Raw genomic sequence first — 57325 nt, 5'->3', positions numbered from 1 at the left:
TTATCTTACTACTAAAAATGAATTTATTAATCAAAAACAATTAAAAATGGCTGATAATGATACTAAAAAATCTGCTAAATCAACCGATAGTGGAAACTCCTCTACTTCTTTAGAAACATTGGAAAATGAAATCAACCAAATAGAAGAAATTATAAGTGAGACTACTATTGCTAAAGCTTACACTAAAATAGTGTTGACATCAACTAATTCCATCGGAAATACAAAAACATTTCAACAACAATTAGACAATAATTTAGGTGGAAAAATTAATACAGAGGCTAAAGCTCAAATTAAACAACTAATTGATCAAATTAAAAAAGAGCTAACATCAGGTAAAATTGTAAGCGCAGTTTATACTTCTCCAACTTGTCAAGTAATTTTAGCGCCTATTGCTAAAGGAGCAACTTCAACTACTAAAGAACAAGATGCTACAATAACAATTTCAAAAGATAATTTTACACCTGCAACATTAAACGTTACCACAGAAATTGAAGTAGATGGAGTAAAAGTAAATTCATCTAAGGAATATCCTATTTCTGATAATCTATTTTCTACACAAGACATTATTAATGCTCTTGCAGAATTTAGCGCAGGTAGAACTTTCCTTAATGGTTTAACTACTGCACAACAAACATTTACTACTTAAAACATTAATAATCTTAAAAAAATTAAAATGGCAACCAACATTAAAATTAATTACACAAACAATTCAATGAACAAAGATCTTCCAACGGTTTTTGTATTTACTAAAAATGAAACCCCAACCTTTGATGTATTAAAAGAAGGTGTAGCATGGCGAACCATTCCTGATATCGGAAGAGGCTCTTCTAGTAGTTTTGTTTTCCCTATCATAACTGAAGTAGGTGCTACTTGGAAAGATGGGATGAATAAAACTCAAATTCTTTCTTCTGATATAGGTAAAAGATACACTATAAGCAAAAATGATACAGGTATTGTATTAGAAGCTAATGGAAATGCTTCTGATACTAAATCTATAGATGTTAATAATAATGCCAATATTCAAGGAGGTGTTAGTGCTTCTTTATATAAGGATAATAAATTAATGCTTACTAAAAAAATTGTAGGATATGGTCAAAAAGCAACTTTTGTCTTAAAACCAAAACTGTATTGGGGTATTGCTTCTGAAATAGAGGAAAGTCAATTAATAAACTCTGCAGTATTAAATACCGATCACTTTTTTGAATTGGATTTAGAAGGTGTTACCGAGGTTAATGTTTCTTTAAATGGAAATGCAGAAGAGGGCTTTACTTTTAGAGTAGATAGTCAAAAATAACAAACAATATTAATTAACAACCTAAACAAATATAATTATGTCTACAGAAATTAAAATCAACTATACAAATAAATCAATGAACAAAGATCTTCCAACGGTTTTTGTATTTACTAAAAATGAAACCCCAACTTTCGATGTACTAAAAGAAGGAGTAGCATGGCGAACTATTCCTGATATAGGAAGAGGCTCTTCTAGTAGTTTTGTTTTTCCTATTGTAACTGAAGTAGGTGCCACTTGGAAAGATGGAATGAATAAAACTCAAATTTTACCATCAGATATTGGTAAGCGTTATACAGTTAATGAAAATAGTACAGGTATTGTTTTAGAAGCCAATGGTAATGCTTCGGATACGAAATCCATTGAAGTAAACAACAACATTAATGTTCAAGATGGAATAAGTGCTTCATTATATAAAGATAATAAACTAATGCTTACTAAAAATATTGTTGGCTATGGTCAAAAGGCAACTTTTGTCCTAAAACCAAAACTATATTGGGGTATTGCTTCTGAAATAGAAGAAAGTCAATTAATTAATTCTGCAGTTTTAAATACCGATCACTTTTTTGAATTGGATTTAGAAGGTGTTACCGAAGTAAATGTTTCTTTAAACGGAAATGCGGAAGACGGTTTTACTTTCAAAGTAGATAGTCAGAAATAACAAAAACATTAATTAACAACCTAAACAAATTTTATTATGGCAACAGATATAAAAATTAACTACACAAACAAGTCTATGAATAATGACTTACCAACAGTATTTGTATTTACTAAAAATGAAACTCCAACTTTTGATGTATTAAAAGAAGGTGTAGCGTGGCGTACTATTCCTGATATAGGAAGAGGTTCGTCTAGTAGTTTTGTTTTCCCAATCGTAACTGAAGTAGGTGCTACTTGGAAAGATGGTATGAATAAAACTCAAATTCTTTCCTCTGATATTGGTAAAAGATATACTGTTAGTAAAGATAATACTGGAATTGTTCTAGCAGCCAATGGTAATGCTTCTGACACTAAATCTATTGAAGTAAATAATAATGCTAATATTGTTGGAGGAATAAGTGCTTCTTTATATAAAGACAATAAATTAATGCTTACTAAAAATATTGTAGGATATGATCAAAAAGCAACTTTTGTTTTAAAACCTAAATTATACTGGGGAATTGCTTCTGAAATAGAAGAAAGTCAATTAATTAATTCTGCTGTATTAAATACCGATCATTTTTTTGAATTGGATTTAGAAGGTGTTACAGAGGTAGATGTTTCTTTAAACGGAAATGCAGAAGATGGATATACTTTTAAAGTAGATAGTCAAAAATAACCATATTTAAGAAGAAGTTTAAAGCGCAGTTTTTAAACTTCTTTTCATTTATATTTTCTATTCAAACTCTCTAATTTTAATATTAAAAAAAAATGAAAAACAACTCTCAAGAATTACCTGGAACTGTTACTAAGGCGCTTCCTAATTTAAAAGGATTTGATACAGATACCATAGTTACTTTAGATAAAGCTAAAAGTTTTAAAAAAAATGGCTATTCTTTTTGCATTCGTTACTTATCAAGAGGTAATAAACAGCATCAAGGAGATTTAAGTTTTAATGAAGCTGTGGATATTCTTGATGCTGGACTTGCTTTAAGTGCTGTACAACATGCTGCTAAAAAAGGGTGGAAACCTACTATTGACTTAGGACATGAATATGGAACAAATGCAGCTTTAAACGCTAACGCTATAGGTCTTCCAAAAGGAATGAATATATGGTGTGATTTAGAAGGTGTTTCTACTTCTGAAACTCCACAAAATGTTATTGAGTATTGTAATGCTTGGTATGACGCTGTTCATAAAGCAGGGTATGTTCCTGGAATTTATGTAGGGTACAATTGTAAATTAAGTGGACAAGAACTGTACTATGATTTAAGATTTGAACATTATTGGAAATCTATGAGTTCAGTTCCTCCAATTCAAAATCGTGGATATCAACTTATACAATCTTTAAACACAGTGGTGAATGACATCAACATTGACTTAGATACAACTAAAGATGACAATTATGGTAATACTGTATTGTGGCTTAAAATATAAAACACAATTTATGAGCTTAAAAGGATAAGATTGAATTTATTCTACTATAACTTATATCAGTTAGAAAATATTATTACTACCAAAAACTACTTCTTAACTTATTTTCAACCTCTTACACCAATTTTTAACGCTCTCATTACTTTTTAAAGAAAAAACACTTCTTTTTATATGAACTTTATAACTGTAAACGGGATAAAAACCATTATAAACTACTTTATTCTATAGAGTTAAATATAGAAGGAGCAAACCGAAAAGCCTTACGAGTAGGTAAATTTAAAATCTATATTATTATGTCAAACCAAACTTTAGAAAGCAAAGAAACAATTGTAGGTGGATGGTCAGCTTATGGACCAGTAACAGCAGAAGATCGTAAAATTTTTGATGAAGCCTTAAATGGTTTTGTTGGAGTTCATTATGATCCACAATCTGTATCTACACAAGTAGTAGCTGGTGTAAACTATCGTTTTAAATGTACAGCTTCTACTCCTCCTGCAGAGGTTATCTGGGAAGCTATTGTTGAGATTTATGCTCCATTAGGAGATAAAAAACCTCATATTGTATCTATTACTAGATTATAGTAAAAAAATAAGGTCTAAGAAACATACTATTTCTTAGACCTTATTTCTTATAATTAAATACTATTATTCTCTTATTAATGGTAATGTAGAACAACGTAATAAACCTTCTTGTTTTGCTATTTCTGCATAAGGAACTTCTTCAACAGTAAAACCTTTCTCTCTTAACCAAGTATTTAACCTTGTAAAGTTTTTCTCAGAAATTATAACTTCTTCAGAAATAGAAAATATATTACTATTCATATTATACATCTCTTCTTTAGAAATCTCAAAAACGTTCTCTTTACCAAAGAAATCAACTAACCATTGGTATTCTTTTTCTACGAGAAAACCATTTTTATGTAGAATAGCCTTATCTTTTCCTATTGGTTGAAAACAACAATCTAAATGTAAAGCATTCTCTTTTGGATCATCATTTGACTTTCTTAACTCAAATGACTTAACTATTTTTTCTGGAAAATGTTCTTGTAAAGCTATAACAGCATCTGTATTTGTTCTGGCAGTTATATAATCAGCATAATCTGCTCCAGAATATGTACCTATAAAAATATAATCATTCCAAGGCATTACATCACCTCCTTCAACATGACATTCTTCAGGCAATTCAATTACATTATCAGGATGTATTTTTTCTATAATATGTTGAATAGCCTGATACTCTTGTGCTCTATCTGGTAAAATATTTGCTTTTACTAACTTGTCTTCAATTACAAAAGCAATATCTCTTGAAAAAATTTGGTTGTAATCTTCAATTACTTCAGGTCTAAAAACTGTTACATCATATTTTTTTAAAACATTGGCAACAGCTTCCATTTCTAATGTCATGTCTTCCTCCGTTGGGTAAGTCCCAGCTATAACATGTTGTCTACTCTTCGGGTCATAACAGTCTTCTACCTTCGGAATTGGACCATTACTTTTAGCTGTTCCTAACACTACAGCTTTTAACTTTGAAGTTTCGTTTTGTATATTAAGTTCTAGCATATATCAAAAAAAAATGTCATCCCGAACAATTATCAGAATGACATTCTTTATTTATTATTAAAATTATCTTTTGTTTAAATCTGTGAATGGACGGTGGTTTTCTCCCACATATACCTGACGAGGACGACCAATTGGTTCTTTGTTCACTCTCATCTCTTTCCATTGTGCAATCCAACCTGGTAAACGACCTAAAGCAAACATTACCGTAAACATCTCTACAGGAATCCCCATAGCTCTGTAAATAATCCCTGAATAGAAATCTACATTAGGATATAACTTACGCTTCACGAAATACTCATCGCTTAATGCTTCTTTCTCTAAACCTTTAGCTACATCTAAAATTGGATCTTCAACACCTAAATCTGCTAATACTTCATCAGCTGCTACTTTGATAATCTTAGCACGAGGATCAAAGTTCTTATAAACTCTGTGTCCGAATCCCATTAAACGGAATGGATCTTCCTTATCCTTCGCTTTAGCCATGTATTTTTTAGTATCTCCTCCGTCATCTTTAATCGCTTCTAACATTTCTAATACTGCTTGGTTAGCTCCACCGTGAAGTGGTCCCCATAAAGCAGAAATTCCTGCTGATAAAGAAGCAAATAAACCTGCATGAGAAGAACCAACGATTCTTACTGTAGATGTAGAACAGTTTTGCTCATGATCAGCATGTAAAATCAATAATTTATCTAAAGCATTTACTAAAATAGGATTTTGCTTATATTCTTCGTTTGGATTTTCAAACATCATTTTTAATACGTTCTCTACGTATCCTAATGACTTAGATCCATAATTTAATGGTAAACCTTTTTTCTTACGCATTGTCCAAGCTACTAACACAGGAAACTTTCCTAATATTTTAACGATAGCGTTGTACATTTCTTCTTCAGAATCAACATTAACAGAAGATGGGTTAAATGCTGTTAAAGCTGATGTTAATGAAGACAATACTCCCATTGGATGTGCATTCTTAGGAAAAGCATCTAAAATCTTTTTGATTTCCTCGTCAACAACAGACTCTTCTTTGATATCAGCATGAAACTTCTCTAACTGTTCTTTCGTAGGAAGATCTCCAAAGATTAATGCATAAGCAACTTCTAAAAAGTCCGCTTTCTCAGCTAAATCTTCAATAGCATAACCACGGTAACGTAAAATTCCTTCTTCTCCATTTAAAAATGTAATAGCACTTTTACAAGAACCTGTATTTTTAAAACCAGGGTCTACAGTAATAACACCTCCCGTAGCTCCTCTCAACGTCTTAAGTTCAATTGCTACCTCATTTTCAGTTCCCTTTACTAAAGGAAATTCATACGTATTTTCACCTATTTGTAATTTTGCTATATCTGACATTTTTTATTAAAATTTTTTTATGATTTAAGCGACGCACGAAGATACCATTTTTTGAGGTATTTTAAAAATGTTGTGCCATTGATTTTAAAAATGAAAAAATAGATTTATCTTATTTATCAATCTTTAAAAAAGAAAAGCCTTGTAGTAAAATTACTACAAGGCTAATAATGAAATATTTAAACTAAATTAATTCACTTTAAAAGCTTTACCCTGTGGGTAATAAGCTACATCGCTTAATTCTTCTTCTATACGTAATAATTGATTGTATTTTGCCATACGATCAGATCTAGAAGCAGAACCTGTTTTAATTTGTCCTGTATTTAAAGCTACAGCTAAATCAGCAATAGTGTTATCTTCAGTTTCTCCTGAACGGTGACTCATAACAGATGTATAACCTGCATTATGCGCCATATTTACAGCTGCAATAGTTTCTGTTAAAGTACCTATTTGGTTCACTTTAATTAAAATTGAATTTGCTGTTGAATTCTCAATACCTCTTGATAAACGCTCTACATTAGTTACAAACAAATCATCTCCTACTAATTGTACTTTATCTCCGATTTTTTCTGTAAGATATTTCCAACCTTCCCAATCATTCTCATCCATTCCATCTTCGATAGAAATAATTGGATATTTTTCTGATAATTCAGCTAAATAATCTGCTTGTTCTTTACTTGTTCTTACACTTCCTTTGTCTCCTTCGAATTTTGTGTAATCATATTTACCATCTACATAAAATTCTGCAGCAGCACAGTCTAAAGCAATCATAATTTCATCACCTAAACTATATCCAGCATTTTTTACTGCTAATGCAATAGTATCTAAAGCATCTTCAGTACCGTCTAAAGTTGGTGCAAAACCTCCTTCATCTCCTACTGCTGTAGATAAGTTTCTATCATGTAAAACTTTCTTTAGATTATGGAAAATCTCAGATCCCATTTTCATTGCTTCAGAAAAGTTTTGAGCTTTTACTGGCATAACCATAAACTCTTGGAATGCTATTGGAGCATCTGAATGAGAACCTCCATTGATGATATTCATCATTGGAACTGGTAAAGTATTTGCACTTACTCCTCCTACATAACGATACAATGGCATACCTAATTCATTGGCAGCTGCTTTTGCCGTTGCTAATGATACTCCTAAGATTGCATTTGCTCCTAATTTAGATTTGTTAGGCGTTCCATCTAAATCAATCATCATTTTATCAATTAAGTTTTGTTCGAAAACAGAAACTCCTAATAATTCTTGCGCTATAACTGAATTTACATTATCAACAGCTTTAGAAACACCTTTACCCATGTATGCACTTCCTCCGTCACGTAATTCAACTGCTTCATGCTCTCCTGTTGACGCACCAGATGGAACCGCAGCTCTACCTACTACTCCATTTTCAGTAGTTACATCTACTTCAACAGTTGGATTACCTCTTGAATCAAAAATTTGACGTGCATGAATGTTGATAATAATACTCATCTTTTTAATGTTTTTATTTAGTTAATTTGTAAAGCTAATGTACAAATGCTAATATATTTTTAATTAATTTTTGTTATTTATTTACGAAATCGTTTTATCTAATTTAAGATTATCATACTTAAAATTGCACAACATTATAATCCTATCAGATTTCAACACCAATTATTTCGCTTTTTTAATATTTTCTATAAATTGATCAAATAAATATTCTGAATCATGTGGTCCAGGACTTGCCTCTGGGTGATATTGAACTGAAAATACATTCTTAGACTTCATTTTTATTCCTGCAACAGTATGATCATTTAAATGAACATGAGTTATTTCAACATCAGGATGCTGTTCTGTTTCTTCTCTATTAATTGCAAAACCATGATTTTGAGATGTAATTTCACCTTTACCAGTAAGTAAGTTTTTTACTGGGTGATTGATACCTCTATGACCATTATGCATTTTGTAAGTAGAAATACCATTGGCTAAAGCAATTACTTGATGACCTAAACAAATACCAAATAAAGGTAGATCTTTAGCTATAATTTCTTTAGCTAAATTTTGGGCATCTTTTAATGGTTCTGGATCACCAGGTCCATTTGAAATAAAATATCCATCGGGATTCCATGCTGATAATTCTTCAAACTTAGAGTTATATGGGAATACTTTAATGTAAGCATCTCTTTTAGCTAAATTTCTTAAAATATTCTTTTTAATTCCAATGTCTAATGCTGCAATCTTGTAAGTTGCATTTTCTTCTCCAACATAGTAAGGCTCTTTAGTAGATACTTTTGATGCTAACTCTAACCCTTTCATATCTGCTACTTCACTTAACTGTGCTTTAAGTGCTTCAACATTTTCTGTGTCAGTAGATATAATAGCATTCATTGCTCCATTATCTCTAATGTATGAAACTAATGCTCTTGTATCAACATCTGATATAGCGACTAAATTATGTTTTTCAAACCAATCTTTTAAATTACTATCAGAATCTACTCTAGAATGTGTAAAACTAAAATTTCTACAAATAAGACCTGAAATTTTAATTCCTTCAGATTCTACTTCTTCTGCATTTACACCATAGTTACCAATATGTGCATTTGTAGTTACCATTAACTGACCAAAATAAGAAGGATCAGTAAATACCTCTTGATAACCTGTCATTCCAGTATTGAAACATATTTCACCTGTAACAGTACCTTCAATACCAATTGATTTTCCGTAAAAAATTGTTCCGTCTGCCAATAAAACAAGCGCTTTTTTTCTTGTAGTGTATTTCATTAGTTGTGTGTATAGATTTTATGAAATTTTCAGATGTAATTTTCTCTTAAACTAAACTTAATTTTTAAGAGTATATTTTGTTTATAATTTTTTTCAAAAATAGTTTAAAAAAAAAGGATAAACTTTAAATCGTTTATCCTTTTTATATTTTTTAAATAATCATGTTATTCTTCTTCTTGTGAAGCTTCAACATCAGTAACTGGTGCAGCATCTGCAACCTTCTTACCACCACTTCTTCTACTACGACGAGTAGTTTTCTTGGCTTTCTTACCGTTAGGGTTGTATAATTCGTTGTAATCAACTAATTCTACCATTGCCATAGGAGCGTTATCTCCTTGTCTGTTTCCTAACTTGATTATTCTTACGTAACCACCTGGTCTATCACCAACCTTCACAGAAATTTCTTTGAATAACTCAGTTACAGCATACTTATTACGTAAGTAACTAAATACTACACGATGATTGTGTGTATTCTTTTCAGCTGTAGTGTTATTTTCTGCTTTAGCTTTAGTGATTAATGGCTCAACAAATTTACGTAATGCTTTAGCTTTAGCTTCAGTAGTGTTAATTCGTTTGTGCTCTATTAAAGAACATGCCATATTAGCTAACATAGCTTTTCTATGCGCTGTTTTTCTACCTAAATGGTTTACTTTTTTACCGTGTCTCATGACCTTAGTTTTTAACTATCATCTTGCTCTACCCTTTTTGGGGAGCAAAATATGAATAGTTGTTAATCTCTATCTAATTTATACTTTGCTAAATCCATTCCGAAATTTAGCCCTTTGTTGTTTACCAACTCTTCTAATTCAGTTAACGACTTTTTACCGAAGTTTCTGAATTTCATTAAATCACTCTTATTGAATGATACTAAATCTCCTAATGTATCAACTTCAGCAGCCTTTAAACAATTTAGTGCACGAACAGATAAGTCCATATCAACTAATTTTGTTTTTAATAATTGACGCATGTGAAGTGACTCTTCATCATAAGATTCAGTTTGAGCGATTTCATCAGCTTCTAAAGTAATTCTCTCATCTGAGAATAACATGAAGTGGTGAATTAAAATCTTAGCTGCTTCTGTTAAAGCATCTTTTGGATTAATTGAACCATCTGTGTCAATATCAAAGATTAACTTTTCGTAGTCAGTCTTTTGCTCAACACGGAAATTTTCTATAGAATACTTTACATTCTTAATTGGAGTGTAAATAGAATCTGTAAAAATAGTTCCTAATGGTGCTCCTGATTTTTTATTTTCATCAGCAGGTACAAATCCTCTACCTTTCTCAATAGTAATCTCTGCATTAATCTTTACAGATTTATCCATGTTACAGATTACTAAATCTGGGTTTAATACTTGAAATCCTGAAATGAATTTTTGTAAATCACCAGCTGTTAATTGCTCCTGACCAGAAATTGCAATAGTTACAGTTTCTCTGTCAGACTCTTCAATTTGCTTTTTGAAACGAACTTGCTTTAAATTCAAGATCATTTCAGTAACATCCTCAACTACTCCTGTAATTGCAGAAAATTCGTGGTCTACACCATCTATTCTTAAAGATGTGATAGCAAATCCTTCTAAAGATGATAATAACACTCTTCTTAAAGCGTTACCAACTGTTAGACCAAAACCTGGCTCCAACGGTCTGAACTCAAATCTACCTGAAAAATCAGTAGATTCGATCATAATTACTTTATCGGGCTTTTGAAAATTTAAAATCGCCATTGTTTTCTTCGTTTTAATTGTTATTTGGTTGCGCGGTCTATAAGTTTGAAGAAATACAAATAGACCCTTTGGCCAAATACCAATATGATTAATTTATTATTTAGAATATAATTCTACTATTAACTGCTCTTTAATGTTTTCTGGGATTTGTAATCTTTCTGGAGCTTTTACAAAAGTACCTGACTTTTGATCTGCATTCCAAGTTAACCACTCATAAACAGCACTGTTTGCAGCTAAAGCATTATCTATTGCTTCTAGAGATTTAGACTTTTCTCTTACAGCTATAACATCACCTTCTCTTAGACTATAAGAAGGAATGTTTACGATTTCACCGTTTACAGTAATGTGACGGTGAGAAACTAATTGACGTGCTCCTCTACGAGAATTAGCTATTCCTAAACGGAATACTGTATTATCTAAACGAGATTCACATAATTGTAATAACACCTCACCTGTAATTCCACCAGATGCTTGTGCTTTTTTAAATAAATTACGGAATTGACGCTCTAATATACCATATGTGTACTTCGCTTTTTGCTTTTCCATTAACTGTACAGCATATTCAGATTTCTTACCTCTTCTTTTACCAGTTCCGTGTTGCCCTGGAGGGTAATTTCTTTTTTCGAAGTTTTTATCATCTCCGAAAATTGCCTCGCCAAATTTACGAGCAATCTTAGTTTTTGGTCCTGTATATCTTGCCATTTCTATAAATTTAAGTAGGTATTGTGAATTAAGGCTTACTCCTTCGACAATTGTGTATCCTACTTGATTAAAAATTAATTAATTATACTCTTCTTCTTTTTGGTGGACGACATCCATTGTGAGGGATTGGAGTTACATCAATGATTTCTGTAACTTCAATTCCAGTATTATGGATAGATCTGATTGCAGATTCTCTTCCGTTTCCTGGACCTTTAACATACACCTTTACTTTACGTAAACCTGCTTCTTTAGCTACGTTTGCACAATCTTCTGCTGCTAATTGAGCTGCATATGGAGTATTCTTTTTAGAACCTCTAAAGCCCATCTTACCTGCTGATGACCATGAAATTACGTCTCCTCTTTTGTTTGTTAAAGAGATAATTATATTGTTGAACGATGCTGTAATATGAGCCTCACCTGTAGACTCTATAATTACTTTACGTTTTTTTGTTACTTTCGATTTTGCCATGATTCTTTACTATTAGTAAAAACAATCAAATTAATGATTATTTTTTCTTGTTAGCTACAGTTTTTCTCTTACCTTTTCTCGTACGAGAGTTATTCTTAGTTCTTTGTCCTCTTAAAGGTAAACCTAATCTGTGACGAATACCTCTTTGACAACCGATGTCCATTAAACGCTTAATGCTTAATTGAACCTCTGAACGTAACTCACCTTCTATAGTGTACTTTCCAACTTGCTCACGAATTGCTGCAATTTGATCATCGTTCCAATCTTGAACTTTAATATTTCCGTCTACTTTAGCTTCTGCTAAAATATCTTTAGCTCTGCTTTTTCCTACACCAAAGATATAAGTTAAAGAGATTAATCCTCTTTTATTCTTTGGAATATCAATACCTGCGATTCTTGCCATATTGTTCTAGTTTTTAGCTGTTAGCTTTTAGTTGTTAGAATCCTAAACATTTCTATTTCAAACAGATTCATCTAACTACTAATCACTAATGACTCAATTCTTATCCTTGTCTTTGTTTAAACCTAGGATTCTTTTTATTAATTACGTATAATCTGCCTTTTCTGCGTACAATTTTACAGTCGGCACTTCTCTTCTTTAATGATGCTCTTACTTTCATCAGTGTATGTTTTTAATATCTGTAGGTAATTCTTGCCTTAGTTAAATCATAAGGACTCATTTCTAACTTTACCTTATCTCCTGGTAAAAGTTTGATGTAATGCATACGCATCTTTCCTGAAATGTGTGCCGTAACAATATGTCCGTTCTCTAATTCTACTCGAAACATTGCATTTGATAATGCTTCTGTTATTGTTCCGTCTTGTTGAATTGCTGGTTGTTTAGCCATATTATTTTAATGATTTTCTATTAGTATTACCTGTTTTCATTAAACCGTCATAACGACTGTTTAATAAATATGAATTAATTTGTTGGATGGTGTCTATTGCAACCCCTACCATAATTATTAAAGAAGTTCCACCATAGAATAAAGCCCAGTTTTGAGTTACCCCAAACTTTACAATAATCGCTGGTAAAATAGATAATGCTGCAAGGAAAATAGATCCAGGTAAAGTAATTTTGGATAAAACAGAATCTAAATGATCTGCTGTTTCTTCACCAGGTTTAAATCCAGGAACAAAACCATTGCTTCTTTTTAAGTCTTCTGCCATCTTATTCGTAGGAATAGTAATAGCTGTGTAGAAGTAACTAAAAATGATTATTAATAATGCAAAAATTACATTATACCATAAACCGAAGTTATCTGTTAAACTTGCTAATGCTGGAAACTTCTGACCTAAAGTCATTGGTAAAAACATTATAGCCTGAGCAAAGATAATAGGCATTACTCCTGCTGCGTTTAATTTTAATGGTATGTACTGTCTTGCACCTTCAACATCTTTGATGTTTGCAATAGCAGTTCTTCGTGCATATTGAACAGCAACTTTTCTTACTGCTGTTACTAATAACACGGTTAATAAAATAACAACAAACCACACTAATACTTCAATTAATATCATCATTATTCCACCACCTCCAGCGTTAGAACTTTGAGTTTTAGAAATAAACTCTTGTAAAAAAGCTGCTGGGAAGTTAGCGATAATACCAACTGTAATTAATAATGAAATACCATTTCCTACACCTTTATCAGTAATTCTTTCACCTAACCACATAGCAAAAATTGTTCCTGCAGTAAGTAAAATCATAGATGAAACCCAAAAAGTAGCTCCTCCAACCATAAATGCTGTTTCAGGAAGTCCCATTTGAGTTTTAATAAAAGTAATGTAAGTTGGTCCCTGTACTAAAGTGATTAATATAGTTAACCAACGTGTAATTTGTGTAATTTTTTTACGACCACTTTCTCCATCTTTTTGTAACTTCTGTAAATAAGGAACTGCAATTCCCATTAATTGTACTACAATAGATGCAGAAATGTAAGGCATTATACCAAGTGCCATAACTGACGCTCTAGCAAATGCCCCACCTGTAAATGCATTTAATAAACCTAAGAGACCTTCTCCAGCATTATCTTTTAGAGAGGCTAATTGTGTCGGATCTATTCCAGGTAATGGAACAGCCGCCATGAAACGATATACTGCGATTAAACCAATGGTTAAAAGTAATTTCTCTTTTAACTCTTCAATTTTGAAAATATCTCTTATTGTATTTATAAAATTCATCATTTACAATTCTTATAAGGTTACTGCTTCACCTCCAGCTGCCTCAATAGCTGCTTTTGCTGTTGCTGTGTATTTGTGTACAGTTATGTTTAATTTAGCTTTTAATTCACCACGTCCTAAGATTTTAACTAAATCGTTCTTACGTGCTAATCTGTTTTCAACTAAAACGTCCATATTAACTGTATCAGTTATTCTTCCTTTGTCAACAAACTCTTGTAACTTATCTAAGTTAATCCCTAAATATTCCTTACGGTTAATATTAGTGAAACCAAACTTAGGTACACGTCTTTGAAGTGGCATCTGACCTCCTTCAAAACCTATTTTACGAGAGTATCCTGAACGAGACTTAGCTCCTTTATGTCCTCTTGTTGAGGTACCTCCACGACCAGAACCTTCACCACGAGCAATTCTCTTGCTGCTTTTAGTTGATCCTGCTGCAGGTTTTAAGTTATGTAAACTCATGTTATTATCTTCTTATTTAATTTCCTCTACAGAAACTAAGTGTTGAACTTTACTTACCATCCCCAAAATTGTAGCTGATGCATCATGCTCTACAGTTTGGTTTATTCTTCTTAATCCTAAAGCCTCTAAGGTTCTTTTTTGATTTTTAAGGCGACCTATTTGACTTTTTACTTGTGTAACTCTAATCTTACTCATCGTCTTAATTTATTAACCGTTAAATACTTTATCTAAAGATATTCCTCTTTGTCTTGCAATAGTCTCTGCACTTCTTAATTGTAATAATGCATCGAAAGTTGCTTTAACAACATTGTGAGGGTTTGAAGAACCTTGAGATTTAGATAATACATCTTGTACTCCAACTGATTCTAATACTGCACGTACAGCACCACCAGCAATAACCCCGGTACCATTTGAAGCAGGCTTGATAAATACTCTAGCTCCTCCAAATTTACCTTTTTGTTCGTGTGGTAATGTTCCTCCAATAATTGGAATACGTACTAAGTTCTTCTTTGCATCTTCAACTGCTTTTGCAATTGCAGATGATACATCTTTAGATTTCCCTAATCCATGTCCAACTACTCCTTTACTATCTCCTACTACAACAATAGCAGAAAAACCAAAAGCTCTACCACCCTTAGTTACTTTAGTAACACGCTGAACACCTACTAATCTATCTACAAGCTCTAATCCGCTTGGTTTTACTCTTTCTACGTTTTTATATCCTAACATAATATAATTTCTTAAAATTTTAAACCAGCTTCTCTTGCAGCGTCTGCTAATACTTTTACACGTCCATGGTATAAATAACCATTTCTATCAAAAGCAACAATCTCTAAACCTGCTTTAGTAGCTTTCTCTGCGATTGCTTTACCTACTGATGCAGCAGCTTCTGCCTTAGAACTAGATGCAATTCCTTTGTCTCTCGATGAAGCAGATGCTATTGTAACACCGTCTACATCATTTATAATTTGAGCATAGATTTCTTTATTACTTCTAAAAACTGATAATCTTGGCTTTTCAGCTGTTCCAGTAATAACTTTTCTTATTCTATACTTTATACGTTGTCTTCTTTCAAGTTTTGATAATGCCATAACACTAATTATTATGCAGATTTACCTGCTTTTCTTCTAATTACTTCACCAACAAACTTAACTCCTTTACCTTTATAAGGCTCTGGCTTACGGAAAGAACGAATCTTTGCTGCAACCTGACCTACTAACTGCTTATCGTGAGAAGTTAATTTAACGATTGGATTTTTACCTTTTTCAGATATTGTTTCAACCTTTACTTCTGGTGCTAATTCTAAAACGATGTTATGAGAAAACCCTAAAGCTAAATCTAATTTTTGACCTTGATTAGATGCTCTATAACCTACCCCTACTAACTCTAACTCTTTAGTATAACCCTTGCTAACACCTTCAGCCATATTACTAATTAAAGCTCTATATAAACCGTGTGCTGCTTTGTGTTCTTTACTATCAGATGGTCTTTCTAGTGTTATAACACCATCTTCAATCTTTACTGTAATACCAGAAGTTAACTTTTGAGTTAATTCTCCTAATTTACCTTTCACTGTAACCACATTATCGTTTACTTTAACTTCAACACCTTGTGGCAATGTAATTGGACTCTTACCTATTCTACTCATCTTACAAAATGTTTTTTAGTAAACGTAACATAATACTTCTCCTCCAACATTTTCTTCACGAGCCTTCTTATTGGTCATAACTCCTTTAGATGTTGAAACGATTGCAATACCTAAACCGTTTAATACTCTAGGCATTTCCTTTGCTCCTACATACTGACGTAAACCAGGTGTAGAAACTCTTTGAATTTTTCTGATAACCGGTTCTTTTGTTTGGCGATCGTACTTTAAAGCTATCTTGATAGTACCTTGTACTTTATCTTCATTGAATTGATAACTTAAAATGTACCCTTGATCAAACAAAATCTTGGTCATCTCCTTCTTCAATTTTGAAGCAGGAACCTCAACTACTCTGTGACCTGCCATAATAGCATTTCTAACACGAGTAAGAAAATCCGCGATTGGATCTGTATACATAATTAATTAATTTACGGTTTTGGTTTTTAACAACTTACCTTCCTTTTGGATTTTGTAATTATTAAACCTGAAACCAGTTAATATTACTTTAATGTTTTTTGGAGTAAAATCTCGCAAGCATTATACTTTTGAACCGTATGTACTTACAAGGCATAATTCACCCTACAAAAAACCGAGTGCAAATATACACAAACTTTTTGATTTTAAAAGAGTTTTGTGAATTATGATTGATAGATAGAAACAGATAGTTTTTTTACCCAAAAACAGCTAACCTTTTTTATTCCAGCCATTTTCTAAATTCACTAGTATTTGATGCACTTGTAATTAAATGTTGCTTGTAGTTTTTTATTGAGATGGCTAATCTATCACCAAAGTAAGGTTCTATTTTTTCAATAAAGTTCACATTAACTATCTCTCCTCTATTGATTTGAAAAAAATCTTTCGGATTCAGTTCTTTAATTAAATCTGACAACTTATAACGAAATTCATTCTCTTTTCCATTTTCATCAATAGCAATACATTTTCCCGAATTAGATAAAATAGCTCCTGTATTTTTTGTTGTAAGAATTTTTATTTCTGTTTTAGTTTTTATAATTATACGCTCTTTATAATTATTATTTAAACCATGAATTGTTTCTGATATTTTTTGCCAATCAACCTGTTTATTCTGTAATCCTTCGTACTTTTCTATGGCTTTACAAAACTTATTGTAACTAATTGGTTTAAGCAAGTAAGCTATTCCATTTACATCAAATGCATCTTGATAAAATGAATTATAAGCTGTGGTAAAAACAATAGGAGACTTTATGATGTTAGTTTTTAATAATGAAAAAACATTTCCATCCAGTAATTCAATATCAGAAAATACTAAATCTACTTGCTGATTACTTTCATACCATTTTTCTACTTCTTCTTTACTTTTTAAAGTTGCTAAAATTTCAGTTTTAGAGTTGTAACGAAGAATATGATCGGTAATAATTTCAATATTAATCGTTTCGTCTTCTATTATTAGTACTTTCATTTTTCAGATATTATTGGAATTTGTACAGTGAATTCGCTTTCATTTTCAACAAAAACTACTTCTCTATTAAAACTTATTTGATATTGGCGCTTTAAATAATTATTTCCTGTACCTGTTCCTAAAGTGAAATCTACTTTGTTTAATTTATTTTTTATAATAATCCTTTCTTCTTCCCTTTGAAGAGTAATAAATAAAGGATTCTCTTCACTGGCTTTATTATGCTTAATTGCATTTTCTACACATAATTGTAAAGAACATGGAATTACTAATCCGTTTGTATTTTCTATTTCATTAATTACTTGATAAGCTTTACCAAAACGTTTTTCCATCAAACTCATGTAATTTTTAATAAATGATAATTCGTTGGTTAAATCTACCAGCGGATTATTTCCATGCTTTAAATAATAGCGATATACATCTGAAAAATCATCTATGAAGTCTTCTATTTGTTCTGGATTTCTTCTAGCCAAACCAGATAATACACTTAAATTATTAAATAAAAAATGAGGTTCTAAGTTCTTTTGCAAAATTTGTGATTGTAATGTAGCCTTTTCTTTTTCAGTTTGCTCCAATTCTATGATTGCTTTTTGTGATTGTCTGAAATATAAAAACGCAGAAGTAAGAGCAAAAACATCACTAAAAAAGATAGTAACCGACAACATATTCAAAAATCTGGCTATAAAATCATAAGACTGACTATTAAATGTTACCCAAAGTATATAGTCAATAACTAGTCCTACAGTATTAAATAAAATAAAAGATAAAATATAAACCTTAATAAATTTTAAAACAGTCCTTGAAGTATCAATTTTATTAATGAGCTTCCATGATACGAATACCGATATAAATGAAACTATGGAGAATATTAAAATAGTTATGTGATGATAATAGTCATAAAAATCTATATCTCCTTTAATTCTAACATAGTAAAAAACAAAAATCTTAACTCCGTTACTTATAAATAATAGTGCTAATACAATTAAAATGTGTTTTAGATTTATTTTTTGATTGAAAATCTTCATCTTCATTATATTTTAGTTCTACAAAATACTGTTTTAGTTTTAACAAAGCTGTTTAAAGTGGTTTATTCTTCAAACAGCTTATCTTTTCTTATTTAATTTTTTGCTCTGTTTTGTTCCTCTTCATTTCCTGAATTATGCTCTTTAACCTTAATCTTTTTATTACCAAAATTATAATTTAAGCTAATCTTAAAACTTCTAGTATCAAAATAATTATAATATGTTTGATCAATACCATTAGTTTTAGTGTTCACACTTGTTGCTCTTCTCCTAAAAATATCGTTTACAGCAACTGCACAGTTTAATTTATTATCCAATAACGAAAACTTTAAACCTAAATCAAGATTCACCATTTCGGAAGTTGAAAAATACATAAGTTTTTGAGGTGAAGCATAAATAAATGTTGCTTCTGCTTGAATCGTTTTTTCTTCATTTAAATGAAATGTATTCCTATTATAAAATTGAAAGTTCCATCCGCTTAACAACTCTGCATCTAAATTAAATCCTTCTTTATAACTAGTATCCATTCTAGAAAATGTAGCTTGCGTTGTTGTATTCCACCATTTAGTTGGATTGTATAAAAATGTTTCGGTTAAACCATAATTATAAGCTGTATAAAAGTTATCGAATGTTACTACTATTCTTTGTTGATTTCCATCTTCAGCTCTAATAATATTAAAATACCCATCATCTACATAACTTATAAAAGCTTTACTTATTAATTTTCCTTTGTAAATATGCTTCAATTCTAAATTATCTGAAAGTTGTGGTCTTAAGAATGGATTCCCTTCTTGATATGAAATTGAATTAATGTAAAAGCGAAATGGATTTAAACGTTCAAAACTTGGTCTTTTAATTCGTTTACTATAGCTTAAATGATACATATTGTTTCTGCTCGGAGTATACCCTAAAAATATTGATGGAAATAATTTGTTGTAAGAATTAATATCTGTTTGATTATTGGTTTTAGATATTCCTTTTGTTCTTGTGTTTTCAAAACGTACTCCAATTTTAGTTTGCCATTTTTTTCCTAATGGTTTAGATATATCTGCATACAATGCATTAATATTTTCTGAATACATAAACTCATTACTTTGAGTTGCATCAAAAACAGGAACTCCTGTCGTAGTGTTATAAAATGCTACATCACTATCTGTTTTAGTAAAGGTAGTTTTTAACCCATATGATATATTAGCCCATTTAAATGGATGTTGCACATCTATTTTTGCACTGTAGTTTTCTATATTCTGGTTGGTGCTGTTTTGTGCTTCAAAAAAACTAGGACTTGTTATAAACTGTTCACTACTAAAATCTCTAACATTGGAGTTACTGAAGTTAAAATAATCAAAATCTACAGATACTTTTCTACCTACTGTATCTAACTTTTGGATATAATGTACATTGATTGAATGATTTTTATTATTTGTTTTGGCTTCTCCTTCATTAACTGTAAATGTCCCATTACCATCATTTATAAGTGTTTTTCCTGTATCTTTTATTTCTTTATCTTCAAAAGATCCTGAATACAAAACTCCTACAGTTGCATTATCTGTTAAACTATAATCAACACCTAATCTACCTGAAACCATTCCTTCTCTATTTTTCATATCAAGGTTTGTTGCTGTTGAAGCAGAAGGGTAAATAATATCAAATTGATTAAATTGAGCTGTATGACCTTTAGTACCGTTTAAAGAAGCTATTAAACTTAATTTATTTTTATTGTAATTGAAGGTATTACCAAAATTGAATAATGAATAAGTAGCTTGAGTATATGACGCTCTAAATTGGTTATTCCAACTATTTTCTTTGGACTTTTTTAAAACAACATTAATTAACCCACTATCTCCTTCTGCATCATATTTAGATGGAGGAGTTGTTATCACCTCTATACTTTTAATATCATCAGATGCAATAGTGTTTAAATAAGCATTTAATTCGTTTCCTGATAATTGTATAATTCTATCATTAACCATCAATCGCACATTACCTTTACCTACTATCGCTAATTTATCTGAATCAACATTAACACTAGGGGTCGCTTTAAGCGCATCAATGGCTGTTCCTCCTGTTGCAGCAACAGTATTTTCAACATTAAAAACTAATCTATCTACTTTTTGTTGAATTAGTTTTTTTCGTGCGGTAACAACTACCTCCTGTAATTGTTGTCCTTCTTCTTCTAAAACTATTTCACCTATATTAGTTTTAATAGTTTCTATTTTTTTAGTTTTAAAACCTACAAAACTTATTTCTAAATAACAGTTTTTATCTTTTAACTTAATTAAGAACTTTCCATTTTCATCAGAAATAACTCCCGTAATGATTGAATCATCAATTGTTTTTTTTGCTACTATATTCGCAAAAGAAATAGGTTCTTTTTGTTTGTCTAATACTTTACCCGTAAAACTTTGACCAAAGCTAATAAAGCAAATCAAAGTAAATATAATTGTGTTTATGGTTTTCATAGTATATAATATTTCAGAATTAATAACACGTCAAAAATATCTTGGTTATGATGTTTTTGAAATACCTATACAATGAATCGAGGGAAAAATGAAATGAATTAAGGGAAAAACAAAAAAGGTGCACAAACTTAGAAAGTTGTACACCTTTATATTGTATTGTAGTACTAAATACTACCAGCTTGCTTTTTTCACTCCTGGAATTAAGCCTTGATTAGCCATTTCACGGAAAGTAACACGTGAAATACCAAATTGTCTCATATATCCTTTTGGACGACCAGTTAGCTTACAACGATTGTGCATTCTAATTGGTGAAGCGTTTTTTGGTAACTTTTGTAATGCTTCATAATCTCCAGCTTCTTTTAAAGCCTTTCTTTTTTCAGCATACTTAGCAACCATTTTAGCTCTTTTACGCTCACGCGCTTTCATTGATTCTTTAGCCATTGTTAATTCTTTTTAAATGGTAAACCTAATTCTCCTAATAATGATTTAGCTTCCTTATCAGTTTCTGCAGATGTTACAAAAGTAATATCCATACCACTAATTTTCTTCACTTGATCAATATTAATCTCTGGGTAGATGATTTGTTCAGTAATTCCTAAGTTGTAATTACCTCTACCATCAAAACCATTGGCTTTAATTCCATTAAAATCTCTTACACGTGGTAAAGAAGCAGTAACTAAACGATCTAAAAATTCGTACATAATATCTCCTCTTAACGTAACCTTTGCTCCAATTGGCATTCCTTTACGTAATTTGAAGTTTGCAACATCCTTTTTAGAAATAGTTGGAACTGCTTTTTGACCTGTAATTGTAGTCAATTCTTCAACTGCGTATTCAATTAATTTCTTATCAGCAATTGCAGCACCTACTCCTTTACTTACAACTATCTTTTGTAACTTAGGTACTTGCATTACATTTTTATAACCGAATTCTTCAGTAAGAGCACTAATTACTCTGCTCTTGTACTCTTCTTTTAATCTTGGTACGTAACTCATGGTTATATAGCTTTATCTGATTTTTTTGAAAATCTTACCTTCTTATCACCTTCCATTTTATAACCAACTCTAATTGCTTCTCCGTTTTCAACTAAAGCAATGTTAGAAATATGTAATGGCGCTTCTTGCTTTACAATTCCTCCTTGTGGATTAGTAGCGCTAGGTTTAGTGTGCTTAGACACCATATTTACACCTTCTACAACTACTCTATCCTTATCCTTAAGAATACGTAAAACTTTACCTTCAGATCCTTTGTGATCTCCTGCTATAACTTTAACAGTATCTCCTGATTTAATTTTAAATTTCTTCATTTCAAATCTGATTTTATAACACCTCTGGTGCTAATGATACTATTTTCATAAATTGTTTCTCACGTAATTCACGAGCCACAGGTCCAAATACACGAGTACCTCTCATCTCCTCAGTTGGATTTAAAAGTACACAAGCATTGTCATCAAATCTGATATATGATCCGTCTTTACGTCTAACTTCTTTCTTAGTACGAACTACTACTGCTCTAGAAACTTGTCCTTTCTTTACAGTACCGTTAGGAGTTGCAGATTTAACTGTTACAACAATTTTATCTCCAACACTAGCGTAACGTTTCTTTGTTCCTCCTAAAACTCTAATTACTAAAACTTCCTTAGCTCCAGTATTATCTGCTACTTTTAATCTTGATTCTGTTTGTAACATATTATTTAGCTCTTTCTAGGATTTCTACTAATCTCCAACGCTTAGATTTACTTAATGGACGTGTTTCCATTATTTTAACTGTATCTCCAATGTTGCAATCGTTATTCTCGTCATGTGCAACGTACTTCTTCGTTTTCTTTACGAATTTACCGTACATTGGGTGCTTTACTCTTTTTACCTCGCTAACTACGATAGATTTCTCCATTTTGTTGCTAGATACTACACCTATTCTCTCTTTTCTAAGATTTCTTTTTTCCATCTTTAAAACTGACTAGAATTATTGTAATTCTCTTTTTGTTAACTCTGTTGCAATTCTTGCAACAGTTCTTCTTAAGCTTCTTATCTCCATAGGATTATCTAAAGGAGAAATGGCATGTGCCATCTTAAGATCAGTATAGTTTTTCTTCAACGCTCCAAGCTTTTCTTGTAAGTCAGCTGTTGATAATTCTTTAATTTCTGATTGTTTCATGATCTATAGAATTAAGCGTTATAATCAAAATCTCTTGCTATTATAAACTTCGTCTTTACTGGAAGTTTTTGAGCTGCTAAACGTAAAGCTTCTTTTGCTACTTCCATTGGTACTCCACCAACTTCAAACAAAATTCTACCTGGTTTTACAACAGCTACAAAATGATCAGGTGCTCCTTTACCCTTACCCATACGTACCTCTAAAGGCTTTTTAGTAATAGGCTTGTCTGGAAATATTTTAATCCAAAGTTGCCCCTCTCTTTTCATATAACGAGTTGCCGCGATACGAGCTGCTTCAATTTGACGAGAAGTAAGTAAATTCTGGTCTAAGGATTTGATACCAAACATTCCATTTGAAAGTTGAGTACCTCTTCCAGAGTTACCACTCATATTACCTTTACCTTTCTGAACTCTACGGAATTTTACTCTTTTAGGCTGTAACATTACTAATTTCTTTTAAAAATTATTTTCTTCTACGAGGTTGACGTCTTCCACCACCTTTATTGTTTGAATTACCTTTTTGCTTAGATAATCCAACTAATGGTGATAACTCACGCTTTCCATAAACCTCGCCTTTCATAATCCATACTTTCACACCGATTCTTCCGTATGTAGTATGAGCTTCAACAAGCGAATAATCGATATCTGCTCTAAAAGTAGAAAGAGGAATTCTACCTTCTTTATAATGCTCAGAACGTGCCATTTCAGCACCGTTTAAACGACCAGAAAGTTGAATTTTAATACCTTCTGCATTCATACGCATTGCAGCAGCGATTGCCATTTTAGTAGCACGCTTGTAAGAAATTCTATTTTCAATTTGACGAGCAACACTAGCTGCTACTAATCTTGCATCTAATTCAGGACGCTTGATTTCAAAAATGTTAATTTGAACTTCTTTACCAGTAATTTTCTTAAGCTCTTCTTTTAACTTGTCTACCTCTTGACCTCCTTTACCAATAATGATACCTGGACGTGCAGTAGTGATAGTAACGGTTACAAGTTTTAAAGTACGCTCAATGATTACTCTAGATACACTAGCTTTAGATAAACGAGCATATACATACTTTCTTATCTTATCATCTTCAGCAATCTTATCACCGTAGTCATTTCCACCATACCAGTTAGATTCCCATCCTCTGATGATTCCTAAACGATTTCCTATTGGATTTGTTTTTTGTCCCATTTCTACTAATGATTAATTGCTTTTATTTTTAGTTCCTAACTCTAAAGTTACGTGATTAGAACGCTTACGAATTCTATGTGCACGACCTTGTGGAGCTGGTCTTAGTCTTTTTAACATTCCTGCACTATCAACAAAGATAGACTGAACGAATAAACCAGCATCTTCGATACTTGCATCTTCGTTTTTAGCTTGCCAGTTAGCAATTGCAGATAATAATAACTTTTCTAAGTTTCTTGATGCTTCCTTAGGACTAAACTTTAAGATTTGTAAAGCTTTTTCAACTTCTACTCCTCTAATTTGATCAGCTACTAAGCGCATTTTTCTTGGTGACGTAGGACAGTTAGTAAGCTTTGCAAAAGCACGTTGCTTCTTAGCTTCCTTAATCTGTGTTGCCATGTTATGTTTACGACTTCCCATAATTTCCTACTTATTTTTTTCCTTTATTTTTTGCACCTGCATGTCCACGGAATGAACGTGTTGGTGAAAATTCTCCTAATTTATGACCTACCATGTTTTCAGTAACGTAAACAGGTACAAACTGACGTCCGTTATGAACAGCAATTGTTTGCCCTACAAAATCAGGAGTAATCATACTAGCTCTTGACCAAGTTTTGATTACAGATTTCTTACCTGATTCAACGTTAGCTAACACTTTTCTTTCTAACTTATAGTGAACGTAAGGTCCTTTTTTTAATGATCTTGCCATGATTTATTATTTCTTTCTACGTTCGATAATATACTTGTTACTAGCCTTAGTTTTAGATCTAGTCTTATATCCTTTAGCTGGGATACCATTCTTAGATCTTGGATGTCCTCCAGAAGAACGTCCTTCACCACCACCCATTGGGTGATCAACTGGATTCTTTCTAACTGCGTTTGTTCTTGGTCTTCTACCTAACCATCTAGATCTACCAGCTTTACCAGAAACTAGTAATTGGTGATCTGAGTTAGATACAACTCCAACAGTTGCTAAACAAGTTTGTAAAATTAATCTTGTTTCTCCAGAAGGTAATTTAACTGTAGCATACTTACCGTCTCTTGCCATTAACTGAGCAAAAGAACCTGCAGAACGAGCCATCACAGCTCCTTGACCTGGACGTAATTCGATACAAGAGATTGTTGTACCTAAAGGTATATCGCTTAAGAACATTGCATTACCAACATCTGGTGTAGCTTCTTTTCCTGAAACGATAGTTTGTCCTACTTTTAATCCGTTTTGTGCAATCACATAACGCTTTTCTCCATCAGCATATTGAACTAATGCAATAAATGCAGTACGGTTTGGATCGTACTCAATAGTTAATACTGTAGCAGGATCGTTATATCTATTTCTTTTAAAATCGATAATACGATATCTTCTTTTATGACCTCCACCTCTATTAGGAGTAGTCATACGACCCTGATTGTTTCGACCTCCAGTTCTTTTTCTCGGTGCCAATAATGACTTTTCCGGCTTATCAGTAGTAATGGTGTCGAACCCATTTACAACTCTAAAACGCTGACCTGGTGTTATTGGTTTTAATTTTCTAACTGACATTTGTCTTAATTATTCTTATAGATTGTTATAAAAATCAATTTCTCCATCTGCTAACTGAACAACCGCTTTTTTATAACCGCTTGTTAAACCAGATACTAAACCTTTTTTAGTATACTTAGTTTTTCTTAATGCAGGATGATTTAAAGTTCTTACTTTCTCTACTGTTACTCCGTAAGTAGCTTCAACAGCATCCTTAATTTGAATTTTGTTAGCATTCTTGTTTACAACAAAAGTGTAACGATTAAACTTTTCGCTATCGTTTGTTGCTTTTTCCGTAATAATAGGTTTTATTAAAATACTCATATCTGAAAATCCTATTTACTTAAGTTAGATTGAATTCCTTCTAAAGCGCTTTCAGCAACAACTACTTTATTAGCGTTTAAAACGTTATAAGTATTTACTCCTGTTGCGTTTACTACTTTAGACTTCTTTAAATTACGAGAAGATAAGTATACATTTTTGTTTTCTTCATTTAAAACAAATAATGCTTTCTTGTTATCTAAATCTAAAGCCTTTAATACCTTAACAAATTCTTTAGTTTTTGGAGTCTCAAAATTGAAATCTTCAACTACTACTAAATTGCTATCTTTTGCTTGAATACTTAAAGCTGATTTACGAGCTAAACGCTTTAAGTTTTTATTTAATTTGAAAGAATAGTTTCTTGGTCTTGGTCCGAAGATACGTCCTCCACCTCTAAAAACAGGAGACTTAATACTACCCGCACGAGCTGTACCTGTTCCTTTTTGTTTTTTAATCTTTCTTGTACTTCCAGCAATCTCACCTCTTTCTTTAGACTTGTGAGTTCCCTGTCTTTGATTAGCCAAATACTGCTTTACATCTAAGTAGATTGCGTGATCGTTTGGCTCAATTCCGAATACTTCGCTAGAAAGTTCAACTTTTCTACCAGTATCTTTTCCTGTAATATCTAATACTGCTACCTTCATTACTTCTCAATAATTACGTAAGAGTTTTTGTGTCCTGGTATAGCCCCTTTTACTACTAAAAGATTCTTATCAGCAACCACTTTTAACACTCTTAAATTTTGAACTTTAACTCTATCGCCTCCCATTCTTCCTGCCATTCTCATTCCTTTGAAAACTCTTGCAGGATAAGAAGCAGCACCAATAGAACCTGGCGCTCTTAAACGGTTGTGTTGACCATGTGTAGCTTGACCAACTCCGGCAAAACCATGACGTTTAACAACCCCCTGAAAACCTTTACCTTTAGAAGTTCCTGAAACATCAACAAACTCTCCTTCAGCAAAATGTTCTACTGTAATTGAATCACCCAATTTGTACTCACCTTCGAAACCTTGAAATTCTACGACTTTTTTCTTTGCAGTTGTGCCAGCTTTTGTAAAGTGACCGTCTAACGCTTTGTTAGAACTTTTTGCTTTTTTGTCATCGAAACCAAGCTGTAAGGCATTGTAACCGTCAACCTCTTCGGTTCTGACTTGGGTAACTACGCAAGGACCTGCTTCGATAACTGTACATGGAATATTTTTTCCATTTTCATCGAATAAGCTGGTCATTCCGATTTTTCTTCCTATTAACCCAGACATATCTGTTTAAATTTAAGACGTTAGATATTATATATAATCCAGCGCGTCTATTAATAATTAATTATTTGAAACAAAAGTTTCATTTTCATCCAAAAAAACTCTAAAAAAAAAGAGCGCAAAACACCGTTTTTAGCTCTTAACTATTTGTGTTTTACCGTTTTTCCTTCGTGAACTCCTCCGGACATGTTTCCTAAACACAAGGTTAACAAATAGTTAATACCTTGAATTTCGGACTGCGAAAGTATAAAAAAAAATACATTTAACCAAAATAAACTCAATTATTTAGCTGATTTCTTTTTAGATAACTCAAAAAAGAATAATTCTAAAGCTTCATTTATAAATTTATAAGCATTGCATTTTTATTTAATTTACGACTTTCACAAGTTTAAAACTATTCATATATTGATTTGTATCTAGCCAAATAATTAACTGATTATTCAGAAAAACACTGTCTGTATACGTTTTAAATTAATTATTAAAAGCAAAAAGACTTTCTTACACAATGTAAGAAAGTCTTTTATTATTTTTAAGTATAAAATACTTATACCTTAATCTCTACCTCAACACCACTTGGTAATTCAAGCTTCATTAAAGCATCAATAGTCTTTGAAGAAGAACTATAGATATCTAATAAACGCTTATAAGCAGATAATTGAAATTGCTCTCTAGATTTTTTGTTTACGTGTGGAGAACGTAATACTGTAAAAATCTTTTTATGAGTTGGTAATGGAATTGGTCCGTTTACAACCGCTCCTGTACTCTTTACTGTCTTAACTATTTTCTCAGCAGATTTATCTACTAAATTATAATCGTAAGACTTTAATTTTATTCTAATTTTTTGACTCATCGTTTTGTCTATTTAGTAAATTAACCTTTAGCGTTTGCGATTACTTCTTCTGAAACATTTGATGGAGTTTCTGCATAGTGAGAAAATTCCATTGTAGAAGTTGCTCTACCAGAAGACATTGTTCTTAATGCAGTTACATAACCAAACATTTCAGATAAAGGAACTAATGCTTTTACTACTTTAGATCCAGCACGATCACTCATATCAGAAACCTGACCACGTCTTCTATTTAAATCTCCTACGATATCTCCCATATTTTCTTCAGGAGTTAACACTTCTAACTTCATTAATGGCTCCATGATCTTAGCTTTTGCAGCTTTTGCAGCAGCTTTATAACCCATTTTTGCAGCTAACTCAAAAGATAATTGATCAGAATCCACAGGGTGGAAAGATCCATCTCTTAATGTTACCTTCATCGAATCCATTTCGTATCCTGCTAAAGGTCCATTCTTCATTGCTTCTTTAAATCCTTTTTCTACAGATGGTACAAATTCCTTTGGTACGTTTCCACCTTTAATTACAGATTCAAATTGTAAACCTTGAACACCTTCGTCAGCTGGTTCCATTGTAAATACAATATCAGCAAACTTACCACGACCACCAGATTGTTTTTTATAAACTTCTCTATGCTCTGCAGCAGCTGTAATAGCTTCCTTGTACTCTACTTGTGGTTGTCCTTCATTAACCTCTACTTTAAACTCACGCTTTAAACGATCAACAATAATGTCAAGGTGTAACTCACCCATTCCTGAAATAATTGTTTGACCAGAAGCTTCGTCAGTTCTTACTGTAAATGTAGGATCTTCTTCTGCTAACTTAGCTAGAGCAATACCTAATTTATCTACATCAGCTTTTGTCTTTGGCTCAACAGCAATACCAATTACTGGATCTGGGAAATCCATTGATTCTAAAACAATAGGATTCTTTTCATCAGATAAAGTATCACCCGTTTTAATAGATTTAAACCCTACAGCAGCACCAATATCTCCTGCTTCAATATAATCAATAGCATTTTGCTTATTAGAATGCATTTGATAAATACGTGAAATACGTTCTTTCTTACCTGAACGGTTATTTAACACATATGAACCTGCATCTAAACGTCCTGAATAAGCACGGAAGAATGCTAAACGACCTACGAAAGGATCAGTAGCAATTTTAAATGCTAATGCAGAAAATGGTTCTTTTGCATCTGGCTTACGAGAAATCTCATCACCAGTTTCTGGATTTGTACCAATAATTGCATCTTTATCAGTTGGCGAAGGTAAGTAACGACAAACTGCATCTAACAAAAATTGAACTCCTTTGTTTTTAAACGCAGAACCACAAATCATAGGGATGATAGACATATCCATTACAGCAGCACGAAGAGCAGCATGTACTTCTTCTTCTGTGATAGAGTCTTCATCTTCCATATATTTTTCTAGCAAGTTTTCATCATAAGCAGCAACCTCTTCGATTAACTTACCACGATACTCTCTTGCTTCTTCTTTCATGTCTTCAGGAATATCGATTATATCGAAAGTTGCTCCTTGTGTATGATCATGCCATACTATAGCACGATTCTTTACAAGATCAATTATTCCTTTAAAATCTGCTTCATCACCAATGTTTAATACAATTGGTACTGCGTTAGATTTTAACATATCTTTTACTTGTTGACAAACTGCCAAAAAGTTAGATCCTTGACGATCCATTTTATTTACAAAACCAATACGAGGCACTTTGTAATTATCAGCTAATCTCCAGTTAGTTTCAGATTGAGGCTCAACACCATCAACAGCACTAAATAAGAAAACTAAACCATCTAAAACACGTAAAGAACGGTTAACCTCAACTGTAAAATCAACGTGACCTGGAGTATCAATAATATTAAAGTGATATCCTTTAGTATCTGGCGTTGGATTTCCGTTTTCAGTCGGAAACTTCCACTCACAAGTTGTAGCAGCAGAAGTAATTGTAATACCTCTTTCTTGCTCTTGTTCCATCCAGTCCATAGTTGCTGCACCATCGTGCACTTCACCTATTTTGTGAGAAACCCCTGTGTAATAAAGAATACGCTCAGTAGTTGTAGTTTTACCTGCATCAATATGAGCAGCAATACCTATGTTTCTTGTAAATTTTAAATTTCTAGCCATTGTATATTAGAATCTAAAGTGTGAGAATGCTTTATTTGCTTCAGCCATTTTATGCGTATCAGTACGCTTTTTCACTGCCGCTCCTTCTTCTTTAGCTGCTGCTAATACTTCAGCTGCTAAACGTTGTGCCATTGTCTTTTCATTACGCTTACGAGCATAGCTAATAAGCCACTTAATTGCCATTGACACCTTACGGTCTGGACGAATTTGCATTGGTATTTGAAATGTAGCCCCTCCCACACGTCTTGAACGAACTTCCACGTGAGGCATTACGTTAGACAAACCGTCTTTCCAAATTTCTAGTGCTGACTTCTCTTCGTCAGTTTTCTTTTGCTCTACGATTTCCATTGCATCGTAAAACACTTTGAACGCTACAGATTTCTTACCGTCCCACATTAAGTTGTTTACAAAACGTGTTACTAATTGATCATTAAATTTTGGATCTGGTAACAAAACTCTCTTTTTCGCTCTTCTTTTTCTCATGTCTTTACATTAAAAAAGTTAAAATATTATACTACTTTTTGTCTTTAGGGCGTTTTGCACCATATTTTGACCTACGTTGAGTTCTTCCCTCAACACCTGCAGTATCTAATGCACCACGTACGATGTGGTATTTTACTCCTGGTAAATCTTTTACCCTTCCACCTCTAACTAATACTATCGAGTGCTCCTGAAGGTTGTGTCCCTCTCCTGGGATGTACGCGTTGATTTCATTACCGTTTGTCAACCTAACACGCGCTACTTTACGCATCGCTGAATTAGGCTTCTTAGGTGTAGTTGTATAAACACGCGTACAAACTCCACGTCTTTGAGGACATGCCATCAAAGCAGCCGATTTACTCTTCTTAGTTATTTTGGTTCTTCCTTTACGAACTAATTGTTGAATAGTTGGCATACTAATTAATTACTTGTTTTCGTTTGTACTTATTAATATTAATTCTCTATTTTTAAGAGTGTGCAAATGTACGATTAATTTCTAATTATTCAAATATCAAGAAGTTATTTTTAAGCGTTCTTTTAAAACATATTGAAAAAAAGGGGCTTTTACCGTATTTTTGTCTTTTTACATTTATTTTGAACAAATACTTATTTACATTTTTAACATCATATTATATATTATCTAGTTCTTTAGTTTTTTCTCAAGAAATCTCTCTAACACTGAAAACAAAAGACAGTACTGATAGCAAGATTTTACCTTCAATTAAATACATCAAAAAGCACACTAACATAAAAAAGCTCAATCTTCATTTAGACTCACTATCTAAACAACTTAAACGCGAAGGATATTTTTACAATCAAATTGACTCTCTTAAAAAAAATAAAGAAGGATTTGATGCTTTTTTAACTCTAGGACAAAAAATTGATTCAATTAAATTATCAATACCAATTAATACACAAAACACTTTACAAACTCAACAAAAAGAAAAAACAATCCATATCTCTAACTTAGAAAAGTTCATTGACAATATAAATTTCAACTTAGAAAAAAAAGGTAGTCCTTTTTCTAAACTATCTTTAGAAGATATTCAAAAAAAAGATAAACAAATTACAGTTACATTAAGAATAAAAGAATCTAGAAAAAGAAAAATAAATAACATAATCATAAAAGGATATGAAAAGTTTCCAAAGAAATTCTTGAAACACTTTTTAAAAATCAACAATTCAACTCTATACAACAAAGACAAGGTCAATAAAATTTCTGAAGCATTAAACGGTATTGAATTCATAAAACAGATTAAGAAACCAGACATATTATTTAGCAAAGACTCAACCATACTCTACCTTTACTTAAGAAAAATAAGATCTAACAATTTTGATGGAATATTAAACCTTACTCCATCTGATAACGGTGACTTAAACTTTAGTGGAAATATAAACCTGAAACTAAACAACATCTTAAACTCAGGCGAAACTTTTCATTTAACATGGAATGCTAATGGAAACGAAAGACAAAACATCAATGTTTTATTAAAAATACCGTTTATTTTCAACTCTCCTCTATCTACAGAAACTTCTTTAAACATATATAATGAGGAAAACTCTTTTTCAAATTCTAAATTCAAAAATTCACTAACATATAAATTATCTCCAAAAATAGACATTGGCGCTTCTCTAGAATCTGAAACTTCAGTAAATCTTTTATCAAACAACGCAGAAACCATAGAGAATTTTAACACGACACTTTTTGGAGGACAACTAACATACCTTACTCTAATAGAACACGAAATTTTCAAAAAAAAGCTTTTCTTGAAAACAAGCTACCTTTTCGGTGATAGACAACAAACAAATTCAAAAAAAGTAAACCAAAATAAACTTTTTATAGAAGCATCATATCTATATCAAATAAACAACAGAAACTTTCTCTTTTTAAGAAACGAATCAGCTTTAATTAACTCGAGCAGTTTTCTCAACAACGAACTGTATAGAATTGGAGGACCAAATTCACTGAGAGGTTTTGACCAACAAAGTATTTTCACATCCAAATACTCCTACCTTAATGGTGAATATAGATTCTTAACCTCATCTAAATCGTACTTATACTCAATTTTTGACATAGGAATTATAGACAACCCATTTTCCATTCAACAAAATGCTATAGGATACGGTATTGGCTACTTTTTCAAAAAAAACAATTCTTCTTTTAACATATCTCTTGCATCCAGCAACTCAAACTTAAACAAAACCAACATTTTAAACCTTTCAGTAAGCTACATCAACTTTTTTTGATTCCTCAGGTTTTTTAAGACAATTATGATTTTATTTACATTTTATTAACTGTTTTTGTTGTTTTTTTAAGTTTAATTTAAGATTTTAGCTGCAATTAATTCAAATAAACACATAATGAAAACAAAAATCAATGGGATTTTAACGCTTCTATTGGCGTTAATTGTGCAAATATCCTTTGCACAAGACAAAACGATTTCTGGTACAGTTTCTGACGATTCTGGCCCCTTACCAGGAGTTAGTGTTGTAAAAAAGGGGACCAGTACAGGAACTGAAACTGATTTTGATGGTAATTATTCTATTAAAGCTAAAACTGGAGATATCCTTATTTTTAGTTTTGTTGGAATGAAGACTGCAGAAAAAACAGTAGGTTCTTCTAACACTATTGACTTAGTAATGTCTGGTGACAATGTACTTGAAGAAGTAGTCGTTACAGCATTAGGAGTTAAAAAAAGTACAAGAAGAGTCGGGTACGCCACTCAAAACGTTAGTGCTGATGTTATCTCTAAATCAAATGCAAACGACCCTATATCAGCCCTTACAGGACAAGCAGCAGGTGTTAAAATCACAAATAGTTCTGGAGCGGCTGGTGCTGGAAGTAGAATTGTAATCAGAGGACAAACTTCATTATCAGGAAATAACCAAGCTTTAATTATTGTAGATGGCGTTAGAATTGACAATTCTCAATTTGCATCTGAAGACAGAAATGCTGGAGTTGCTGGATCGAACAGAGGTATGGACATCAACCCTGCAGACATTGAATCAATTAACGTACTTAAAGGAGGTGCTGCGGCTGCTCTTTATGGTGTTGATGGTGGTAATGGAGTTATTGTTATTACTACTAAAAAAGGTAAATCAGGAAAAATAAAAGTAAACGTTAGATCAAACTTAAGTTTTTCTGAAGCAAATAAGTTACCTGAATTACAAACCAAATACGCACAAGGTTTTGGGGGAGTTTGGTCTGGTCCAGAAACTGGTGCTTTTGGTAGCTGGGGACCTAGTTTCGACAACTTATACTGGGATGGTTCGGACTATGCATATGACAAAAACGGTAGAATAGTTACTGGAAATACTACTGGAAACTTAAGAAAAGCTACTCCTTATAATGTTTTTGACTTTTTTCAAACAGGTATAACTACTGAAAATGCTGTATCTGTATCAGGTGGAGGTGAAAAAACATCTTTCAGAGTCTCATACAGCAGATTAAATGAAGAAGGTATCGTGCCTAAAAACAGCTTTAACAGAAACACTTTAAGTTTTTCTGGATCTGCCGACATTACTAAGAAATTTAAGGTAAATATGTCAGGTACATTTACCAATTCTGATTCATACAGAATACAACAAGGTAGCAATACCTCTGGTTTAATGTTAGGACTTCTTAGAACACCTGCTTCTTTTGATAATGCAAATGGATTTACAAACGCTGAAAACGAAGTTAGTGCTTACGAATTTTTAGACGGAACCCAAAGGAATTATCGCGGGGGTGCTGGATACGACAACCCTTATTGGATCATAAACAATGCTCCTTACACAGATAACGTCAATAGATTTACAGGTTCTGTTGGTTTAAATTATGAAATAAAAAAATGGTTAAACCTATCTGCGAATATTGGTGTAGACTCTTACTCTGATGATAGAGTTCAATTTTTTGATATTGGTTCAAGAACCAATACAGCAGGTGCTATAATATTAGATAATTATAATTATTTCCATACTGATAGTTACTTTAACTTAAATGGTAATTTTGATTTATCAGAAGATTTTAATTTAGGGTATTTACTTGGTACAAATATCTATTCACAGGAAATAATAAACACTTTCACAAGAGGTGATGAATTAGGAATTAAAGGCTTTAATAATATTACAAATGCTTCAACTACACAATCAGATTACGACATTACTAGAAGAAGAAATATTGGTTTCTATGGTCAACTAGATCTTTCATATAAAGAATTACTATATTTAACCCTTACTGGTAGACAGGACTACTTATCTACATTGGAAGATCCTACTGACTTTGACTTAAATGACATAGATCTTTTTTATCCTTCTGCAAGTCTAGGTTTTGTATTTAGCGAACTTATTGACGATAGTAACTTTTTCGGAAAACTAAGAGCATCTTGGGCACAAGTTGGTGCAGGAGCTCCTGTTGCTTATGCTACATCTACAGCATTTGAAGTAGCGCAAATTAGAGATGGTTGGTCTAATGGTATCGATTTCCCTTTTAATGGAACTCCAGGATTCCAAATAGACAATACACTGGGTAACAACAACCTTATTCCTTCTACGGTAACTTCAACTGAATTAGGTTTAGACCTTCGTTTATTTAAAAACAGAATTAATCTTGATTTTGCTTATTATAACAGCGTTGCTGATAATCAAATACTGGCAGTTCCAATCTCAGCAGCAACTGGATACAGCTCTAGTTTCCTTAATTCTGGAGAATTAGAAACAACAGGATTTGAAGCTACATTAAATTTAAAAGTAGTTGACAACGAAGACTTCAAATATGACTTAGGAATCAACTTTGATAAAAGTGAAACAATAGTTAACAGTTTAGCAGAAGGAGTTAATAGTCAATTATTAGGAGGTTTTGTTATTTACAATATTCCAGGTGAAAGATTCGGTCAAATCTACGGTGGTAAATTTTTAAGAGATGATGCTGGTAACATTATAATCGATGATAACCCTAGCAGCCCTAACTATGGTTATCAGATAGAAGACCCAAACCTTCAAGTTATTGGCGATCCAACACCTGATTTTACTATTGGTTTTAATAATAGTTTTAAATATAAAAACTTATCTTTAAGCTTTTTATTTGAATGGAAAGAAGGTGGTGACATGTGGAATGGTACAGATTGGGCTCTTACTTGGGTAGGTACTGGTAAACAAACTGAAAACAGGGGTACAACAGCCATCATAAAAGGAGTTAAGCAATCTGACGGTTCACCTAATGACATTGTTGCAAATATAAATGAATACTATTATAGATCTAGTGGACTTAACGGTTTTGGTAATGTTGATGAGCACTTTGTTCAGGACGCCTCTTGGCTACGTTTAAGAACACTTAATTTAAGCTACGACTTAACTAGTGCTTTCAATAGTGACTTTTTTGACAACATCAGTGTGACTTTCACTGGAAATAATCTTTGGTTAGACACTCCGTATACAGGTGTTGACCCAGAAACTAGTTTAACTGGTGCTGGTAGTAATGCGCAAGGAGTTGATTACTTCAACAACCCAGGTACAAAATCTTATGGTTTTGGTCTTAACTTAACTTTTTAAAAAATAATCATGAAAAAAATATTATACGTAGTATATATCTCATTAATTTCTATTGGTATTGTTTCTTGTGAAGAATTTCTGGAAGGCACCAATGAAAACCCTAACGATCCCATTAGCGTTTCTCCAGCAGCACTATTAGCACCTGCAGAATTAGCACTGGCTTTTGAATACAACTCGAATATATCTAGATTTTCAGGCATTTTTGTACAACAAGTAGAAGGTGTTGCCAGACAGTGGGCTGGTTTTAACAACTATACACTAGCAGGTTCAAACTTTGAAAATGATTGGACAAATTTTTATGTTGATGTCTTACAAAATTTAAAAATAATGACTGATAACACAACTAAAGAGGGCTACAATCACTATGTGGGTGTAGGAAAAACATTAACAGCATTTTCTTTGTTAACAATGACTGATTACTGGAATAGCATCCCATACTCAGAAGCATTTGCTGGAATTGACTTGTTACAACCTAAATATGACTCTCAAGCAGACATTTATGCAGAAGTACACAAACTCCTTACAGAAGCAAGAACTAGTTTTAGTTCCGATGATGGAGGATTAGCTTTATCAGGAGATGAAATTTATGGTAACAATATTGCTCTGTGGATAAAGGCAACACACGCTATTGATGCTCGTGCATACTTACACCAAGGATTATTAAGTAACACTAACTACACAAATGCTTTAGCATCAATAAACAACGCTTTTTCTTCTTCTGACGAAAATTTTAGTTTTAAATTTGGAAGTGGTGCTGCCACTGCCTCTCCTTGGTATCAATTTAACAGAGATAGAGGTGACATAGGATTTAACCAAACCTATGGAGATGCTTTAACAAGCGTTAATGATCCAAGGTTAGACATCTATGATGGAGATGGTACATCTCTTTTTGGAGACACTGTTGACTCTCACGAGTTTTTTGTAATCGATCAACCTGTTGATTTAATTTCGTACACGGAATTAATGTTCGCAAAAGCAGAATGCTTATTACAATCTGGAGGTTCTCAAACTGACATCAAAGAGTCTTATCTAGAAGGAATCAAAAGTTCTTTTTCTAGCCTTGGTCTAACAACCTCTCAGTATAACACCTACATCTCTCAGACAGTTGTAAATCCTGCTGTAATAACATTAGAAAATATAATTACTCAAAAATGGTTCGCTTTATATGCAAACCCAGAGTCTTATTCTGACTGGAGAAGAACTGGAATACCTTCTTTAACACCTAATAATGGTACAGCAATACCTACAAGATTATTATACCCTCAAACAGAAATAGAGTTAAACTCAAACACTCCTAATGTTACTTTAACTGATAAAGTAGACTGGGATACAAATTAATATTTCATATAAACGAAATTTTTATTACAATAGCCACCTAAAATTAGGTGGCTTTTGCTATTTATCTGAAAATATTACACTTAAAAAGACACCTAGTTGTAATATTTATATTCATTATAAATTAAACCTACACAATAGAAAAAAATCAAATAATTGGATGTAGTAAAATTAAGAACTTCCAACAAAAAGATTGCTTTAATAATAAAAGTACAAATACCTGAACCTCTTTACTAAAAAAATTAAAAAGTCCTCAAAAAACTTAAGTTAAAGTATTCTCAAAAAAATAAAACAAATAGTTAAAACATCTTTAAAAAAATCAAAAAGAAACTCCTAAAATCAGCGTGTTTATTATGTTTTTTTGTTAAAAAATTGTTTAATTAAGATAAAATTAAGACTTTAGCGAACGATTAATTCAAACAATTATACAATGAAAGCAAAGTTTAATGGAATTTTGACGCTGCTATTGGCGTTGGTTGTGCAAATTTCTTTTGCGCAAGACAAAACTATTTCAGGAACTGTTTCAGATGATTCTGGACCGTTACCTGGAGTAAGTGTGTTGAAAAAAGGTACTAATACTGGTACTGAAACTAATTTTGATGGAAACTACTCTATTAGAGCTAAAGCTGGTGATGTTTTAGTATTCAGTTTCGTTGGTATGAAATCTGTAGAAAAAACGGTAGGAGCTTCTAACAAGATTAGTGTTGTTATGCAAGCTGATAACGTTCTTGAGGAAGTAGTAATTACTGCTCAAGGTATAAAAAGAGAAGCTAAAGCCCTAGGTTACTCAGTAACAACACTGAAAGCTGATGCTGTAGAAAGAAAACCTGAAGCCGATGTTGCTAAAATGCTTGTTGGTAAAGTAGCTGGGGTACAGGTGAACACTGGTGGTGGTTTCTTAGGAACTGCAACTAACGTTATTATTAGATCTAAAAACTCTATTTCTGGTAATAACCAACCTTTATATATTATAGATGGTGCACCTATATCTGGTGACAGATCTTTTGATATTGATCCAAACAACATTGAAAGTACAAGTGTATTAAAAGGTCTTGCTGCCTCTACTCTTTATGGACAAGATGGTAGAAACGGGGTAATCATTATCAACACTAAAACTGGTAGTGGTAAAAACACTGATAAAAAGTTTGAAGTTGACTTATCTTTAACTACTGGTGTATTAGAAGTTAGTAACTTACCTGATTATCAAAACATTTATGGACAGGGTGCTGATAACGCAATCAACACTACTTTCTTTGGTAACTGGGGTGCTAGATTTAATGATCAAGTGGTACCTCACCATTTAAATATTCCTGCTTATGCGGATTCTTTCCCAGAATTCCAAGGAGCTACTGATATTTATAGAGCTGTTCCTAATAACGTTTCTGATTTCTTTGGAACTGGTTACACAAATACTACTTCTCTTATCGCAAGAAAGAGTTTCGATAATGGTAGACTTAGTATCTCTGTTGGTAACACAGATCAAAGTGGATATTTATCTGAAAACACATTCAAAAGATATAATATTGGTGTTGGTGGTGCAATGAACCTTTCTAATAATTTTGAATTTACAGCTAACGTACAATACACTAAAAACGTTACTAGACGACCTTCAAGAAACTTCTTCCAATTAGTTACTTGGATTCCAAGAAATTTAGATATTCATAACTTACCATTTGAAAATCCAGTTGATGGTTCTAATGTTTACTACAGAACAACTATTAACAACCCAAGATGGACTAGAAAAAACACTCGTTTTGAAGAAGATGTGGATAGAATTTTCATATCATTAGGAGCTAATTACAAATTTAATGATAACTTAAGTCTTAATTACTTATATAGTTTAGATAACGTAAGTGAATTAAACACTGGGCATGAAAACAAAGGTGGTGTTGCAAACCCATTAGGTTTCTTCAATACTTTCACAGATGCTGATAGAACTACTACGCATAGATTATCTCTTAACGGAGGTACTTATAAATTAACTGAAGATATTGGTTATAACTTTGTTTTAGGTAGTGAAATTAAAAGTGTATTATCAAGTGATTACGGTATCACAAGTACTGATCAAGTTGTATTCAACTTCTTAAATCACAATAACTTTAGAAATGCTACTCCTATAGATGCTAGAAATAGAAAATTAAATACTATTGGTGTATATGGATCTTTAGATCTTGATTATCAAAAATTATTATATTTGACTTTCCAAGCTAGAAACGACTGGGGATCTACTGTAGAATCACAAAATAGATCTATCTTTTATCCTAGTGTCTCTTTATCTTTCATTCCAACAGAAGTTTTTGATTGGTTAAAAGGAGATGGAAATAACTACTTGAAACTTAGAGCTGGTTACGGTACTTCTGCTAACTTTCCTAACGCATATTTAACTACAGCAACTTTAGACGCTGATGCTAATAGCTTTATCAATCCATTTACTGGAAGTATAATCTCAACTAACTCTTTAAGTAGTTTCTTACCTAACCCAAACTTAAAACCTGAATTATTGAAGGAATTTGAAGTAGGTACTGAAGGTAGACTTTTCAATAATTTCTTAGACTTTGACATCTCTGCTTATTACAGAATTGTTGAAGATCAGATATTAAGTTCAAGTAGAGCTGGATCTACAGGTACTACATCTACTATAATTAATGCTGGTAGAATAGATACTAAAGGTCTTGAAGCAAGATTAACATTAAATTTAGTTAAGAGTGCTGACCCAGAAGGATTCATCTGGTCTATGGATAACAACTTTACTGCATATGAAACTACAGTGAAAGATTTACCTGTTGATTTTGTAAATATTTCAAGTGGATTAAATTATGCTATTGAAGGACAACCTTATGGTGTTTTAAGAGGTAGTTTTGCTGCAAGAGATGATAATGGAAACTTATTGATCAACCCTGCAAATGGTAAGATTATAACAAGTGATAACCTTGGTTTAGAAGATCAAATTATTGGTGATCCTAACGAAGACTTCACTTATACAAACATCAACCGTTTTTCTTATAAAAATTTCTCTTTAGCAATGCAATGGGATTATGTTCACGGTGGTGATGTTTGGTCTCAAACTGCATCTAACTTATTAAGAAGAGGGGTTACTACTGATACAGCAGCTAATAGGGAGCAATCTTATATTATTCCTGGTGTTTTAGGAGATCCTAATACTGGTAACGCTATATTAGATGCCAATGGTTTACCTATCAGAAATAACATTCAAATAGGAGCCAATGATTTATACTTTATCAATTTACAAGATGTTGATGAAAATCTTGTTTATGATGCTACAACTTTAAGGTTAAGAGATATATCTTTAAGTTATGCACTTCCTAAAAGACATATTGAAAACACTCCTTTTGGTTCTGTTGTTCTTTCTCTTTCAGGAAACAACTTATGGTTCAAAGCTTTCAATGTACCTGATGGTTTAAATTATGATCCAGAAGTAATTAGTGCTGGTGCAAATCTTAACGCTAGAGGTTTAGATTTCCAAAACGATCCTTCATACAAGACCTATTCTTTAAGTGTAAAAGTAACTTTTTAAAAAAACATCATGAGTAAATACAATAATTTAAAATATTTTTCACTAGTCATAGGTTGTTTCTTTTTACTATTGACATCATGTGAAACTACTGAATTGGATATAAATGTAAATCCAAATGCTCTATCACCTAGTCAAGCAGACCCAAGCTTGATATTAAACGGTATTCAAATTTCATTCACTAGTCAAAGTTATGGACTACATAATAACTCTAGACCACTTGTGAGACATGTAAACATGTTTGATACGTATGCTGCTAATACACCTCCTGGAGCTTTAAATGGTGCATGGTCAAATACGTATTCAATTTCTGCGAATAAGGAATTGTTAGAACAATTAAATCAAACTGCTGCTTTAGCCAACCATGTTGGTGTTGCTCAAGTTCTGGAAGCATATGCTTTTATTAATCTTGTTGACTATATTGGTACAGCTCCTTTCAGTGAAGCTAATAACCCAGAAATAGACGCTCCAAATTTTGATGATGGTGTAGACATCTATAATGCTATTTACACTAGAATTGATGAAGCTATCGTTAACTTAAGTCAGACAAATCAAATTCCGTTTGAAGATTTATATTACAACGGAGATACTAGTAAATGGATTAAGTTGGCGAACACTCTTAAATTAAGAATGTATGTTCAAACTAAGTTAACAAACAATGCTAATGCTACTGCTGATGTGAATGCTATAGTAGCTAGTGGAAATTACATTAGTGCTGAAGAAGATGATTTTATCGCTAGATTTAACTCTAACAATGATAATCCAGATGCTAGACATCCTGATTTTGTTTTAGCATATGATACTGGTGCTGGAAATATCTACATGAGTAATGAGTTTATGAATATTTTATTAAATGATAAGGCTGACGAAGATCCTAGAATGAAATATTACATATACAGACAAACACTTGATGATCCTGTAAATACTCCTGGTAATCAAATTTTACCTTGTGAAGGTGATTCTGATTATAACTTTTGTTATATTGGAGATGCATACTGGGGAAGAGACCATGCTGATACTGAAGGTATACCTAATGACGGAAACTTAAGAAGTACTTTTGGTGTTTATCCTGCTGGTGGATCTTTCGATACAGGTATGAATAATTTCGCTACTATTGATTCTCAAAATCAAAATTTAGGTGGAGCTGGTATATTCCCTATTTTAACTTCTTCTTTTGTTGATTTTCTATTAGCTGAAGCTGCGTTACCAGGTGTTGCTGGTTTAGGAACTACTGGTTCGTCTGTAGCTTTACTTGAAAGTGGTATGAGAAAATCATTTGCTAAAGTAGGTGGTTTCGCAGGTGTACCAATGGCTGCTGCTGCTGTAGATACATATGTTAATGAAGTAGTTGCTAGATATAATGCTGCTACTAGTGATGCTGCAAGATTGGAAATTATTATCAAAGAGTTTTATTTAGCTTCTTGGGGTAACAGTACTGAAGCATACAACGCTTACAGAAGAACTGGGTACCCTAACTTAGGTGGATCTGTAATTACGAATACAGATTTCCCAAGAAATTTCTTAATTCCTGAACAAGAATTAAATTCTAATGATAATCCAAACCTTCAACAAATCACAAGAACAACTAAAGTTTTCTGGGATACAAATCCTGCTGATTTTATTGAATAATAATAACGAAATTATATCATGAAAAAAATATTAAAAAAATCTATATATATAATTTGCTTATCACTAATAATGGTGGTTAACAATTCTTGTACAGATGAAAGCAAATTTAAGAACCCTGTTACTTTTCATTTAGAAAATGGAGCCTTTGTAACTTTTGAAGAAGTGCCTCCAACATCTTTTAAACCAGAAGAAGCACAGAGTGTTTCAATTAACGCTAACTTAATTGACCCTGCAGGTAATGTATCTCAATATGACTTATCTGTTACTGCTACTATTACAAGTTTAGGTGAAACCTTTACTGTTGAAAACTTTAGAACAGTTACATCATTTCCAAGTCAATTAAGCTTTACAAGTCAAGATTTAGCTGATGCTTTTGGTGTAGATATTTCTACTTTTGGAGCTGGTGACTTTTTCCAGTTCACTGCTGTTACTACAAGAAATGATGGTACTAAATTTTATAGTATCCAGCCTTCATTTGATGAAGACAATGGAACTATTGGTTTAGGTAATACAGAAGGTAACTTATTAAATGAGCCTTCTTACAAGGATGCTATGACATTTGATTACATTATTGCTTGTCCAATGCCTAACAGTTATTTTACAGGAACTTATGAAGTTGAATTAATTTCTGCTGCAGGTTCTTTCGGACCTATCTTTGGTGCTGCTCCTGTTGAAGTAGAGATTGAAGCTAAGAATGTATATCAAAGAACAATGGATCTTGTATATCTTTTAGATTTAGGTATTGGTCAAAGTGCTATGCCATTTGAAATAACATTCTTATGTGGTGAGGCTTTTCCAACTAATGGACAAAATACTTTCTTAGGTTGTGGTGGTACTATCTTTTTAAGTAGTGGTGGTACAACTCCATATGCTGATGGTACTTTTGATGATGATGATGAAATTACTATTACTGTACTAGAAGACTTTAGTGCTAGTGGATGTAGTGGTACAACGGCTAATGTTACTCTAAGATTAACAAAAAAATAGGACTAAAACCCTAATTAATTAAAACACAAACAAAATGAAAAATATATTTTATTCTATCATTTTATTTACATTCGCTAGTATATTTACTTCATGTACTGATGATGATAGAACACCTATTATATTAGATGATAAAACAAGTGTTGAAGGTACTTTAACATTTGACGATCAATTTTTTGCTCCTGGAGCAGCAGCTAATTTTACAGTATCTATAGCTAGTTCATACCAAAAACATGTACGTGTTACTGTATCAGCAACTTCTCAAGAAAACATAATAGAATATTCTCAAGTTATATTAAATCCTGGAGAAACTATTGCTACTGGTATTATTGAAATGCCTGCTTATACTTTAGGAGGAAGCAATGGTACTTATGAAACTAGTAAAGTAGGATTCGTTACTGCTAGAATTGAAGGTATTAACATTGTTGATGAAATTGTAACTGAAGTTGAAGGTGAAGATGATGAGATTACATATGAAATTTCTGATGAAGATAACATTAAAATATCTTCAAACGAAATAGCAGTAGATTACATTACAAGATTACTTGATGCTGATGATGAAGGTTTTGGTTTTTTATTAGATTGGGCTAATCCAACTGTAAATGACTTAGATATTCAATTAATTGATGAAGCTTTTACTTTTGTTGCGGCTGGTTCAGCTACATTTGACAGATTTGAAGACGCTTTAATCGAAAATTCTGAAGCTGATGGTAATTATGTATTCTATTTAAGAATTTATAATTTACCTAATCCAACTGTTGATGATATTCCATACACATTACATATGGTTCAGCCTAATGGAGGAAGAATAACTTATGAAGGAGTACTTCCAGCAGGTTCTGCCTCTGAAGGAGCTAGAATTCCTGTAGCTATTTTAGCTAAAGCTGGTTCAGACTATACTTTTACGGCTTTATAATAAACTTTTGTTTATAAATTTAAAACCACCTTTTTTAAAGGTGGTTTTTTTATGCGATAAATTCTCCTACATTTGCAGTATGGAACAAACAACAACAATATTTGGTATAAGAGCTATTATTGAAGCGATAGAAAGTAAATCTTCAATAGAAAAAATATACTTGCAAAAAGGGTTACGTGGTGATTTATTTTTTGAATTAGAAAAACTAATTAAAAAAAATAAAATATCAGTTAGTGTTGTTCCTGTTGAAAAATTAAACCGTCTTTCAAAGCACAATAATCATCAGGGAGCTGTTGCAAAAATTTCTCCAGTTGAATTTCATGATCTGGAGATTATCATTGAAAATACATTGGAAAATAAAAACAAAACACCTTTATTTATTGTTTTAGACCAATTATCTGATGTTCGTAATTTTGGTGCTATTATTCGTACTGCTGAATGTACTGGTGTAGATGCTATAATTATACAAAAAAGTGGTAGTGCTCCTGTAAATGCCGAAACCATCAAAACATCTGCTGGTGCTGCTTTTAAAGTTCCTATTTGTAAAGTAGATCATATCAAAGATGCCATTTTTCAATTACAGGCTTCAGAAATTAAATTAGTAGCTGCAACTGAAAAAACAGACGACTCTTTATTTGACACAAACTTAAATCAACCTGTAGCTATTATTATGGGTTCTGAACATAAAGGTGTAAGTAACTCTGTTCTTAAAATGGTAGATTATAAGGCTAAATTACCTTTACTTGGAGAGATTCAATCTCTTAATGTTTCTGTTGCTTGTGGAGCTTTCTTATACGAAACTATTAGACAAAGAAACTAACAAGAATAGAAGTCTTTATTATTTTGTATAACTATTCTTCTGAATCTTTCTCTTTATAAATGTATTTATAGTTTATAGTTGTTGTTGATTCTATGATATTATTTTCCTCGATATCTTCTTCTTCAAAAGTAGGCGGAATATAATTTCCGTGTTCGTCGAACATATCATCGAAATCTGTTTTAGAGAATTTATATTTCTCTTTAGTAATGCCCTGATTTCGGTAAACAATAGCAAATATAAATCCTATAAAAAAACCAGAAAGATGACCTTCCCATGAAATACCTTCTTTCACTGGGAAGATATACCATATCATACTTCCGTATAAAAAAATAGCTACTAATGATGTTGCTATAAGTCTGTAATGCTTTTTTACAACACCACTAAAAAAGATAAAACTAAAAAGAAGATACACAACACCACTTGCCCCTATATGATAAGAATCTCTACCTATAAACCAAGTTATTAATCCTGTTAATAAAGCTCCATATATTAGCACCTTACTTGCTACCTTATTATAAAAATAATATAACCCCATTAACAAGACGAATAAAGGCACTGAATTATTAAATAGGTGTTGAGTGTTGCTATGTATAAAATGAGTTGTAAAAACCCCTCTAAAACCTAAAAGAGTTCTTGGGTAAACTCCCCATTTATTAAAGTTTAAACCAAACTTAATCTCTAACCAATACACAAACCATATAATAAAAATTGCTACAATAGGTATTGTTAAAACGGAATTGTGATATTGTAATTCATCTTTAGTTTCCATGTGTTAAACACATCAAAAAGATATCCAATTTAAAAATAGTGACATTTCTGTCATAAATCTTTATTACTTTTACTTTATGAATGCACCTTTGGCAGAAAGAATACGTCCAAAATCTTTAAGTGATTATATTAGTCAACAACATTTAGTTGGTGAAAATGGTATTTTAACGAATCATATTAAACAAGGAATTATACCTTCTTTGATTCTTTGGGGACCTCCAGGTATTGGTAAAACTACTTTAGCAAATATTATAGCTAATGAATCAAAGCGTCCATTTTATACATTGAGTGCTATTAGTTCAGGTGTAAAAGATGTAAGAGAAGTTATTGAAAAAGCTAAAAAAAGTAATGGATTGTTTACTCAGAAAAATCCTATTTTATTTATCGATGAAATTCATCGTTTTAGTAAATCTCAACAAGACTCGCTATTAGGCGCTGTTGAGCGAGGATGGGTCACATTAATTGGTGCTACTACAGAAAATCCTAGTTTTGAAGTAATACCCGCCCTACTCTCTCGTTGTCAAGTTTATATTTTAAATGCCTTCGATAAAAATGACATGATTGCTCTTTTAAATAGAGCTATTAATGAAGACGAAATTCTATCTAATAAAGAAATAAACTTAAAAGAAACCGATGCTTTACTACAAGTTTGTGGTGGCGATGCTCGAAAATTGCTAAATATTTTTGAACTTTTGGTAGGTGCTGAAGAAACTATTGAGATCACCAATGACTTAGTTTTACAAAAAATTCAGAAGAACACAGCTCGTTATGACAAAACAGGCGAACAACATTATGATATTGTTTCTGCTTTTATAAAATCTATTAGAGGAAGTGATCCTAACGCTGCTGTTTATTGGTTAGCTAGAATGATTGAAGGTGGTGAAGATGTAAAGTTTATTGCCAGAAGGTTACTTATTTCAGCTTCTGAAGATATAGGCAATGCAAATCCTACTGCTTTAATTTTAGCTAATAACACATTCCAAGCAGTTTCTGTTATTGGTTATCCTGAATCTAGAATTATTCTTAGTCAGTGCGCAGTATACCTTGCTAACTCACCAAAAAGTAATGCTTCATATTTAGCCATTGGAAATGCACAATCTCTAGTAAAAAACACTGGTGATTTATCTGTTCCTCTTCATTTAAGAAATGCTCCTACAAAATTAATGAAAGACCTTAATTATGGTGCAGAATATAAATACTCTCATGACTATGCTAACAATTTTGTAGAACAAGAGTTTTTACCAGAAGAAATATCAGGAACAAAATTATATGAACCTGGTAATAATAATAGAGAAAATGCTTTTAGAGATGTTATGAAAAATCGTTGGAAAAATAAATATAACTATTAAAACTTAACGCTGTAAGTTTTAATTAATAACATTCCATTCTCATAATATTGAGCTTCCCAGATACCAGGTTGTTTTTTTATAAACATTCCGTTTACTCCTTCGAGTATAAATAAATCTGGGTATTGAGTTTTTAATATTTTGTGTACAACCTCTGGCTTATTATCCACCAATTGAAAACCTAATTTTGTTGGTTGTGCATACAACGTTTCTGCTGACGCAACTTTTGTTTTAGTAGTCATTGGTTTTTCAGCTGCTCTCTTCTTAATAAACTTAGTGTTTTGTGGAGCTTGTTCAGATGATGAAACATTCATTTCTTCATTCTCTGACGGAATATACTTGTAGTTTAAAGCTTTTACCGACTCAAAAGATTTTCTAGTAGCTTCATGAAAAGCTCTCTTGTAATCTTTAATCTTACTCTTTCCTACTTTTGAAGTAAATATTACTCTATTGTAACAATCAGTTAATTTCAGTGTTGTTCTTGTTGTAAACATTCCTGAATCATCAGCTAAATCAGCTGTTAAAGCCAAGCATCTATTCTTAGCTAAATCAGCAGGAAAAGTTTCATCTCCAAAATAAGTATTGAAATTATTCTTTTTTAATAAGAACTTTACTAAAGAATTAATTTGATATTTATCTTCTCCCTTAAAACTTTTAAACTGTCTTGGAACTATTACATATTTATAATTATGAATACTTTTCTGAGCAGTTAATGTTGCTGTTATAAATAAGAAAAAGATTATTTTTTTCATTTCTAGTCTAATATTACGTTTATTCCTAATTGAAAAGAGGCTGTATTTGCATCCGCAATATCGGAAAGTTTTAATACATTACCTATCATTCCATACATATTTAACTTCCAAAAGTATGCTGATACCCCTACTCCAAAATTTGTATATGAGAAATCATCAACCGTATAAGTTACTTTTGTATTAAAGTTTTCACTTATTTTTCTTTCATAAAATCCGGTTAAACCAAAAGCTCCTCCTATTGGATGAAATACAGAATGTAAATGAATACCTACTGCATTATCATAATAACTATTGTAGCCTATATCTGAGCAATTTTCTTCACTTCTAGATTTTCCAAAGCCATATTTTAAAGCTGTATTAAATTTAACAGGACGTAAAACCGAATATGATTCTGTGTTTTCATTTCTTAAAATATTAGCATTAAAATCATCATTTAATTCTTGCCAATAATTTGCATTCAATCTATCATACTGAAACTCTAATCCAGAGAATGAATAGCTTCCTTCAACAGTACCACTTCTAGTTTTATCTGCGTAACTTATGAAACCAAAATCTAGTAAACTTGCAGACCACTCAAACTGATCATCTAGTTTATATGTAAATCCTATATCAAACCCAAATCCTAAATTTGCCCCAAAAAACGCATTTCCTAAAATTGATTCGACATCCATATCTATCTCATTATTTTCATTGTAAAACCCAGAAGAATTTGCTTCCAAAGATACTCCATCTAAAGAATGCTCATAGATTCCTGTTGTTCCTAATTCAGTGGTAAAAACACCCTCATTACCTGTAGAAGTAACATTTAATAATCCTGAATATATTTTGAATCGAACTCCTCCAATAAAATTCTCATTAAACTTTCTAGTAATTCCAAAATGAAGTACACTTAATAAATCTGTCTTCACAGAAACATCTGATAAAACAAAACTATTACCTACAAAACCTGCATTACCATCTCTTAACAACGATATAAAATCTCTAGGAATAGTTAAAAAAGCATCTAATTCAGTATAATAACCTGCACTTAAATAATCTCTTTCGTTAATTTGATAACCTCCACTAAGTATTTCTATTTGAGTATTTATGTAAGCGTAATCTGAAGTTGATAATGTATTTAGTGCATTCGTAAGCTTTGTTGTAAAATCTACATTATCATTTCTAAACAAATCTGCTACTGTTACTCCAGATACATTTACATTTGTTGAAATTCCTGATAAAACTGGCACACCGATATGAGACTTATACCCTACTTCAGCTCCTGGATTTACTAAAAGTCCTTGTGGTATTTTATCAAAACCATATAAGATTTGCTTTTGAGCTGTTACAATAACTCCACATAATAGCATTAAAATAATACAATATCTTTTCATGGCGTTTTTAGTTTAAGTTAAAGTAAAATGTTCCTGCTGATTTAAAAATCAATGTGGCAGGTGTGTTTACATCTATTATTGATCCGTCTAAACTTGGTAAAATAGTTAAACTTACCTCTAAAAATCTAGAATTTAAAAAATTACTATTGTTAGCAATTATTATTTCTTCATTAAAAATAGAACTAACATTATTAATGATGTTTAAATCTATTTCGTGAGTTGTATTACCTGATTCATCTAAAAAAGTAAATGTTAGTAGAAACTCTCTATCAAAACCATTACTTATTTCAAAATTGAATAAAATTCGTTCTAAATCATTTCTTGCTGTATCATTATCAAGAATTGTAAACTCGCTTCTTTGTGGCGGTAAGTCTATTTCAACTCCAGATATCACAAGCTGGTCTTGAGTTACAGATGAGTTTACCAACGATACAGAAATGGCTGGTGTTGCTCTTAAATCATTAGCTTGTTCAAAATCGATATTATCTACACAAGCTGTAAATAACAAAGGGATAAATAATAATAAAAATTTCACTTTCAACTTCATAAATTGCTTCTTATTCTTTTAAAAAACGATAACTATTACAATATTTTTTTCAACTCTAACAATGAGTTTATACTTTTTACATCTGACTCAACAGGCACATTCTTTTCATTATAATAAATAGGTGTAATATCTAAAGCTTGTGCTCCTAAAACATCTGCTTCATAACTATCTCCTATCATTAATGAGTTTTCTTTATTTGCTCCAGCTTCTTTTAAAGCATATTCAAACACTTTGGCATTGGGCTTTTTTACCCCTACACTATCCGAAGTTACTACAACATCAAAAAAAGAGTTGATATTAGATTTTTCTAATTTCACTTGTTGTACTCTTTCAAATCCGTTTGTAATTATATGTAACTTATAACTTGGTTTTAGATAATTTAAAATTTCTAAAGTTCCTTCAATTAAAAAATTATTATTTGGTAAATACTCAATATAATCCTCAGAAATTTGATCTATTAATTCATCACTAATCTCATAATTTAGTGCTTCAAAAGTATCTTTTAATCTTCTATATCTTAGTTTTTCTTTTGTTATTTTTTCTTCTCTGTATAATTTCCAATAACTAAAATTAATTGGCTCATATATTTTAAGAAAAGCCTCTAAGTTTAAGTGAATATTCTTTTCTTCAAATATTTGCTTAAAAGACAATCCTGAATTTTTATCAAAGTCCCACAAGGTATGGTCTAAATCAAAAAAAATGTGCTTTATTTTAGTTTTCAACATTCGCCTAAATTAAGCATTATAATTGTTAAAAAATGTATATTGCCGTTATAAATAAATTAGCATTGCAACTTACAGAGATTTTTAACTTATTTTTAATTATTAGTGCAATACATGGATTTGCGTTTGGGGTATTTCTTTTTAAGCGTAACTCTAAAGAAAATAAAGCAATTACTTTTTTAAATGCTATGATTATTGTTATTGCCTTAAATAATTTACAATCTTGGTTACTGGCTAAAGAAATTTCTTTTTTAAATTATATTCAAATACCTTGGCACTTTTTAATTGCGCCTTTTTTTTATACTTTTTTAGTTAACTATTTAAAAATTGAAAAAACTTTTTTAAATATTTTAAAGATTGTACTTCCACTCTTTATTGCAAGTATCTTGCTACAGATAACATACTTTTATTTTACAAAAGATACAAAAACAGCTTTTGAATATCATTTTTTATATGAAAAATATACAAGTTTTGAAGAGGCTATTAGTTTTATTATTTCTTTAAATATTTTCTTTTACTGCTTTCATATAATAAAATACAAACGTAATTTATTTTTAAATATTTTAAGTTACGATAATTTAAAGTGGATCAACAACTTTATAATTTTAGCTGGTGTTTCATATATTTTATGGGCATTTGCATTGTCTCTTAAGTTTTACTTAAATTTTAAAGACTTTATTATTTTCTTTTATCCTTTAAGAATAATGACCACCATTCTTATTTATTGGTTAGGTTATGAACTTGTATTTATTTTAAGACAAGTTGAAGAGAGAAAATCCATTCGAAAAGCAAATTCAAATAACACAGAGCAAGAAATCACCAATTATTCTAAAAAATTTGAACGTGTAAAAGACTACATTGTTAACAATAGAAGGTATTTAGACAGTGCTCTTAGTTTAGAAACTTTATCTAAAGAATTACAAATTAGCAATAGTCAACTTTCAAAAATCATTAACGAGCAAACTTCACAAAACTTTAATCATTTAATTAATGGTTTTCGAATCGATTTTTCTAAAAAAATATTACTAGATCCTAATTACAACAAATACACAATTACCTCTATTGCTTTAGAATCTGGTTTCAATTCTAAATCTACATTTTACAATGCTTTTAAAAAGCACTCAGGCGTAACTCCTACACAATTCAAGGAAAAAAACGTCTAATTACACTGTCCAAAAATCAGCAAACCCTTCCTATTTTCAGCATTCTGCTGATTTTTGAATATCTTTTTTTAAGGTGATTCTAATTTTGAAGAAAATTTTAATCCTTACTAAAATGAAAAATAAATCACCATTTACATTATTCATCATCTTATTATTTTTTCAATTACAATCCTTTTCTCAAGAAAACGAAAACAAAACTCAATTATTAAAAAACCATGAAATAAAAATTGATGCGCTAGACTTAGTTTTTTTCTCTGCTTTGGAAGCAACTTATGAACATGTAAGCGACACCAGTAATAGTTATGGAATTTCCGCTTTTGTAAATTTTAAAGACACCTCGGGTTATTATGAAAAATTTGCAATTGTACCTTTTTACAGATTTTACTTTTTTAATAAAGAAGATTTTGGAGCGAAAGGCTTTTTTGTAGAAGCTTTTTCAAAATTTGCTTCAGGAGATAGCAGACGATTAATAGATCCTTTATTATTAACAGACATGGAAGAAATAAATTACTTTGACGTTGCTTTAGGATTTAGCCTTGGAAAAAAATGGATAAACAGTAAAGGCTTCACCTTTGAGTTTTCTTTAGGAGGTGGAAGAAATTTGGGCTTAGATGACAATTCACCTGAATTTGCTTTTAGAGGTGGATTTTCTTTAGGGTACCAGTTTAAATAAAAACTATTTATTATGAAGAATAGAAAGTTCAAAAACATACAGTACGAAAAAGAGTTTTACACTTCTTTGCGTAAAAAAGTATATGAAAGACTTGATGGGAACAAGCATAAACACGGTGGAATTGAGTTTTGGGCAAAAGGAATCTTTTGGTTCCTTTTCTCATACTCTTGTTATTATTTAATGATTCAAACTCATTATCAAATTTCATTTTGGTTCTTCTATTTATTTTTTCAAATGAGCGGACTACTTATCGGATTCAGTTTAGGACACGATGCTTCTCATAACACAGCTTTTAAAAACAAAAACGCGAATCAAGTATTGCATTTTTTTAGCTTTTTAAGTGTTGGTATTGATCCTTTATTGTGGGGATTACGACATATTCGCTCTCATCATTTATACGCGAATGTAGAAGGTAGTGACATAGATATTGATAAAAATCCTTTTTTAAGACTTTCACCATCTCATCCTTGGACCAAAAAACATAAATATCAACACTTATATGCTCCTTTTGTATATATGCTTGCTTTATTACATTCTGTTTTTATGGGAGATTGGATTTATCTTTTTTCTAAAGAATATGCTTGGATGCGAAAAGGAGTATCTAAAACACAATTGTATGTGAGATATTTTCTATTCAAAATTTTATATTTCAGTATTGTGCTTCTTATTCCTATGCTTTTTTCTAAATTTTCAATACAGTTTGTAATTATGAGTTACGTTACTACTTCTGCTTTTACTTCGTTGTTATTTGTGGTAATGCTGGTAGGCACACATTTCTTTTATGAAGCTGAATATTACGAACCAGAAAAAAATGAATTAAATTCTTCTTGGGCTGTTCATCAACTAAGAACCAGTTGCGATTGGAATCCGAATAATAAGTTTGCTCGTTTTTTAAGTGGCGGTTCTAATTGTCATGCCGCACATCACTTATTTGCAAACATTTGCCACACGAATTACGATAAAATAAATGATTTAATAGAACAGGTTTCCGATGAATACGGATTTCCTTATCATAAAAAGACATTGTTAGAAATGATGATTTCTCATTTCAAGCATTTAAAGCTCATGGGAGAAGAAGAAAAGTTTGTTTCATGAATTTGAAAAAGTTATTTCCTTACCTTGCTTGTTATTAATAAGCAAGGTATTTTTTATTGAGCAATAAGAATTCTAACCTAAAATTTCTTCATACATGAATTACTTTTTACTTTTATTCCCTGAATGATTGAAAAATTAGTATTGTTTTTTAAAAGTACGTTTGTTAAAAATGTTTTAACCCTAATGTCTGGCTCAAGTGCAAGCCAAATCATTATTTATGCAGCTACTTTAATATTAACTCGATTATTTTCTGAGGATTTATTTGGTGTTTACATACTATTTTCTTCTTCTGTTATTATTTTAAAACCGATAACCTCTTTACAGTACGAGTTATCTATTTTACTTCCAAAACGAGATAAAGATGCCATCAATCTTTTTGTTTTTTCAATTTTAAATATCACAATAATTAGTATCATTTTAGCATTGCTAATTTTTGTTTTTGAAAAACAAATTATTTCTTTTTTAAAACTAGAAAAACTAGGCTTTTTTATTCATTTGATTCCGCTATGCTCCTTTTTGTATAGTTGTATAGTTTCTTTGGAATATTGGAATAATAGAATGAATTTATTTAAAAATATATCTAAAGGAATTGTAATCAAATCTTTTACGATGAGCGCTTTTCAAATATTAATTGGAATAAGTGCTTATAATTTTTTAGGTTTAGTTCCTGGGATTATTATTGGTTTCTTATGCCAACTATCAACGCTTTTAGTTTCAGCTTTAAAAACTATCAAAAGTTCATTTAAATATGTTTCTTACAAGAGAATGCTTTTTTTAGCAAAAAAGCATAAAGATATTCCTAAACTAAACACACTTTTAAGTTTTTCTAATCAATTATCTAATGAGCTTCCTGTATATTTAATTACTAGTTATTTTGGATTGGGATATGCTGGAATTTATGGTTTAGCTATTAAAATAACCAAAGCTCCAATGGGAATTATTCAACAAGCTATTGGCCCAGTATTTTTCAATAAAATAAGTAAACAATATAACAGTAATGAAAGCTTAAATTCAACTGTTAAAAAAACATATCAAAAGCTTTTATTAATTGGTTTTGCTTTCTTTACCTTGCTGTTTATAGCTTCCTTTTTTTTCGATATTATTTTCGGGGAAAATTGGATAGATGTCGGATTGTATACAAGAATTTTAATTCCTTGGTTATTTGTTGGTTTTTTAAACGTACCAATAAGTTCTGTAATTGTTGTATTAAACAAACAAAAAACAATTTTATACTACGATATTCTGTTATTTGTATTTAGATTTTTAGCTTTCTATGTTGGTTACAATGTATACAATAGTGTTTTAATTTCACTATTTTTATTTTCAGCCATAGGCGTTTTATTCAATACTTTTATTTTGATATACTTTTTAAAAATATCATCTAAAACTAGAAAAAGTAATTTCTCATGATTTTTCATTTAAAAAACAACAAAGGATTTTCTTGGTTTTCTGATGAAAGTATTTCTGTTAAAGGATACTTTTTTGATGAGAATAATTGTTTTTATGAAAACGAACAAGCTATCTCTTTTTTAAAAAGAATAAATTCAGAAAAAGAACTAACTCAATTTTTAAAAACTGCTAACGGAGTATTTACTTTCATTATAAAATTAAAAGACAAAACGTTTGTAGCTTCTGATATTACAAGAGCTTTCCCTTTATTTTATAGTTCTAAAAATTCTGAATTATTTTTTTCTGATGATATTTCATATTTAAAACAGCAATTACAAATAAATGATTTTAACACACTTGCTGAAGTTGAATTATTAGCTTCAAATCATACGTATGGAAAAGACACATTACTTAAAAATGTTTATCAAGTTCAAGCTAGTGAATATTTAATCATTCAAAACAACAACTTTATTAAAAAAGGATTCTTTACTTCTTATGCTATCAAACAAACTAGTAACGAAACCTACACACAACTAAAGGAAACTATTTTTAACGCTTTCGAAAACACATTTAAACGTTTAATCGATTCTTTAAACGGAAAACCTGTGGCTGTTCCGCTAAGTGGAGGATTTGATTCCAGATTAATAGCTGTACTTTTAAAAAAGTACAATTATAAAAATGTTATTTGTTATACCTATGGAAATAAAAATAGCTTTGAAATTGAAAACTCAAAAAAAACTGCGAAAGTACTAGGATTTAAGTGGTTTTTTATTGAATATACTGATGAATTAATTAATGATTATTTACAATCTGATTCTTTTAAAAAATATGCGCATTATGCAGGTAAATATTCATCAATACCTAGTTTGCAAGAATACTTTGCTGTAAAGTACTTAACTAACCAAAAACTGATTTCTTCAGATACTGTTTTTATTCCAGGATATGCTGGTGATTTATTAGGAGGAAGTCAATTTATAAAAACAATTCCTAGTAATTTAAAAACTGAGAACATCACCTCATTAATTCTTAAAACAAAATTTTTAAATCATTTTACGTCAAACAAACTAAAACCTAAACTTAAAAATAAGTTAAGCAACCTATTACATAATTTTGATAACGATTTTCAACAGAAACAAGCATTTTCTGTTTTTGAAGATTTCGATATTAAAGAAAAAATAGCCAAGTACATTTTTAATTCTGCTTCTTTTTATACATTTTTCAATTATCAACACCGTTTTCCATTTTGGGATACAGAACTTCTACAAACTTTTAGAGAAATACCTGTTGCATATAAAGAGATGAAAGTTTTATTTGATGATGTATTAATTAATGAATATTTCATTCCTTTTAATGTTCATTTTTCTAAAGAATTGCAACCTTCTAAAAAAGTAATTGTCAAGCAAAAATTGAAAGATATTATCAAACCATTTTTTCCTAATTTTATACAACAGTATTTTTTACAAAAAAATGATTGGAATAATTATTATCCAATTACTCAACAAATGGTAAAAGCCATGAAAAAGAATCAAATTAAAATAAAAAAGCCTGTAAAAAGTTATAACGAAATAATTACGCAGTGGTATATTAACTTTGCCAAAGAAAAATTAAAGTAATGAAGTCATCTTGACTTTTCAATTTTATGAAATTTCTTTAATCCGATTACAATAAATGCTAGGAAATTAAAGCCTTTCCAACTAGTAATTGTGGTGTCAAATCTATTCAATAAAGAACGAA

At 31.3% G+C, this 57325-nt stretch carries 64 protein-coding genes and 1 pseudogene (1 of these 65 cut by a window edge); 20 read left to right on the top strand and 45 right to left on the bottom strand.

What is annotated here, in order from left to right; all coding sequences use genetic code 11:
* The 6 genes from EYW44_RS06730 to EYW44_RS06705 form a co-directional block, all read left to right on the top strand.
* Positions 1-646, top strand: the 3' portion of a protein-coding gene (locus tag EYW44_RS06730) for a hypothetical protein (protein WP_132722905.1). It extends 170 nt beyond the left edge of the window; only the last 646 of its 816 coding nucleotides appear in the window; its start codon lies beyond the left edge, outside the window; the stop codon is at positions 644-646.
* A gap of 27 nt (positions 647-673) precedes the next feature.
* Positions 674-1294: a hypothetical protein gene (locus EYW44_RS06725; protein WP_132722904.1), complete on the top strand. Its 621-nt coding sequence runs from the start codon at positions 674-676 to the stop codon at positions 1292-1294.
* 37 nt (positions 1295-1331) lie between these two features.
* The gene (locus tag EYW44_RS06720; protein WP_132722903.1) at positions 1332-1952 is read left to right on the top strand and encodes a hypothetical protein; all 621 of its coding nucleotides are present in this window, start codon (positions 1332-1334) and stop codon (positions 1950-1952) included.
* Positions 1953-1988: 36 nt separating this feature from the next.
* Complete coding sequence (locus EYW44_RS06715) at positions 1989-2609, top strand: hypothetical protein (protein ID WP_132722902.1); 621 nt, start codon at positions 1989-1991, stop codon at positions 2607-2609.
* A 92-nt stretch (positions 2610-2701) separates the two neighbouring features.
* Positions 2702-3367, top strand: coding sequence for a DUF1906 domain-containing protein (locus EYW44_RS06710; protein ID WP_132722901.1), 666 nt, complete (start codon positions 2702-2704; stop codon positions 3365-3367).
* A 290-nt stretch (positions 3368-3657) separates the two neighbouring features.
* Positions 3658-3945 carry a hypothetical protein gene (locus EYW44_RS06705; RefSeq protein ID WP_132722900.1) on the top strand — a complete coding sequence of 96 codons (288 nt, stop codon included), beginning with the start codon at positions 3658-3660 and terminating at the stop codon, positions 3943-3945.
* A gap of 63 nt (positions 3946-4008) precedes the next feature.
* Here EYW44_RS06705 and EYW44_RS06700 read toward each other — a convergent pair whose 3' ends face one another.
* The 39 genes from EYW44_RS06700 to rpsL all read right to left on the bottom strand — a co-directional run bounded on the left by EYW44_RS06700 (position 4009) and on the right by rpsL (position 31433).
* Positions 4009-4923 (bottom strand): dimethylarginine dimethylaminohydrolase family protein, encoded by a 915-nt coding sequence (locus EYW44_RS06700; RefSeq protein WP_132722899.1) that lies wholly within the window; start codon positions 4921-4923, stop codon positions 4009-4011.
* Between the two features lie 63 nt (positions 4924-4986).
* Complete coding sequence (locus EYW44_RS06695; RefSeq protein ID WP_132722898.1) at positions 4987-6273, bottom strand: citrate synthase; 1287 nt, start codon at positions 6271-6273, stop codon at positions 4987-4989.
* Positions 6274-6459: 186 nt separating this feature from the next.
* Positions 6460-7749 carry a phosphopyruvate hydratase gene (gene eno, locus EYW44_RS06690; RefSeq protein WP_132722897.1) on the bottom strand — a complete coding sequence of 430 codons (1290 nt, stop codon included), beginning with the start codon at positions 7747-7749 and terminating at the stop codon, positions 6460-6462.
* A 162-nt stretch (positions 7750-7911) separates the two neighbouring features.
* Positions 7912-9018, bottom strand: coding sequence for a glutamine-hydrolyzing carbamoyl-phosphate synthase small subunit (gene carA, locus EYW44_RS06685; RefSeq protein ID WP_132722896.1), 1107 nt, complete (start codon positions 9016-9018; stop codon positions 7912-7914).
* A 164-nt stretch (positions 9019-9182) separates the two neighbouring features.
* Complete coding sequence (gene rplQ, locus EYW44_RS06680) at positions 9183-9686, bottom strand: 50S ribosomal protein L17 (RefSeq protein ID WP_132722895.1); 504 nt, start codon at positions 9684-9686, stop codon at positions 9183-9185.
* A 62-nt stretch (positions 9687-9748) separates the two neighbouring features.
* Positions 9749-10741 carry a DNA-directed RNA polymerase subunit alpha gene (locus EYW44_RS06675; protein WP_132722894.1) on the bottom strand — a complete coding sequence of 331 codons (993 nt, stop codon included), beginning with the start codon at positions 10739-10741 and terminating at the stop codon, positions 9749-9751.
* Positions 10742-10837: 96 nt separating this feature from the next.
* Positions 10838-11443, bottom strand: coding sequence for a 30S ribosomal protein S4 (gene rpsD, locus EYW44_RS06670; protein ID WP_132722893.1), 606 nt, complete (start codon positions 11441-11443; stop codon positions 10838-10840).
* 82 nt (positions 11444-11525) lie between these two features.
* Positions 11526-11912, bottom strand: a complete 387-nt coding sequence (rpsK, locus tag EYW44_RS06665) for a 30S ribosomal protein S11 (RefSeq protein ID WP_132722892.1) — start codon at positions 11910-11912, stop codon at positions 11526-11528.
* Positions 11913-11949: 37 nt separating this feature from the next.
* Complete coding sequence (rpsM, locus tag EYW44_RS06660) at positions 11950-12315, bottom strand: 30S ribosomal protein S13 (protein ID WP_132722891.1); 366 nt, start codon at positions 12313-12315, stop codon at positions 11950-11952.
* A gap of 100 nt (positions 12316-12415) precedes the next feature.
* Positions 12416-12532, bottom strand: coding sequence for a type B 50S ribosomal protein L36 (gene ykgO / locus EYW44_RS06655; RefSeq protein ID WP_010181906.1), 117 nt, complete (start codon positions 12530-12532; stop codon positions 12416-12418).
* 12 nt (positions 12533-12544) lie between these two features.
* Positions 12545-12760, bottom strand: coding sequence for a translation initiation factor IF-1 (gene infA / locus EYW44_RS06650; protein WP_068206835.1), 216 nt, complete (start codon positions 12758-12760; stop codon positions 12545-12547).
* 1 nt (position 12761) lies between these two features.
* A complete protein-coding gene (secY, locus tag EYW44_RS06645; RefSeq protein ID WP_132723115.1) occupies positions 12762-14090 on the bottom strand; it encodes a preprotein translocase subunit SecY in 1329 nt (442 codons plus the stop codon).
* 12 nt (positions 14091-14102) lie between these two features.
* Positions 14103-14552, bottom strand: a complete 450-nt coding sequence (rplO, locus tag EYW44_RS06640; protein ID WP_132722890.1) for a 50S ribosomal protein L15 — start codon at positions 14550-14552, stop codon at positions 14103-14105.
* Positions 14553-14564: 12 nt separating this feature from the next.
* Entirely contained in the window at positions 14565-14747 is a 183-nt protein-coding gene (gene rpmD, locus EYW44_RS06635) for a 50S ribosomal protein L30 (protein ID WP_132722889.1), read from the bottom strand.
* 12 nt (positions 14748-14759) lie between these two features.
* Entirely contained in the window at positions 14760-15281 is a 522-nt protein-coding gene (gene rpsE, locus EYW44_RS06630) for a 30S ribosomal protein S5 (RefSeq protein ID WP_373681049.1), read from the bottom strand.
* An 11-nt stretch (positions 15282-15292) separates the two neighbouring features.
* On the bottom strand, positions 15293-15643 hold the full coding sequence (rplR, locus tag EYW44_RS06625; protein ID WP_132722887.1) for a 50S ribosomal protein L18: 351 nt from the start codon (positions 15641-15643) through the stop codon (positions 15293-15295).
* A gap of 11 nt (positions 15644-15654) precedes the next feature.
* Positions 15655-16200 (bottom strand): 50S ribosomal protein L6, encoded by a 546-nt coding sequence (rplF, locus tag EYW44_RS06620; protein ID WP_132722886.1) that lies wholly within the window; start codon positions 16198-16200, stop codon positions 15655-15657.
* A 15-nt stretch (positions 16201-16215) separates the two neighbouring features.
* Positions 16216-16614, bottom strand: coding sequence for a 30S ribosomal protein S8 (gene rpsH / locus EYW44_RS06615; RefSeq protein WP_132722885.1), 399 nt, complete (start codon positions 16612-16614; stop codon positions 16216-16218).
* Between the two features lie 277 nt (positions 16615-16891).
* The gene (locus EYW44_RS06610; protein ID WP_132722884.1) at positions 16892-17635 is read right to left on the bottom strand and encodes a LytR/AlgR family response regulator transcription factor; all 744 of its coding nucleotides are present in this window, start codon (positions 17633-17635) and stop codon (positions 16892-16894) included.
* A complete protein-coding gene (locus EYW44_RS06605) occupies positions 17632-18657 on the bottom strand; it encodes a sensor histidine kinase (protein ID WP_165872176.1) in 1026 nt (341 codons plus the stop codon). The genes EYW44_RS06610 and EYW44_RS06605 overlap by 4 nt, the downstream gene beginning before the upstream one ends.
* 92 nt (positions 18658-18749) lie before the next feature.
* A complete protein-coding gene (locus EYW44_RS06600; RefSeq protein WP_132722882.1) occupies positions 18750-21116 on the bottom strand; it encodes an outer membrane beta-barrel family protein in 2367 nt (788 codons plus the stop codon).
* Positions 21117-21287: 171 nt separating this feature from the next.
* Positions 21288-21557 carry a 30S ribosomal protein S14 gene (gene rpsN / locus EYW44_RS06595; protein WP_028890738.1) on the bottom strand — a complete coding sequence of 90 codons (270 nt, stop codon included), beginning with the start codon at positions 21555-21557 and terminating at the stop codon, positions 21288-21290.
* Positions 21558-21559: 2 nt separating this feature from the next.
* A complete protein-coding gene (gene rplE / locus EYW44_RS06590) occupies positions 21560-22111 on the bottom strand; it encodes a 50S ribosomal protein L5 (RefSeq protein WP_132722881.1) in 552 nt (183 codons plus the stop codon).
* A 2-nt stretch (positions 22112-22113) separates the two neighbouring features.
* A complete protein-coding gene (rplX, locus tag EYW44_RS06585) occupies positions 22114-22422 on the bottom strand; it encodes a 50S ribosomal protein L24 (protein WP_132722880.1) in 309 nt (102 codons plus the stop codon).
* Between the two features lie 13 nt (positions 22423-22435).
* Positions 22436-22804, bottom strand: a complete 369-nt coding sequence (rplN, locus tag EYW44_RS06580; protein WP_093868908.1) for a 50S ribosomal protein L14 — start codon at positions 22802-22804, stop codon at positions 22436-22438.
* A gap of 1 nt (position 22805) precedes the next feature.
* Positions 22806-23063, bottom strand: coding sequence for a 30S ribosomal protein S17 (rpsQ, locus tag EYW44_RS06575; RefSeq protein ID WP_132722879.1), 258 nt, complete (start codon positions 23061-23063; stop codon positions 22806-22808).
* A gap of 18 nt (positions 23064-23081) precedes the next feature.
* Complete coding sequence (rpmC, locus tag EYW44_RS06570) at positions 23082-23273, bottom strand: 50S ribosomal protein L29 (protein WP_132722878.1); 192 nt, start codon at positions 23271-23273, stop codon at positions 23082-23084.
* Between the two features lie 11 nt (positions 23274-23284).
* Positions 23285-23716 (bottom strand): 50S ribosomal protein L16, encoded by a 432-nt coding sequence (gene rplP / locus EYW44_RS06565; RefSeq protein WP_075342607.1) that lies wholly within the window; start codon positions 23714-23716, stop codon positions 23285-23287.
* 19 nt (positions 23717-23735) lie between these two features.
* Positions 23736-24455 (bottom strand): 30S ribosomal protein S3, encoded by a 720-nt coding sequence (gene rpsC, locus EYW44_RS06560; RefSeq protein WP_132722877.1) that lies wholly within the window; start codon positions 24453-24455, stop codon positions 23736-23738.
* A gap of 12 nt (positions 24456-24467) precedes the next feature.
* The gene (gene rplV / locus EYW44_RS06555; protein ID WP_132722876.1) at positions 24468-24872 is read right to left on the bottom strand and encodes a 50S ribosomal protein L22; all 405 of its coding nucleotides are present in this window, start codon (positions 24870-24872) and stop codon (positions 24468-24470) included.
* A gap of 10 nt (positions 24873-24882) precedes the next feature.
* Entirely contained in the window at positions 24883-25161 is a 279-nt protein-coding gene (gene rpsS / locus EYW44_RS06550) for a 30S ribosomal protein S19 (RefSeq protein ID WP_075342604.1), read from the bottom strand.
* A 6-nt stretch (positions 25162-25167) separates the two neighbouring features.
* Positions 25168-25992 carry a 50S ribosomal protein L2 gene (rplB, locus tag EYW44_RS06545; protein ID WP_132722875.1) on the bottom strand — a complete coding sequence of 275 codons (825 nt, stop codon included), beginning with the start codon at positions 25990-25992 and terminating at the stop codon, positions 25168-25170.
* 15 nt (positions 25993-26007) lie between these two features.
* The gene (gene rplW, locus EYW44_RS06540) at positions 26008-26295 is read right to left on the bottom strand and encodes a 50S ribosomal protein L23 (protein WP_132722874.1); all 288 of its coding nucleotides are present in this window, start codon (positions 26293-26295) and stop codon (positions 26008-26010) included.
* Positions 26296-26306: 11 nt separating this feature from the next.
* Positions 26307-26936, bottom strand: coding sequence for a 50S ribosomal protein L4 (rplD, locus tag EYW44_RS06535; protein ID WP_132722873.1), 630 nt, complete (start codon positions 26934-26936; stop codon positions 26307-26309).
* On the bottom strand, positions 26936-27553 hold the full coding sequence (gene rplC / locus EYW44_RS06530; protein ID WP_132722872.1) for a 50S ribosomal protein L3: 618 nt from the start codon (positions 27551-27553) through the stop codon (positions 26936-26938). The genes rplD and rplC overlap by 1 nt, the downstream gene beginning before the upstream one ends.
* Before the next feature lie 541 nt (positions 27554-28094).
* The gene (gene rpsJ / locus EYW44_RS06525) at positions 28095-28400 is read right to left on the bottom strand and encodes a 30S ribosomal protein S10 (protein WP_075342599.1); all 306 of its coding nucleotides are present in this window, start codon (positions 28398-28400) and stop codon (positions 28095-28097) included.
* 20 nt (positions 28401-28420) lie between these two features.
* Entirely contained in the window at positions 28421-30538 is a 2118-nt protein-coding gene (gene fusA / locus EYW44_RS06520) for an elongation factor G (protein ID WP_132722871.1), read from the bottom strand.
* A 6-nt stretch (positions 30539-30544) separates the two neighbouring features.
* The gene (gene rpsG / locus EYW44_RS06515; protein ID WP_132722870.1) at positions 30545-31021 is read right to left on the bottom strand and encodes a 30S ribosomal protein S7; all 477 of its coding nucleotides are present in this window, start codon (positions 31019-31021) and stop codon (positions 30545-30547) included.
* Positions 31022-31052: 31 nt separating this feature from the next.
* The gene (rpsL, locus tag EYW44_RS06510) at positions 31053-31433 is read right to left on the bottom strand and encodes a 30S ribosomal protein S12 (protein WP_132722869.1); all 381 of its coding nucleotides are present in this window, start codon (positions 31431-31433) and stop codon (positions 31053-31055) included.
* Between the two features lie 179 nt (positions 31434-31612).
* Here rpsL and EYW44_RS06505 point away from each other — a divergent pair, with 179 nt between their 5' ends.
* The 8 genes from EYW44_RS06505 to rlmB all read left to right on the top strand — a co-directional run bounded on the left by EYW44_RS06505 (position 31613) and on the right by rlmB (position 45763).
* A complete protein-coding gene (locus EYW44_RS06505) occupies positions 31613-33265 on the top strand; it encodes a POTRA domain-containing protein (RefSeq protein ID WP_132722868.1) in 1653 nt (550 codons plus the stop codon).
* Between the two features lie 114 nt (positions 33266-33379).
* Positions 33380-36547, top strand: coding sequence for a SusC/RagA family TonB-linked outer membrane protein (locus EYW44_RS06500; RefSeq protein ID WP_132722867.1), 3168 nt, complete (start codon positions 33380-33382; stop codon positions 36545-36547).
* A gap of 9 nt (positions 36548-36556) precedes the next feature.
* Positions 36557-37885 carry a SusD/RagB family nutrient-binding outer membrane lipoprotein gene (locus EYW44_RS06495; protein WP_132722866.1) on the top strand — a complete coding sequence of 443 codons (1329 nt, stop codon included), beginning with the start codon at positions 36557-36559 and terminating at the stop codon, positions 37883-37885.
* A gap of 427 nt (positions 37886-38312) precedes the next feature.
* Positions 38313-41417: a SusC/RagA family TonB-linked outer membrane protein gene (locus tag EYW44_RS06490; RefSeq protein ID WP_132722865.1), complete on the top strand. Its 3105-nt coding sequence runs from the start codon at positions 38313-38315 to the stop codon at positions 41415-41417.
* 9 nt (positions 41418-41426) lie between these two features.
* Entirely contained in the window at positions 41427-43043 is a 1617-nt protein-coding gene (locus EYW44_RS06485; RefSeq protein ID WP_132722864.1) for a SusD/RagB family nutrient-binding outer membrane lipoprotein, read from the top strand.
* A gap of 18 nt (positions 43044-43061) precedes the next feature.
* Positions 43062-44030, top strand: a complete 969-nt coding sequence (locus tag EYW44_RS06480) for a hypothetical protein (protein WP_132722863.1) — start codon at positions 43062-43064, stop codon at positions 44028-44030.
* 34 nt (positions 44031-44064) lie between these two features.
* Positions 44065-44943: a hypothetical protein gene (locus EYW44_RS06475; protein ID WP_132722862.1), complete on the top strand. Its 879-nt coding sequence runs from the start codon at positions 44065-44067 to the stop codon at positions 44941-44943.
* A gap of 79 nt (positions 44944-45022) precedes the next feature.
* Complete coding sequence (rlmB, locus tag EYW44_RS06470; RefSeq protein WP_132722861.1) at positions 45023-45763, top strand: 23S rRNA (guanosine(2251)-2'-O)-methyltransferase RlmB; 741 nt, start codon at positions 45023-45025, stop codon at positions 45761-45763.
* A 31-nt stretch (positions 45764-45794) separates the two neighbouring features.
* Here rlmB and EYW44_RS06465 read toward each other — a convergent pair whose 3' ends face one another.
* Positions 45795-46532, bottom strand: a complete 738-nt coding sequence (locus tag EYW44_RS06465) for a rhomboid family intramembrane serine protease (protein ID WP_132722860.1) — start codon at positions 46530-46532, stop codon at positions 45795-45797.
* A 76-nt stretch (positions 46533-46608) separates the two neighbouring features.
* Here EYW44_RS06465 and EYW44_RS06460 point away from each other — a divergent pair, with 76 nt between their 5' ends.
* Complete coding sequence (locus tag EYW44_RS06460; protein WP_132722859.1) at positions 46609-47880, top strand: replication-associated recombination protein A; 1272 nt, start codon at positions 46609-46611, stop codon at positions 47878-47880.
* Here EYW44_RS06460 and EYW44_RS06455 read toward each other — a convergent pair.
* Genes EYW44_RS06455 through EYW44_RS06440 form a run of 4 tightly spaced genes read right to left on the bottom strand, consistent with a single transcriptional unit; the run spans position 47877 to position 51274 of the window.
* Entirely contained in the window at positions 47877-48629 is a 753-nt protein-coding gene (locus tag EYW44_RS06455) for a hypothetical protein (protein WP_132722858.1), read from the bottom strand. The genes EYW44_RS06460 and EYW44_RS06455 overlap by 4 nt on opposite strands.
* A 2-nt stretch (positions 48630-48631) precedes the next feature.
* Entirely contained in the window at positions 48632-50002 is a 1371-nt protein-coding gene (locus EYW44_RS06450; RefSeq protein ID WP_132722857.1) for a DUF5723 family protein, read from the bottom strand.
* 7 nt (positions 50003-50009) lie between these two features.
* Positions 50010-50549: a hypothetical protein gene (locus EYW44_RS06445; protein WP_132722856.1), complete on the bottom strand. Its 540-nt coding sequence runs from the start codon at positions 50547-50549 to the stop codon at positions 50010-50012.
* 35 nt (positions 50550-50584) lie between these two features.
* Positions 50585-51274: a YjjG family noncanonical pyrimidine nucleotidase gene (locus EYW44_RS06440; protein ID WP_207893757.1), complete on the bottom strand. Its 690-nt coding sequence runs from the start codon at positions 51272-51274 to the stop codon at positions 50585-50587.
* Between the two features lie 32 nt (positions 51275-51306).
* Between EYW44_RS06440 and EYW44_RS06435 the strand changes: the two genes are divergently transcribed.
* From EYW44_RS06435 to EYW44_RS06415, 5 genes are all read left to right on the top strand, one after another.
* Positions 51307-52434, top strand: a complete 1128-nt coding sequence (locus EYW44_RS06435; protein WP_132722855.1) for a helix-turn-helix domain-containing protein — start codon at positions 51307-51309, stop codon at positions 52432-52434.
* A 112-nt stretch (positions 52435-52546) separates the two neighbouring features.
* Positions 52547-53107, top strand: a complete 561-nt coding sequence (locus EYW44_RS06430) for a hypothetical protein (protein ID WP_132722854.1) — start codon at positions 52547-52549, stop codon at positions 53105-53107.
* 12 nt (positions 53108-53119) lie between these two features.
* The gene (locus EYW44_RS06425) at positions 53120-54202 is read left to right on the top strand and encodes a fatty acid desaturase family protein (protein ID WP_132722853.1); all 1083 of its coding nucleotides are present in this window, start codon (positions 53120-53122) and stop codon (positions 54200-54202) included.
* A 183-nt stretch (positions 54203-54385) separates the two neighbouring features.
* The gene (locus EYW44_RS06420; protein WP_243643613.1) at positions 54386-55612 is read left to right on the top strand and encodes a lipopolysaccharide biosynthesis protein; all 1227 of its coding nucleotides are present in this window, start codon (positions 54386-54388) and stop codon (positions 55610-55612) included.
* Complete coding sequence (locus tag EYW44_RS06415) at positions 55609-57204, top strand: asparagine synthase-related protein (RefSeq protein WP_132722851.1); 1596 nt, start codon at positions 55609-55611, stop codon at positions 57202-57204. The genes EYW44_RS06420 and EYW44_RS06415 overlap by 4 nt, the downstream gene beginning before the upstream one ends.
* Positions 57205-57209: 5 nt before the next feature.
* On the opposite strand, the pseudogene EYW44_RS22775 reads toward EYW44_RS06415, so the two are convergent.
* Positions 57210-57325 (bottom strand): annotated as a pseudogene (locus tag EYW44_RS22775) (IS5/IS1182 family transposase); the annotation flags it as partial.

It is taken from the genome of Tenacibaculum sp. M341 (assembly GCF_004337695.1).
Lineage (GTDB): Bacteria > Bacteroidota > Bacteroidia > Flavobacteriales > Flavobacteriaceae > Polaribacter.
The sequence above is the reverse complement of the archived record's forward strand: the minus strand, read 5'-3'. Positions and strand labels throughout refer to the sequence as shown.

What these genes read in the sequence shown, in the direction of transcription:
- rplO (WP_132722890.1), bottom strand. Translation starts at nt 14,552, where the DNA reads ATGAGTTTACATAACTTAAAACCTGCAGCAGGATCAACTAAAAGCAGC.
- eno (WP_132722897.1), bottom strand. Translation starts at nt 7,749, where the DNA reads ATGAGTATTATTATCAACATTCATGCACGTCAAATTTTTGATTCAAGA.
- EYW44_RS06605 (WP_165872176.1), bottom strand. Translation starts at nt 18,657, where the DNA reads ATGAAGATTTTCAATCAAAAAATAAATCTAAAACACATTTTAATTGTA.
- infA (WP_068206835.1), bottom strand. Translation starts at nt 12,760, where the DNA reads ATGGCTAAACAACCAGCAATTCAACAAGACGGAACAATAACAGAAGCA.
- EYW44_RS06700 (WP_132722899.1), bottom strand. Translation starts at nt 4,923, where the DNA reads ATGCTAGAACTTAATATACAAAACGAAACTTCAAAGTTAAAAGCTGTA.
- rpsH (WP_132722885.1), bottom strand. Translation starts at nt 16,614, where the DNA reads ATGTATACAGATCCAATCGCGGATTTTCTTACTCGTGTTAGAAATGCT.
- EYW44_RS06455 (WP_132722858.1), bottom strand. Translation starts at nt 48,629, where the DNA reads ATGAAAAAAATAATCTTTTTCTTATTTATAACAGCAACATTAACTGCT.
- EYW44_RS06480 (WP_132722863.1), top strand. Translation starts at nt 43,062, where the DNA reads ATGAAAAAAATATTAAAAAAATCTATATATATAATTTGCTTATCACTA.
- rpsJ (WP_075342599.1), bottom strand. Translation starts at nt 28,400, where the DNA reads ATGAGTCAAAAAATTAGAATAAAATTAAAGTCTTACGATTATAATTTA.
- rplW (WP_132722874.1), bottom strand. Translation starts at nt 26,295, where the DNA reads ATGAGTATTTTAATAAAACCTATTATTACGGAAAAAGCAACAAACGAT.
- EYW44_RS06600 (WP_132722882.1), bottom strand. Translation starts at nt 21,116, where the DNA reads ATGAAAACCATAAACACAATTATATTTACTTTGATTTGCTTTATTAGC.
- EYW44_RS06675 (WP_132722894.1), bottom strand. Translation starts at nt 10,741, where the DNA reads ATGGCGATTTTAAATTTTCAAAAGCCCGATAAAGTAATTATGATCGAA.
- rpmC (WP_132722878.1), bottom strand. Translation starts at nt 23,273, where the DNA reads ATGAAACAATCAGAAATTAAAGAATTATCAACAGCTGACTTACAAGAA.
- EYW44_RS06435 (WP_132722855.1), top strand. Translation starts at nt 51,307, where the DNA reads ATGTATATTGCCGTTATAAATAAATTAGCATTGCAACTTACAGAGATT.
- rpsK (WP_132722892.1), bottom strand. Translation starts at nt 11,912, where the DNA reads ATGGCAAAATCGAAAGTAACAAAAAAACGTAAAGTAATTATAGAGTCT.
- EYW44_RS06450 (WP_132722857.1), bottom strand. Translation starts at nt 50,002, where the DNA reads ATGAAAAGATATTGTATTATTTTAATGCTATTATGTGGAGTTATTGTA.
- rpsC (WP_132722877.1), bottom strand. Translation starts at nt 24,455, where the DNA reads ATGGGACAAAAAACAAATCCAATAGGAAATCGTTTAGGAATCATCAGA.
- EYW44_RS06465 (WP_132722860.1), bottom strand. Translation starts at nt 46,532, where the DNA reads ATGGAAACTAAAGATGAATTACAATATCACAATTCCGTTTTAACAATA.
- EYW44_RS06485 (WP_132722864.1), top strand. Translation starts at nt 41,427, where the DNA reads ATGAGTAAATACAATAATTTAAAATATTTTTCACTAGTCATAGGTTGT.
- secY (WP_132723115.1), bottom strand. Translation starts at nt 14,090, where the DNA reads ATGAATTTTATAAATACAATAAGAGATATTTTCAAAATTGAAGAGTTA.
- rplN (WP_093868908.1), bottom strand. Translation starts at nt 22,804, where the DNA reads ATGTTACAAACAGAATCAAGATTAAAAGTAGCAGATAATACTGGAGCT.
- rplF (WP_132722886.1), bottom strand. Translation starts at nt 16,200, where the DNA reads ATGAGTAGAATAGGTAAGAGTCCAATTACATTGCCACAAGGTGTTGAA.
- rplD (WP_132722873.1), bottom strand. Translation starts at nt 26,936, where the DNA reads ATGAAGGTAGCAGTATTAGATATTACAGGAAAAGATACTGGTAGAAAA.
- fusA (WP_132722871.1), bottom strand. Translation starts at nt 30,538, where the DNA reads ATGGCTAGAAATTTAAAATTTACAAGAAACATAGGTATTGCTGCTCAT.
- rplQ (WP_132722895.1), bottom strand. Translation starts at nt 9,686, where the DNA reads ATGAGACACGGTAAAAAAGTAAACCATTTAGGTAGAAAAACAGCGCAT.
- EYW44_RS06445 (WP_132722856.1), bottom strand. Translation starts at nt 50,549, where the DNA reads ATGAAGTTGAAAGTGAAATTTTTATTATTATTTATCCCTTTGTTATTT.
- rplB (WP_132722875.1), bottom strand. Translation starts at nt 25,992, where the DNA reads ATGTCAGTTAGAAAATTAAAACCAATAACACCAGGTCAGCGTTTTAGA.
- EYW44_RS06415 (WP_132722851.1), top strand. Translation starts at nt 55,609, where the DNA reads ATGATTTTTCATTTAAAAAACAACAAAGGATTTTCTTGGTTTTCTGAT.
- EYW44_RS06490 (WP_132722865.1), top strand. Translation starts at nt 38,313, where the DNA reads ATGAAAGCAAAGTTTAATGGAATTTTGACGCTGCTATTGGCGTTGGTT.
- EYW44_RS06420 (WP_243643613.1), top strand. Translation starts at nt 54,386, where the DNA reads ATGTCTGGCTCAAGTGCAAGCCAAATCATTATTTATGCAGCTACTTTA.
- rpsG (WP_132722870.1), bottom strand. Translation starts at nt 31,021, where the DNA reads ATGAGAAAAAGAAGAGCGAAAAAGAGAGTTTTGTTACCAGATCCAAAA.
- EYW44_RS06500 (WP_132722867.1), top strand. Translation starts at nt 33,380, where the DNA reads ATGAAAACAAAAATCAATGGGATTTTAACGCTTCTATTGGCGTTAATT.
- rplP (WP_075342607.1), bottom strand. Translation starts at nt 23,716, where the DNA reads ATGTTACAGCCTAAAAGAGTAAAATTCCGTAGAGTTCAGAAAGGTAAA.
- carA (WP_132722896.1), bottom strand. Translation starts at nt 9,018, where the DNA reads ATGAAATACACTACAAGAAAAAAAGCGCTTGTTTTATTGGCAGACGGA.
- rplR (WP_132722887.1), bottom strand. Translation starts at nt 15,643, where the DNA reads ATGGCATTATCAAAACTTGAAAGAAGACAACGTATAAAGTATAGAATA.
- EYW44_RS06475 (WP_132722862.1), top strand. Translation starts at nt 44,065, where the DNA reads ATGAAAAATATATTTTATTCTATCATTTTATTTACATTCGCTAGTATA.
- ykgO (WP_010181906.1), bottom strand. Translation starts at nt 12,532, where the DNA reads ATGAAAGTAAGAGCATCATTAAAGAAGAGAAGTGCCGACTGTAAAATT.
- rpsL (WP_132722869.1), bottom strand. Translation starts at nt 31,433, where the DNA reads ATGCCAACTATTCAACAATTAGTTCGTAAAGGAAGAACCAAAATAACT.
- EYW44_RS06695 (WP_132722898.1), bottom strand. Translation starts at nt 6,273, where the DNA reads ATGTCAGATATAGCAAAATTACAAATAGGTGAAAATACGTATGAATTT.
- EYW44_RS06610 (WP_132722884.1), bottom strand. Translation starts at nt 17,635, where the DNA reads ATGAAAGTACTAATAATAGAAGACGAAACGATTAATATTGAAATTATT.
- EYW44_RS06725 (WP_132722904.1), top strand. Translation starts at nt 674, where the DNA reads ATGGCAACCAACATTAAAATTAATTACACAAACAATTCAATGAACAAA.
- EYW44_RS06440 (WP_207893757.1), bottom strand. Translation starts at nt 51,274, where the DNA reads ATGTTGAAAACTAAAATAAAGCACATTTTTTTTGATTTAGACCATACC.
- rpsS (WP_075342604.1), bottom strand. Translation starts at nt 25,161, where the DNA reads ATGGCAAGATCATTAAAAAAAGGACCTTACGTTCACTATAAGTTAGAA.
- rplV (WP_132722876.1), bottom strand. Translation starts at nt 24,872, where the DNA reads ATGGGAAGTCGTAAACATAACATGGCAACACAGATTAAGGAAGCTAAG.
- EYW44_RS06705 (WP_132722900.1), top strand. Translation starts at nt 3,658, where the DNA reads ATGTCAAACCAAACTTTAGAAAGCAAAGAAACAATTGTAGGTGGATGG.
- rpsD (WP_132722893.1), bottom strand. Translation starts at nt 11,443, where the DNA reads ATGGCAAGATATACAGGACCAAAAACTAAGATTGCTCGTAAATTTGGC.
- EYW44_RS06460 (WP_132722859.1), top strand. Translation starts at nt 46,609, where the DNA reads ATGAATGCACCTTTGGCAGAAAGAATACGTCCAAAATCTTTAAGTGAT.
- EYW44_RS06720 (WP_132722903.1), top strand. Translation starts at nt 1,332, where the DNA reads ATGTCTACAGAAATTAAAATCAACTATACAAATAAATCAATGAACAAA.
- rpsQ (WP_132722879.1), bottom strand. Translation starts at nt 23,063, where the DNA reads ATGGAAAAAAGAAATCTTAGAAAAGAGAGAATAGGTGTAGTATCTAGC.
- rpsM (WP_132722891.1), bottom strand. Translation starts at nt 12,315, where the DNA reads ATGGCAAGAATCGCAGGTATTGATATTCCAAAGAATAAAAGAGGATTA.
- EYW44_RS06495 (WP_132722866.1), top strand. Translation starts at nt 36,557, where the DNA reads ATGAAAAAAATATTATACGTAGTATATATCTCATTAATTTCTATTGGT.
- rpsN (WP_028890738.1), bottom strand. Translation starts at nt 21,557, where the DNA reads ATGGCTAAAGAATCAATGAAAGCGCGTGAGCGTAAAAGAGCTAAAATG.
- EYW44_RS06710 (WP_132722901.1), top strand. Translation starts at nt 2,702, where the DNA reads ATGAAAAACAACTCTCAAGAATTACCTGGAACTGTTACTAAGGCGCTT.
- rplX (WP_132722880.1), bottom strand. Translation starts at nt 22,422, where the DNA reads ATGAAGAAATTTAAAATTAAATCAGGAGATACTGTTAAAGTTATAGCA.
- EYW44_RS06715 (WP_132722902.1), top strand. Translation starts at nt 1,989, where the DNA reads ATGGCAACAGATATAAAAATTAACTACACAAACAAGTCTATGAATAAT.
- EYW44_RS06430 (WP_132722854.1), top strand. Translation starts at nt 52,547, where the DNA reads ATGAAAAATAAATCACCATTTACATTATTCATCATCTTATTATTTTTT.
- rplE (WP_132722881.1), bottom strand. Translation starts at nt 22,111, where the DNA reads ATGAGTTACGTACCAAGATTAAAAGAAGAGTACAAGAGCAGAGTAATT.
- rplC (WP_132722872.1), bottom strand. Translation starts at nt 27,553, where the DNA reads ATGTCTGGGTTAATAGGAAGAAAAATCGGAATGACCAGCTTATTCGAT.
- rpsE (WP_373681049.1), bottom strand. Translation starts at nt 15,281, where the DNA reads ATGTTAGGATATAAAAACGTAGAAAGAGTAAAACCAAGCGGATTAGAG.
- EYW44_RS06425 (WP_132722853.1), top strand. Translation starts at nt 53,120, where the DNA reads ATGAAGAATAGAAAGTTCAAAAACATACAGTACGAAAAAGAGTTTTAC.
- rpmD (WP_132722889.1), bottom strand. Translation starts at nt 14,747, where the DNA reads ATGAGTAAGATTAGAGTTACACAAGTAAAAAGTCAAATAGGTCGCCTT.
- rlmB (WP_132722861.1), top strand. Translation starts at nt 45,023, where the DNA reads ATGGAACAAACAACAACAATATTTGGTATAAGAGCTATTATTGAAGCG.